Origin of the sequence: Sandaracinus amylolyticus (genome assembly GCF_000737325.1) — a bacterium.
In the GTDB taxonomy this organism is placed as follows: Bacteria; Myxococcota_A; Polyangia; order Polyangiales; family Sandaracinaceae; genus Sandaracinus; species Sandaracinus amylolyticus.
Genome location: NZ_CP011125.1, coordinates 10204357 through 10260687, shown reverse-complemented (window position 1 = coordinate 10260687; position 56331 = coordinate 10204357). Strand labels below are relative to the sequence as shown.

The 56331-nt window shown below is 72.3% G+C and carries 53 protein-coding genes (2 of these 53 cut by a window edge); 22 read left to right on the top strand and 31 right to left on the bottom strand.

All coding sequences use genetic code 11. The features are described from left to right. Together tatB and DB32_RS43570 are read right to left on the bottom strand one after the other, a co-directional pair. Nucleotides 1–58: the 5' end (the start) of a Sec-independent protein translocase protein TatB gene (gene tatB / locus DB32_RS43575; RefSeq protein WP_053238579.1), read on the bottom strand. It extends 587 nt beyond the left edge of the window; only the first 58 of its 645 coding nucleotides appear in the window; its start codon is at nt 56–58; the stop codon falls past the left edge of the window. Between the two features lie 75 nt (nt 59–133). Next, nucleotides 134–640, bottom strand: coding sequence for a hypothetical protein (locus DB32_RS43570; protein WP_053238578.1), 507 nt, complete (start codon nt 638–640; stop codon nt 134–136). Between the two features lie 44 nt (nt 641–684). Between DB32_RS43570 and DB32_RS43565 the strand changes: the two genes are divergently transcribed. Then, entirely contained in the window at nt 685–1386 is a 702-nt protein-coding gene (locus DB32_RS43565) for a hypothetical protein (protein ID WP_053238577.1), read from the top strand. 61 nt (nt 1387–1447) lie between these two features. Next, a complete protein-coding gene (locus DB32_RS43560) occupies nt 1448–1777 on the top strand; it encodes an HPF/RaiA family ribosome-associated protein (protein WP_053238576.1) in 330 nt (109 codons plus the stop codon). A 175-nt stretch (nt 1778–1952) separates the two neighbouring features. Here DB32_RS43560 and DB32_RS43555 read toward each other — a convergent pair whose 3' ends face one another. Then, complete coding sequence (locus tag DB32_RS43555; RefSeq protein WP_053238575.1) at nt 1953–2288, bottom strand: hypothetical protein; 336 nt, start codon at nt 2286–2288, stop codon at nt 1953–1955. Nucleotides 2289–2333: 45 nt separating this feature from the next. Here DB32_RS43555 and DB32_RS50130 point away from each other — a divergent pair, with 45 nt between their 5' ends. Then, entirely contained in the window at nt 2334–2459 is a 126-nt protein-coding gene (locus tag DB32_RS50130) for a hypothetical protein (protein ID WP_275935523.1), read from the top strand. Nucleotides 2460–2500: 41 nt separating this feature from the next. On the opposite strand, the gene DB32_RS43550 is transcribed toward DB32_RS50130, so the two are convergent. The 7 genes from DB32_RS43550 to DB32_RS43520 form a co-directional block, all read right to left on the bottom strand. Then, a complete protein-coding gene (locus tag DB32_RS43550; RefSeq protein WP_053238574.1) occupies nt 2501–4051 on the bottom strand; it encodes a MopE-related protein in 1551 nt (516 codons plus the stop codon). Between the two features lie 164 nt (nt 4052–4215). After that, nucleotides 4216–4821 carry a HEAT repeat domain-containing protein gene (locus tag DB32_RS43545; protein ID WP_053238573.1) on the bottom strand — a complete coding sequence of 202 codons (606 nt, stop codon included), beginning with the start codon at nt 4819–4821 and terminating at the stop codon, nt 4216–4218. 48 nt (nt 4822–4869) lie between these two features. Next, on the bottom strand, nt 4870–5493 hold the full coding sequence (locus tag DB32_RS43540; protein ID WP_053238572.1) for a hypothetical protein: 624 nt from the start codon (nt 5491–5493) through the stop codon (nt 4870–4872). 33 nt (nt 5494–5526) lie between these two features. Beyond that, nucleotides 5527–6168, bottom strand: coding sequence for a hypothetical protein (locus tag DB32_RS43535; protein ID WP_157070395.1), 642 nt, complete (start codon nt 6166–6168; stop codon nt 5527–5529). 73 nt (nt 6169–6241) lie between these two features. Next, nucleotides 6242–6811, bottom strand: a complete 570-nt coding sequence (locus DB32_RS43530) for a GNAT family N-acetyltransferase (protein ID WP_169791746.1) — start codon at nt 6809–6811, stop codon at nt 6242–6244. Further along, nucleotides 6808–7317: a hypothetical protein gene (locus tag DB32_RS43525; protein WP_157070394.1), complete on the bottom strand. Its 510-nt coding sequence runs from the start codon at nt 7315–7317 to the stop codon at nt 6808–6810. Before DB32_RS43525 ends, DB32_RS43530 begins: the two co-directional genes overlap by 4 nt. Nucleotides 7318–7402: 85 nt before the next feature. Beyond that, nucleotides 7403–9427 (bottom strand): methyl-accepting chemotaxis protein, encoded by a 2025-nt coding sequence (locus DB32_RS43520; RefSeq protein ID WP_240481332.1) that lies wholly within the window; start codon nt 9425–9427, stop codon nt 7403–7405. 190 nt (nt 9428–9617) lie between these two features. Here DB32_RS43520 and DB32_RS43515 point away from each other — a divergent pair, with 190 nt between their 5' ends. Further along, nucleotides 9618–11645: an N-acetylmuramoyl-L-alanine amidase gene (locus tag DB32_RS43515; protein WP_157070393.1), complete on the top strand. Its 2028-nt coding sequence runs from the start codon at nt 9618–9620 to the stop codon at nt 11643–11645. On the opposite strand, the gene DB32_RS43510 is transcribed toward DB32_RS43515, so the two are convergent. Next, entirely contained in the window at nt 11646–12110 is a 465-nt protein-coding gene (locus DB32_RS43510) for a hypothetical protein (RefSeq protein WP_053238566.1), read from the bottom strand. 88 nt (nt 12111–12198) lie between these two features. On the opposite strand from DB32_RS43510, the gene DB32_RS43505 reads away from it, so the two are divergent. Further along, nucleotides 12199–13341 carry an efflux RND transporter periplasmic adaptor subunit gene (locus DB32_RS43505; protein WP_053238565.1) on the top strand — a complete coding sequence of 381 codons (1143 nt, stop codon included), beginning with the start codon at nt 12199–12201 and terminating at the stop codon, nt 13339–13341. Between the two features lie 9 nt (nt 13342–13350). After that, nucleotides 13351–16482 (top strand): efflux RND transporter permease subunit, encoded by a 3132-nt coding sequence (locus DB32_RS43500; protein WP_053238564.1) that lies wholly within the window; start codon nt 13351–13353, stop codon nt 16480–16482. Nucleotides 16483–16504: 22 nt separating this feature from the next. On the opposite strand, the gene DB32_RS43495 is transcribed toward DB32_RS43500, so the two are convergent. The 3 genes from DB32_RS43495 to DB32_RS43485 all read right to left on the bottom strand — a co-directional run bounded on the left by DB32_RS43495 (nt 16505) and on the right by DB32_RS43485 (nt 18948). Then, the gene (locus DB32_RS43495) at nt 16505–17140 is read right to left on the bottom strand and encodes a hypothetical protein (RefSeq protein WP_157070392.1); all 636 of its coding nucleotides are present in this window, start codon (nt 17138–17140) and stop codon (nt 16505–16507) included. A gap of 234 nt (nt 17141–17374) precedes the next feature. Continuing rightward, nucleotides 17375–18379, bottom strand: coding sequence for an SDR family oxidoreductase (locus tag DB32_RS43490; RefSeq protein ID WP_053238562.1), 1005 nt, complete (start codon nt 18377–18379; stop codon nt 17375–17377). Beyond that, the gene (locus DB32_RS43485; RefSeq protein ID WP_053238561.1) at nt 18379–18948 is read right to left on the bottom strand and encodes a hypothetical protein; all 570 of its coding nucleotides are present in this window, start codon (nt 18946–18948) and stop codon (nt 18379–18381) included. Before DB32_RS43485 ends, DB32_RS43490 begins: the two co-directional genes overlap by 1 nt. A 64-nt stretch (nt 18949–19012) precedes the next feature. Between DB32_RS43485 and DB32_RS43480 the strand changes: the two genes are divergently transcribed. From DB32_RS43480 to DB32_RS43460, 5 genes are all read left to right on the top strand, one after another. Beyond that, nucleotides 19013–19660, top strand: a complete 648-nt coding sequence (locus tag DB32_RS43480) for a TetR/AcrR family transcriptional regulator (protein ID WP_053238560.1) — start codon at nt 19013–19015, stop codon at nt 19658–19660. Nucleotides 19661–19723: 63 nt separating this feature from the next. Further along, nucleotides 19724–21193 carry a tetratricopeptide repeat protein gene (locus DB32_RS43475; RefSeq protein WP_157070391.1) on the top strand — a complete coding sequence of 490 codons (1470 nt, stop codon included), beginning with the start codon at nt 19724–19726 and terminating at the stop codon, nt 21191–21193. Nucleotides 21194–21232: 39 nt separating this feature from the next. Beyond that, nucleotides 21233–21874: a hypothetical protein gene (locus tag DB32_RS43470; RefSeq protein ID WP_157070390.1), complete on the top strand. Its 642-nt coding sequence runs from the start codon at nt 21233–21235 to the stop codon at nt 21872–21874. Beyond that, nucleotides 21871–22638, top strand: a complete 768-nt coding sequence (locus tag DB32_RS43465) for a hypothetical protein (protein WP_053238557.1) — start codon at nt 21871–21873, stop codon at nt 22636–22638. The genes DB32_RS43470 and DB32_RS43465 overlap by 4 nt, the downstream gene beginning before the upstream one ends. A gap of 180 nt (nt 22639–22818) precedes the next feature. Continuing rightward, a complete protein-coding gene (locus DB32_RS43460) occupies nt 22819–23733 on the top strand; it encodes a M23 family metallopeptidase (RefSeq protein ID WP_205627137.1) in 915 nt (304 codons plus the stop codon). A gap of 68 nt (nt 23734–23801) precedes the next feature. On the opposite strand, the gene DB32_RS43455 is transcribed toward DB32_RS43460, so the two are convergent. Then, nucleotides 23802–24737, bottom strand: coding sequence for a LysR family transcriptional regulator (locus DB32_RS43455; protein ID WP_053238555.1), 936 nt, complete (start codon nt 24735–24737; stop codon nt 23802–23804). Nucleotides 24738–24856: 119 nt separating this feature from the next. On the opposite strand from DB32_RS43455, the gene DB32_RS43450 reads away from it, so the two are divergent. Genes DB32_RS43450 through DB32_RS43440 form a run of 3 tightly spaced genes read left to right on the top strand, consistent with a single transcriptional unit; the run spans nt 24857 to nt 27434 of the window. Beyond that, nucleotides 24857–25594: an SDR family oxidoreductase gene (locus DB32_RS43450; RefSeq protein ID WP_053239165.1), complete on the top strand. Its 738-nt coding sequence runs from the start codon at nt 24857–24859 to the stop codon at nt 25592–25594. Nucleotides 25595–25614: 20 nt separating this feature from the next. Beyond that, nucleotides 25615–25890 carry an Atu4866 domain-containing protein gene (locus tag DB32_RS43445; protein WP_053238554.1) on the top strand — a complete coding sequence of 92 codons (276 nt, stop codon included), beginning with the start codon at nt 25615–25617 and terminating at the stop codon, nt 25888–25890. Nucleotides 25891–25901: 11 nt separating this feature from the next. After that, nucleotides 25902–27434 (top strand): cation:proton antiporter, encoded by a 1533-nt coding sequence (locus tag DB32_RS43440; RefSeq protein ID WP_053238553.1) that lies wholly within the window; start codon nt 25902–25904, stop codon nt 27432–27434. A 27-nt stretch (nt 27435–27461) separates the two neighbouring features. Here DB32_RS43440 and DB32_RS43435 read toward each other — a convergent pair whose 3' ends face one another. From DB32_RS43435 to DB32_RS43420, 4 genes are all read right to left on the bottom strand, one after another. After that, entirely contained in the window at nt 27462–31601 is a 4140-nt protein-coding gene (locus DB32_RS43435) for an AgmX/PglI C-terminal domain-containing protein (RefSeq protein ID WP_053238552.1), read from the bottom strand. Then, complete coding sequence (locus DB32_RS43430) at nt 31601–36415, bottom strand: AgmX/PglI C-terminal domain-containing protein (protein WP_083458431.1); 4815 nt, start codon at nt 36413–36415, stop codon at nt 31601–31603. The genes DB32_RS43435 and DB32_RS43430 overlap by 1 nt, the downstream gene beginning before the upstream one ends. A 164-nt stretch (nt 36416–36579) precedes the next feature. Next, on the bottom strand, nt 36580–37704 hold the full coding sequence (locus tag DB32_RS43425; protein ID WP_075097769.1) for a cytochrome-c peroxidase: 1125 nt from the start codon (nt 37702–37704) through the stop codon (nt 36580–36582). A 68-nt stretch (nt 37705–37772) separates the two neighbouring features. Next, on the bottom strand, nt 37773–38783 hold the full coding sequence (locus DB32_RS43420) for a zinc-dependent alcohol dehydrogenase family protein (RefSeq protein ID WP_053238550.1): 1011 nt from the start codon (nt 38781–38783) through the stop codon (nt 37773–37775). 49 nt (nt 38784–38832) lie between these two features. Here DB32_RS43420 and DB32_RS43415 point away from each other — a divergent pair, with 49 nt between their 5' ends. Beyond that, complete coding sequence (locus DB32_RS43415; protein ID WP_075097768.1) at nt 38833–39207, top strand: winged helix-turn-helix transcriptional regulator; 375 nt, start codon at nt 38833–38835, stop codon at nt 39205–39207. A gap of 13 nt (nt 39208–39220) precedes the next feature. Here the strand turns inward: DB32_RS43415 and DB32_RS43410 are convergent, their stop codons facing one another. Next, nucleotides 39221–40006: a helix-turn-helix domain-containing protein gene (locus tag DB32_RS43410; RefSeq protein WP_075098185.1), complete on the bottom strand. Its 786-nt coding sequence runs from the start codon at nt 40004–40006 to the stop codon at nt 39221–39223. 98 nt (nt 40007–40104) lie between these two features. Here DB32_RS43410 and DB32_RS43405 point away from each other — a divergent pair, with 98 nt between their 5' ends. Further along, entirely contained in the window at nt 40105–40935 is an 831-nt protein-coding gene (locus tag DB32_RS43405; RefSeq protein WP_053238549.1) for an NAD-dependent epimerase/dehydratase family protein, read from the top strand. Between the two features lie 7 nt (nt 40936–40942). Here the strand turns inward: DB32_RS43405 and DB32_RS43400 are convergent, their stop codons facing one another. From DB32_RS43400 to DB32_RS43380, 5 genes are all read right to left on the bottom strand, one after another. Further along, on the bottom strand, nt 40943–41383 hold the full coding sequence (locus DB32_RS43400; RefSeq protein WP_053238548.1) for a SixA phosphatase family protein: 441 nt from the start codon (nt 41381–41383) through the stop codon (nt 40943–40945). A gap of 4 nt (nt 41384–41387) precedes the next feature. Further along, the gene (locus tag DB32_RS43395; protein WP_053238547.1) at nt 41388–42359 is read right to left on the bottom strand and encodes a serine/threonine-protein kinase; all 972 of its coding nucleotides are present in this window, start codon (nt 42357–42359) and stop codon (nt 41388–41390) included. Between the two features lie 79 nt (nt 42360–42438). Beyond that, a complete protein-coding gene (locus DB32_RS43390; protein WP_053238546.1) occupies nt 42439–43539 on the bottom strand; it encodes a hypothetical protein in 1101 nt (366 codons plus the stop codon). A gap of 273 nt (nt 43540–43812) precedes the next feature. Then, nucleotides 43813–44991: a DNA methyltransferase gene (locus DB32_RS43385; protein WP_053238545.1), complete on the bottom strand. Its 1179-nt coding sequence runs from the start codon at nt 44989–44991 to the stop codon at nt 43813–43815. Between the two features lie 140 nt (nt 44992–45131). Continuing rightward, a complete protein-coding gene (locus tag DB32_RS43380) occupies nt 45132–45956 on the bottom strand; it encodes a tRNA1(Val) (adenine(37)-N6)-methyltransferase (RefSeq protein ID WP_053238544.1) in 825 nt (274 codons plus the stop codon). Between the two features lie 45 nt (nt 45957–46001). Between DB32_RS43380 and DB32_RS43375 the strand changes: the two genes are divergently transcribed. Next, the gene (locus DB32_RS43375) at nt 46002–46478 is read left to right on the top strand and encodes a glutathione peroxidase (protein ID WP_053238543.1); all 477 of its coding nucleotides are present in this window, start codon (nt 46002–46004) and stop codon (nt 46476–46478) included. A 6-nt stretch (nt 46479–46484) separates the two neighbouring features. On the opposite strand, the gene DB32_RS43370 is transcribed toward DB32_RS43375, so the two are convergent. Then, nucleotides 46485–46937, bottom strand: a complete 453-nt coding sequence (locus DB32_RS43370) for a hypothetical protein (protein WP_053238542.1) — start codon at nt 46935–46937, stop codon at nt 46485–46487. 293 nt (nt 46938–47230) lie between these two features. After that, nucleotides 47231–47803, bottom strand: a complete 573-nt coding sequence (locus tag DB32_RS49325; RefSeq protein WP_053238541.1) for a hypothetical protein — start codon at nt 47801–47803, stop codon at nt 47231–47233. A 155-nt stretch (nt 47804–47958) separates the two neighbouring features. On the opposite strand from DB32_RS49325, the gene DB32_RS43360 reads away from it, so the two are divergent. Together DB32_RS43360 and DB32_RS49320 are read left to right on the top strand one after the other, a co-directional pair. Further along, nucleotides 47959–48825 carry a serine/threonine-protein kinase gene (locus tag DB32_RS43360; RefSeq protein ID WP_053238540.1) on the top strand — a complete coding sequence of 289 codons (867 nt, stop codon included), beginning with the start codon at nt 47959–47961 and terminating at the stop codon, nt 48823–48825. 63 nt (nt 48826–48888) lie between these two features. Continuing rightward, nucleotides 48889–49758, top strand: coding sequence for a hypothetical protein (locus DB32_RS49320; RefSeq protein ID WP_205627136.1), 870 nt, complete (start codon nt 48889–48891; stop codon nt 49756–49758). Here DB32_RS49320 and DB32_RS43350 read toward each other — a convergent pair. The 4 genes from DB32_RS43350 to DB32_RS43335 all read right to left on the bottom strand — a co-directional run bounded on the left by DB32_RS43350 (nt 49755) and on the right by DB32_RS43335 (nt 54908). After that, entirely contained in the window at nt 49755–51797 is a 2043-nt protein-coding gene (locus DB32_RS43350; protein ID WP_157070388.1) for a PEP/pyruvate-binding domain-containing protein, read from the bottom strand. The genes DB32_RS49320 and DB32_RS43350 overlap by 4 nt on opposite strands. Nucleotides 51798–51892: 95 nt before the next feature. Beyond that, a complete protein-coding gene (locus DB32_RS43345; protein ID WP_053238537.1) occupies nt 51893–52990 on the bottom strand; it encodes a DNA alkylation repair protein in 1098 nt (365 codons plus the stop codon). Continuing rightward, nucleotides 52990–53877: a fumarylacetoacetate hydrolase family protein gene (locus DB32_RS43340; protein ID WP_053238536.1), complete on the bottom strand. Its 888-nt coding sequence runs from the start codon at nt 53875–53877 to the stop codon at nt 52990–52992. The genes DB32_RS43345 and DB32_RS43340 overlap by 1 nt, the downstream gene beginning before the upstream one ends. Further along, complete coding sequence (locus tag DB32_RS43335) at nt 53874–54908, bottom strand: hypothetical protein (protein ID WP_157070387.1); 1035 nt, start codon at nt 54906–54908, stop codon at nt 53874–53876. The genes DB32_RS43340 and DB32_RS43335 overlap by 4 nt, the downstream gene beginning before the upstream one ends. A gap of 51 nt (nt 54909–54959) precedes the next feature. On the opposite strand from DB32_RS43335, the gene DB32_RS43330 reads away from it, so the two are divergent. The 3 genes in view from DB32_RS43330 to DB32_RS43320 are tightly spaced (at most 30 nt apart) and all read left to right on the top strand, a layout consistent with a single transcriptional unit that may run on beyond the window. Continuing rightward, on the top strand, nt 54960–55532 hold the full coding sequence (locus DB32_RS43330) for a GNAT family N-acetyltransferase (protein WP_053238534.1): 573 nt from the start codon (nt 54960–54962) through the stop codon (nt 55530–55532). After that, nucleotides 55529–55945, top strand: coding sequence for an NUDIX domain-containing protein (locus tag DB32_RS43325; protein WP_053239162.1), 417 nt, complete (start codon nt 55529–55531; stop codon nt 55943–55945). Before DB32_RS43330 ends, DB32_RS43325 begins: the two co-directional genes overlap by 4 nt. A gap of 30 nt (nt 55946–55975) precedes the next feature. Beyond that, a protein-coding gene (locus tag DB32_RS43320; protein ID WP_053238533.1) for a nucleoside deaminase crosses the window boundary here: on the top strand, nt 55976–56331 show its 5' portion. The gene runs 109 nt beyond the window's last position; only the first 356 of its 465 coding nucleotides appear in the window; the start codon lies at nt 55976–55978; the stop codon falls past the right edge of the window.

Here is a 56331-nt window from a genome sequence, read left to right as displayed (position 1 = left end):
CCGCGATGAGGATCAACACCGCGATCACGACCATCTCGCCGAACCCGATTCCGAACATGGCGGAGGCCACGGTGTAGCAGAATTCGGCTCTCCCGCGGAGCGTTCCGGCCCCGCCCTGCCCAGATGCGCAGACCTACGTGGTGTCCTCCGCGGCGACACCGGCCGCGAACGCGAGCGCTTCCTGGGGGCTCGCGGCGAGGCGGACCCACGCCGCGATCGTCCGCGCACGCTCGCGCGCGGTCTCCTTCGCGAGCGGAGGCGCGGTGAGGCGCTCGATGCGATCCGCGATCGCGAATTCGAGATCGGGCGCGCGCGGATCGATCCCCTGCGAGAGCGCCTGCACGAGCGGGCTCGCGCGCACCGCACGCACGAAGCGTCGGACCTCGGCCGCCGAGCCCGGCGTGGTGGCGAGCAGCGCGCGGCCTTCGCGGGTGATCGCGTGACGTCGCGCGCCCTCGCGCGTCGCCCATCCGAGCGCGCGCGCGGCGGCGAGCTGGTAGTGCGCGTGCCTCCGCGCCATGCCCGCGTGCGTCGCGACGTCGTCGCCGGTCGACGGCGCGCGCGCGAGCACCTCGATCGTCGCGCGGATGCGACCGAGCTTCGTCGCGGCTTGCGGAACGTCCGCCGAGGGGACCGACATCGCAGCGGGCGATGGTAGCGTGCGCGTGGCATCATCGATCGCGCGTGGCGTACCGCGACGAGAACGACGCGCTGCGCGCGCGCATCGAGCAGCTCGAGCGCGAGAACGCGGAGCTTCGTCGCGAGCGCGCGCACCTCCGCGCGCCGCTGCGGACGACGACCACCGGCGAGCGTCTGCTCGGCGCGCCGCTGGTGTTGATCGAGGAGCGCGAGATCGACGGCGCGCTGCCAGCGAGCGCGCACGAGGAAGTGCTCGAGACGCTCCGCGCCGCGTTCGGCGCGATCGGGGACGGCCAGTCGGTCGGGCACACGCTCACGTGGCGGCTCGGTCCACCGGCGCGACAGCGCATCGTCGAGGTGATCGTGACCTCGCGCGAAGGACGCACGCGGGTGCGCGTGCTCGAGCGCCTCGGAACGCTCGCGGGCGGGCTCTTCGGCGGCATCGTCGGTGGCGCGGGCGCGGGCGGTGCCGCGGTGATCGCGCCGCTGCTCGCGCTCGTCGATCCGGTGCTCGCGCTGGTGTCGGTGCCGCTGTGGATCGGCGCGGTGCACGCGTTCGTTCGCGCCGGGTACGAGAGCACCGCGAACGCACGCGCGCGCGAGCTCGATGGGCTGACGAACGAGATCGAGCGCCTCGTGCGTCATCGCGTGGCGCAGGACGTGCCCAAGGTCCGCGTCGACGCGAAGCACGACGACGACGAGCACGTCACGGGCGCGACGCGCGCCGCAGAGCGCCGCGCGACCTGATCGGGATCACCGGCCCGAGCGGCGCGGTTGCGACCCGTCCGCGCGCGCATACCTCCCGGTCATGCGAATGCCTGTGCAGATCCACTTCCGCGACATGGACGCGTCGGAGGCGATGGAGTCTCTGCTGCGCGAGAAGCTCGAGGGTTTGGCCCAAATCGAGCCGCGCGCGACGTCGTGCCACGTCGTGATCGAGCCCACCGACAAGCGCCATCGTCACGGCACGATCCACCGCATCACGGTGCGGCTCGCGGTGCCCGGGGACGAGCTCGTCGTGAGCCGCGAGAGCGGCGAGGATCACTCGCACGAAGATCCGTACGTCGCGCTGCGCGATGCGGTCGACGCGCTTCGCCGCCAGGTGGTCGAGCGCAATCGCATGCGTCGCGGCGCCTGAGCGAGCGCCCGCGCGGCCCGCCCCGCCCACGTACCATCCCTCCGCGGCACGTGGGCGAGGCGGCGTGCGAGGGAGATCACGCCCAGGGGGGCTGGCGTGATCTCCGCGGCTCCGTGGGGTCACGAGCGTCGGGGGGGCGGCGACTGCTCGTGTGAACGAAGCCTTGCTCGTCGGATCACTCCGCCATCGGGCGGTTCTCGAGCTCCTGCACGTTGCGCTCGCGCTCCTCGACGCCCTCTTCGGTCTGCTCGAGGCGCTGCTCTTCCATCTCGTGCTGCTGCTCGAGGGCCTCCTGGCGCTGCTCGAGCTCGCGGTCGAGCTGCTGCTGCTGCGTGTCCAGCTGCTGCTCGCGCTGCTCGCGCTCCTGCTCGAGCTGCTGCTCCTGGGCCTCCATGCGCTCGTCGAGCGCCTCCTCTTGCGTGTCGATCGCGTTCTCGCGCGGCGACTCGCACGCGCTCAGCGCGCCGAGGGCGAGGCCAGACAGGATCCCGATCATCAGGTGCTTCCGCATTCTTGGTTCTCTCCTCTCTGTACGGTCCCGGGAGGAGCAACCGCGATGCCGATCCCGACGCAGCGCGTCGTTCGCACCGATCTTCTCTTCGCGCTGGACGCGCGCGTGTCGCCAGCGCTCGGCTGTCGCGCCGAGGTGCAGGCCATCGCGTCCACGACGCGCGGAGTGTGAGGCGCGATGACGCGAGCTCGAGCCTCACCGTCTCGCGCCCGTCACCAGCCGGCGCGGCGACGACGGATCACGAGACCGATCGCCACGACCGCGAACGCGAGCGCGAGCTGCGAGCCCGATGCGCCGTGCGCGACGCTGCACCCGCCGGAGATCATGCGCGGGCCGTCGCCGGGACCGCCGTCGTCGCCCGGGCCGCCGTCGTCGCCCGGGCCCTCGCAGTCGATCGCGTCCTCGCCGTCGCAGTCCTGATCGATGCCGTCGTCGCAGATCTCGTCGGCGCCGGGGTGCACGTCGGCGTCGCCGGGCGCGCAGTCGTCGGACCCGTAGCCGTCGCCGTCCTCGTCGGTCGCGGGCGCGTTGCAGGTGCCGGCGTTGCAGCCGAGCTCGCACGGCTCGCGGAACACCATGCCGCGCTCGCAGCGCACGCGATCGTCGCCCTCGCAGCTCCACGCGTCGCCGATGCCGCCGGGGCACGGCGGAGGCGCGGTCGAGGTCACGCGGATCTGGATCTGCGCGTCGACGGGGCCGCCGCTCTCGCTGAACCACGCGACGCCTTCGCGCACGAGGTTGAAGAACTGCGGGTAGTCACCGGGCGCGTCGGGCGCGCGCACGCGGAACACGAAGCGACCGGTGCCGCCGGGCGGGACCTCGCGATCGATCGTCGCGGCGCGGTTCGGCGCGGGCCAGGTGTCGGCCGCGATCGGGCTCGCGACGTCGCGCGGCTCGGTGGTGCCGAGGAAGACCTCGCCCGGGCGCCAGGTCTGCGCGCCGGTGTTGCGCATCTCGAGGTAGCCCTCGTGGGTCGCGCCGGCCTCGAGCGGGAACGGATCGCGCGCGAGCGGGAAGCTCTGCGAGACGTACGCGGCGCCCCAGTCGCGCGTCGTGACCCAGAAGTCCGGGCCCATCTCGTTGTAGACGCCGGTCGTGTTGTCCCGGTAGTGCGCGTAGCGCTGCGAGAAGCACGAGTAGCTGGGCGCGCAGCCGTTGTAGTAGTGGGTGACGGTGCGGATCCAGGCGTCCCAGCGATCGTTGCCGATGCGCACGCCGTTCATCCACGCGATCGCCTGCGCGCGGTTCTCGACGCCCGGCACGTACGCCGAGCGGACCACCATGTTCGCGACGAAGTCGACCGCCGCCTGGGTGTTGCCGGCGATCGAGAGGATGCGATTGCCCTCGCGCGCGAGGGTCTGCTCGAACGTGCCGGCGTCGAACTGGAACATGCCGAGCCCGCCCTGACGATCGGCGCACGGGCCGTCGCCCGCGCCCGCGACGACCGGGCCGCCGCCGCAGTCGCTGCTGTTCGGGCCCTGACAGGCCCACGTGAGCTCGCGCCAGCAGTGGCTCATGCGCGTCTCGGCGTCGGCGATGCCCGCGAGCAGCCAGCCCTGCTCCATGCCCGCGCCGAACGCGGCGTCGCGGATCTGACCCGCGCGCACGCGACGCTCGGCCGCGGTGAGGTCCGCGGAGACGACGCCCACCTCGCCCGGCTCGTCCATGAGCATGCCCATCGGCGGGGCGGGCTCGTTCTGCATGCACGCTGGCAGCAGCAGCGAGAGCGCGGTGAGGCAGACGAACGCAGCGCGGCGCATCATGCCCCGCTGCGGTTACAAGCCACGTGCCGGCGCGCCGGGCGCCGGAACGGCGCGAGATGCGGTGTGGGCATCGCGCGAGCGTGCGGGTTTGGCAGGAAAACGCGGAATTCTCGGGAGAAGTGCTGCTCGGAAACTGGACGATCCCGAGCGGTGCGCGTCAGGCGCTAGCGCGCGACGACACTTCGGGCCGGATACTTTTGCAGGTTCCCGATCAGGATCGTCGCGTCTTCCCGAACGCTGCCGTCGGCGTCCTCCGACGCTCGCGTGCGGAGCGGCTCGAGGAATTCTCGCCATCCGACGTACGAGATCGCCAGCACCGCCGCCCCCCGCACGTCGGGATCGGCGTCCTCGAGATACGAGCCGAAGATCTCGAAGATCCCGGGGTCGTGCTCGATCGGCGCGGCGAGCGCGAGATCGTAGATGCTGCGCATCCGATCGGCGCGCGACGTCGCGCTCAGGGCTCTCTGCCGGATCTCCTCGAGGCCGAGGATCGACATGCCCGAGCGGATCAGCTCGGCGACTTCCTCGACGTTCTCACCGGCGAGCGCGATGTAGCCTCGGCTGATCTTGGGATCCTGGATCCAGTGGATCCTCGTGCGCCCGTCTTCGGTCGTGTAGATGTCTTCCGCCGGCGCGTCGCCGTCGGCCTCGATCACACGCGCCAGTAGCCAGTACTCCTCGTTGGCGAACCCCATCATCTCGTCGGCGTCTTCCTTCTCGCCCGGGACGAGCCGAAGGATCGGGGCCGTCAGGATGTCTCCGCTCTTCACGCGGAAGCTGTACCCCGTTTCGGGGATCTCGTGCGAGCACGTCGCTCGTCAGGCCGCGATGATCTCGTCGTCCGGCGGCGGGCCCTCGAGCGTCAGCTGCGCCGCGTCCTGGAGCGCGTAGGCGTGGGCGAGGCCGAAGACCCAGATCGGCGCGGTGAGGATGAGCAGACCCGGGCCCGGCGTGACGATCGCGTGCAGCACGACGAAGAGCAGGCCCGAGAGGTGGTGCAGCACCGACCACACGACCGCGCCCTCCGCGAGATCGACGACCTCGCGATCGCGGCGCAGCACGAAGTACGCGATGCACGCGAGCGCGAGCCCGAGGAAGAAGCCGCTCGATCCGGTGACCACGAGCCCGACGCCCGTGACCACGCCGATGAGCCCGACGCCGTCGGTCATCGCGCCGACGCACAGCATCATCGGCGCGAACACGAGGCTCGTGAGGACCGACCACACCATGCCGATCCCCGCGGTCCAGGTGATCGGCGACGGAGTGCCTCGCGGGACCTCGCGCGACACTCGCGACTCGCGGTACGCGCCGCGTCCGACGCGCAGCGCCGGGCCCGGCACGCTGCCCCATCGCGCGGCGAACCGGACGGACCAGTACGCGGTCGCGACGACGGCGACCATCGCGATGCCGAGCACGAAAAGGGCGTACAGCACGAGTCCCATGCTCGCTCTCCATGAGCGCGCTGCACGCGCGCGTCAGAGGGTCGATCGATCTCCGATCACGATGCTCGCCGCGCTCTCGGACGAGGCATCTTCGTCGTCGCGCTCGTCGCGCTGCACGCGCGCCACGATCGCGCACGCACGCCCGAGCGACCACGCGTGGACGAGGCCGATCGCGCAAGGCACGGCGACGACCACGGCGATGCGCGCGTCGTCCTCGTGCACCGCGAAGAGCACGAACGAGACGAGCACCATCGCGTGGTGCAGCGACGACCACGTCGCGACCGAGAGCGCACGCTCTCCGGCGTCGTGATCGCGCTCGATCAACGCGCGCGACGCGCGCATCAGCGAAGGCCCGAGCGCGAACGCGGCGATCGCGGTCGCGAAGACGCCGAGCCCGGAGAGCGTCAGCAGGATCTGCCGCACCGGATCGTGACGCGCGGGCGCGAGCAGGAAGACGAGCCCGCTCGGCGCGAACACGAGCGTCGTGAGGAGGCCCCACACGCAGCCCACGCCCGCCACCACCAGCACCGCGAGCGGGACGCGTCGCGGCTCGTGGCTGCGGACGAGCGCGCGGCGATACGGGCCCACACCGACGAGCGCGGCAGGACGCGACACGCGACCCCAACGATCGCGCGCGCGCCACGCCCACCACGCGGTGAGCACGGCACCGATCATCGCGGCAAACGTCGCGATGCGGGCCAAGAGCTCGGCCATATCTCCGCGCGCGATGCGCGCGCCGTGCCGAGCGTCAGCGGAGCGCGCGCGACATCAGGAGCTCGTCCACGTACGCATCGGGGCTGCGCCGGATCGCGTCGGGCTCGCGGCCGTACACGACGAACCCGTGGCGCTCGTAGAGCCGCAGCGCGCGAACGTTGTCGGCGGCGAGCGTCAGGATCAATCGTTGGTGGTCCAACGATGCGTGCTCGATCGCGCGCGCGACGAGCGCATCCGCGAGCCCGGTCCCGCGCGCGTCGGGGTGCACGTACATCCCCCAGAGCAGCGCGCGATGGCGCAGCTTCGCGCCGTCGAAGCCGGTCACGCCGGCGACGCCGAGGAGCGTTGCGTCTCGCTCTCCGCCGAACACGGCGTGACCCGCGAGGCGCTGCGCGACGCTCGCATCGGTCTCGTGCTGCTCGTCCTCGGGCGCGACCCGGAACGCGTCGGGTGCTTGGCGCAGACCGAGCGCGCGCAGCGCGCGATAGGCGGGCGCGTCGTGCGCGCCGAGGCGACGGATCGCGATCGACATCGCGCAGCGTGTGGTGCTCGGCGCGCGATCCAGGAAGTGACATGTCGAGCGCGCGGGATGGACCAAGCTCACGCGGGCGGGACGAACCAGACGATCTCGCCTTCCGGCCACCGACCTGCCCAGCCGCACGGATAGGCGCCGCGCTGATACGCCGCGAACATGCCGTCGATCATCGGACTGAACGCGCTCGGTCGGGGCGCCTTGCTCGTCGCAAGGATGAGCTTGAGGTCCGTGAAGATCTCTTCCGGGTACTCACGGCCGAGGGCGAGGCGGCTCGCGATCTGCCTGGCGATCGTGTCGACCTCGCGAGATGACAACGGTGCGATCAAATCGTGGCTCGTGACGAGCTCACGTCCGAGGTCGGCTGCGCAAAGGCTCCATCGCTCGGCGAGGGCGTGACCGCGCAGCTGGACCCAATCCTCGCCATCCTCGAGATCTTCGCGCGAGAACGCGTAGCTCCAGGCCTCGGCGGGGTCGTGTACGACGCGCGCACGCGCCGAGCTCGCGGTGCCGAACACCCGCCCTGCGCCGAGCTCGCGCACCCGCTGCGCAACTTGGTCCGGCGTCGCTTCGTGCAATCTCGAGATCATCGCGGGCTCCCCAAACGAAACGAGCCGGCCCTCTCGGGCCGGCTCGCTTCTCCGTTCGTTCTTCTCGTCGCGCTCAGCTGCCCACGGCGCGCAGTCGCTCCGCGATGCGCGACAGGTCGCGCAGCTGCGCCTCGTACGCGCGCGTCAGCTCGCTGATGCGCTTGGCCGCGGTGAGCGTCTGCTCGCTCCCGCGCGCCTGCGCGCGGTGCGACTGGTGGAGCTGGTTCACCATGCTCGAGATGTTCTCGATCGCCTGGCTGATCTGACGTCCGCCGCGCGCCTGCTCCTGCGACGAGCGCTCCACGTGCTGCGTGATGAGCCGCATCTTCTCGGCGCTCTTCATGATGAGCTCCGAGCCGCGCGCCTGCTCCGCGGTCGCCGCCGCGATCTGCTGCACCGTCTCGGCGATGCGGCCGATCGCGTCGGTCACCTGCTTGCTGCCCTTGGCCTGCTCGACCGTCGCGCGCGCGATCGCGCGCACCATCGCGGTGCTCTTCTGCGAGCTCTCGAGGATCTTCTTGAGCGCGGTCTCCGCGCTCGCGCTGACCTCGACGCCGCGATCGACCGTCGCCGCGCCGCGCTCGACGGCGGTGATGCCCTTCTTCGACTCCGCCTGGATCGTCTTGATCAGGTCCGCGATCTCGCGCGTGCTCGCGCCCGCGCGCTCAGCGAGATCCTTGATCTCGTCGGCGACGACCGCGAAGCCCTTGCCGTGCTCGCCCGCCTGCGCCGCGATGATCGCGGCGTTCAGCGCGAGCAGGTTGGTCTGCTCCGCGACGTCGTCGATGACGTCGAGGATGTCGCCGATCGCCTCGATGCGCGTGCCGAGGTTCGAGATGACCTGCACCGCCTCGCTCGAGGTCTCCTTGATGCGGTTGATCTCCTGGATCGTCTTGAGGATCGCCTCGGCGCCGATCTCCGCGTCCGACGCGACCTGCTCGGAGAGACGCGCGGTCTCGTTCGCGTTCGACTGCACCTGGTCGATCGAGACGTCCATCTCGTTCATCGACGACGACGTCTCTTCGGCCGTCAGCGAGAGCGCGTCGACGTTCCGCGCGACTTCCTTGATCGAGTAGGTCATCTCCTCGATCGAGCTGACGGTCTCGCGCACGCTCGCGGCGAGGTTGCCGGTGTTCTCCGCGACCTCGTCGTTCGTCGCGGTCATCTCGAGGATCGAGCTCGAGCTCTCCTCCGCGTTGCTCGCGAGCGCCTCGACGTGCTGCGCGATCTGGTGCAGCTGCTGCGTCATCTCCTGCATCGAGCGCGTCGTCTGCTCGACCGCGGCCATCTGCTCGCCGAACCCGTTCGAGAGCAGATCGAGGTACTGCGAGAGCTTCTCCTCGGCGTCGCGCACCTGACGACGCAGGCCCTTCGCCTCTTCCTCGCCGGCGCGGCGCGCGCGCTCCGCTTCGTCGACCTCGCGGCGCTGCGCTGCGATCGTGGTCTCGAGATCGCGCACGCGCTGCTCGAGCTCGCCGGCACGGGTGCGGAGCGGCGTGGCCTGCGACTCGGCGTCGCGCGCGCGCTGCTCGAGCTCGCTCACCCGACCGCGCAGCGGCTCCGACTTCGCCTCGGCGTCGCGCGCGCGCTGCTCGAGCTCCGAGAGGCGGCTGCGCAGCGGCGCGAGCTGGGCCTCGGCATCGCGCGCCCGCGACTCGAGCTCGCTCGAGCGACCACGCAGCGTCTCGAGCTCGGCGAGGCGCGACTTGAGCCCGTCGATCTCCTTCTGCGCGCGGCCGTTCTGCTCGCGGAGCGCCTCTTCTTCGCGGCGCTCGTCGCTGAGCTTCTCGGCGATCTTCTCGATCGCGTCGAACGCGTCGTACTCCGCGACCGGGAGGTCGGCGGGGCGACGCGGCTTCCGACCGTCGAGGACCTCGCGCAGCGCATTGAACGAATGCGTGCTGCTGCCCGAAGGTGCCGCGAAGCCGGTCACCCAGACGTAGAGCGCGCCGAGCGCGGCGGCCGCCACGATCGTCACCGCACCACCGGCGTAGACCGGTCCCGGGCCCTGCGATGCGGTGAGATAACCGACGAAGGCGCCAACGAGCACCAACAGCAGCGCCCAGGGCGCGTTCTTGCTCTGGAAGATTCTTTCCACCATTCGTTCCCGGCCGCGCGAGGGTACGCGCCTCTTTCTGCGCGAAGCAAGAACGCGAGGAAGATCGATCACTGCCTGGCCGGGGAGGACCGTGACGACGCGGCGCGCGACTGCTGCCTCGAGTCCGCACCTCGCGCCTCCGATCGCCGCACACGCGCGCGCACGCGGCTTGCTGTGCTGGAGTGCGCACATGCGCGCCCTCCTCGCACTCGCTTCGCTCCTCGCCATCGCCGCGCCCGCCGCGGCCCAGCCGCTGGTCGTCATCGATCCCGGCCACGGCGGCTCGGACCCAGGCGCGGTCGGCTGCTCGATCGAGGAGGAGGACGTCGTGCTCGACGTCTCGCAGCGCCTGCAGGTCCTGCTCGAGCGCGACGGAGTCCGGATCGCGATGACGCGCGACGCCGACACGACCGTCGGGCTCTCGGCGCGCGCCACCTTCGCGAATTCGCGCGGCGCGACCGGCTTCGTGAGCATCCACTCCAACTCGAACGGCGGCACCCCCGCGACCGGCACCGAGACGTTCGTCTATCCCGGCTCCAACGCGCGCACCCGCGCGCTCGGCCAGGGCGTGCAGTCCGCGATGATCGCCGCGTGGGGCCTGCGCGATCGTGGCCTCAAAGAGGGCAACTTCGCGGTCGTGCGCGAGACGACGATGCCCGCCGCGCTCGGCGAGCTCGCGTTCACCAACAATTGCGCGACCGACGCGCGCTACCTCAGCGACCCCGCGCAGCGCCAGCGCATGGCCGAGCACCTGCGCACCGCGATCCTGAACTGGCTCGGCGTCTCGCCGATGCCGACGACCGGCACGCTGCGCGGTGTGGTCTTCGAGGACCAGGGGGTGGGGACCGAGGACATCACCGTGCGCATCGGCGGCGCGGGCGTTCGCGTCACCGAGACCGGCGCGAGCGCGACCTCGGCCGCCGACGGCGCGTGGTCGTTCACCGTGCCGCCCGGCGAGTACACGGTCGAGGCCTCGCACGCCGGGCACGTGACCGCGTCGCGCCGCTGCGCGGTGGTGAGCGGGATGACGACGTGGTGCTCGGTCGGTCTTCTCCCCGAGTCGACGCCGCCGCCGCCCGACGCGGGCTCGGTGGGCGAGGAGGACGCGGGCGTGATCGAAGAGGTCGATGCGGGAGCGCGCGACGCGGCGACGGGCGGCGATGCCGGCCCGGCGCGCGATGCCGGGGCCACCGGGCCGGGCCGCGAGATGATCGACGGCGGATGCAGCGTGGGGCACGGCAGCGGATCGAGCGCGTGGCTCGCCATGGTGCTCGCCGGTCTCGTGATCGCGATGCGTCGCCGTCGCGCTCCGGTCGCGCTGCTCGCGACGTTCGCGATCGTCGGATGCGCGCGTGAGGCCGCGCCGACCGCGCACGAGAGCGATCTCCGCGGGATCGTCGACGAGGAAAATGTGGCACCGAGTGCCAGAATCGGTGCGCGCCCGGTCGCGTCGTTCGTGACCCTCGGGCCGCGTCGCGAGTGGCTCGTGCAGGATCTCGTCACGCCGGTGCTCTCGCCGGACGGGACGCGCGCGCTGCTCGCGTCGCCGGATCACACCGCGCTCTTCGTGCTCGAGCTCGACGGCACGAGCACGGTCCGCGAGCTCTGCGGCGTCGGTCGCTGCGGGTGGGAGCCGCAGTGGCAGGACGACGGCGCGGCGGTCGCGTTCCGCACCGAGGGCCAGTCGGGCACCGCGGTCCCGGCCGAGGCGGTGTCGCTCGAAGATGGTCGCAGCCTCGCGGTGCACGTCGGAGAGCGCGGCGTGCACGCCTGGACCGACGAGGACGATCGCGCGTGGCTGCGCATCGACGGTCGCGTGCGCGAGATCGGGCCCGAGGGAGAGCGCGTGATGATGCCGACGCTCACGAGCGATCGCCGTCACGTCGTGATGTGGGGCCTCACCGAGGGCGTGCTGATCCATCGGGTGCGCGACGGCGCGATCGTGTACGCGGGGCCGGGCGGCCATCCGCGCGTGGATCCGTCGGGACGCTGGCTCGTGCTCGAGCGCACCGAGGACGACGGGCACGAGATCACGCGCTCCGATCTCTACGTCGTCGATCTCGCGGACCCGAGCTACGCGATCGCGCCGCTCGTGCTGAGCGACGATCGCGTCGAGCGCATGCCCTCGCTCTCGCGCATCGGCGACGACGGAGCGGGCACGCTCGCGTACGTCGAGGAAGGCGCGCTGGTCGTGCGCGAGGTGCGGCTCTCGCGCTGACTATCGACGTCGCGTGATGCGCGCGAGCTCGCTCGAGAACGCGCTCGGCGAGAAGTCGGGGTGCTTCTCGCGCACGTCCTCGAGCCCCGCCCCGAGGTCCGCGCGGATGCGATATTCGTACGGCGGCGGGACCACCCAGAACAGCGCGGTCGCGACCCCGCGCGTCGCCGCCGACGGAGTGCACAGCACCCACACGCTCGTCGTGCGGCGGCGCTTCACCACGTAGCGCGCGAGCACGTCGTTCACCCGCTTGCGGCGCCCCGCGTCCCACGTGCCTCCGCCGGGCACGTAGAACAGCACGGCGACGCGCTCGTCCTCGCGCCGCGCGCCGAGCTCGCGCTCGAGCGCCGAGAGATAGATCTCGAAGCTCGCGTCGGTGTGGTCCGGCAGCACCTGCGCGACGACCACGGGGCCGATGCGCGCGTAGAGCAAGTGCTCGTCCTGTCCGTAGACCGTCGACTCCATCGGCATGCAGTCGCGCGATGGTAGCGCGCATGTCGTCGCATCCACCAAGGACGATCTGCGGCCTCTCGGTTGCACGAGAGCACGCGCCATGCGCCGCGGGGTCGCCGCTCTCGTCGTGCTGCTCGTGATCCTCGCCCTCGGCGGGATCGCCGGGATCAAGTGGTCGCAGATCACGACGATCATCGCGCACGCGCAGGACATGGAGCGACAGGGCCCGCCGCCCGAGGCGATCGGCGCGGCGGTCGCCGAGGAGCAGGTGTGGCCACAGACCGCGCACGCGGTGGGCACCGTCGCGTCGAATCGCGACGTCGCGATCGCGAACGAGCTGCCGGGTGTGGTCGCGCGCATCGCGTTCGACTCCGGTGACGCGGTGCGCGCGGGCGACCTGCTCGTGCAGCTCGACGTGAGCGTCGAGCGCGCGAACCTCGACGCCGCGATCGCGAACGAGCGCCTCGCGCGCGTGACCGCCGACCGCGCGCACCAGCTCGTCGCGCGCGGCGTCGCGTCGGAGCAAGAGGGCGACAACGCGGAGGCGAACGCGGCGAGCGCGGCCGCGCAGGTGGAGTCGCTGCGCGCGACGATCGAGCGCAAGACGGTGCGCGCGCCGTTCGACGGACGCGTCGGCATCCGCGCGGTGCGGCTCGGGCAGTACCTCCAGCCCGGCACGACGGTCACGACGATCGCGGGCGAGGACGCGACGTACGTCGACTTCACGTTGCCGCAGGAGCTCTTGCCCGCGCTGCAGGTCGGGATGCGCGCCGAGGTGCGCGGCGCGGGAGAGCGCGAGACGCTCGCCGGAGAGGTCGCGGCGATCGAGCCCTCCGTCGATCCGACCACGCGCACCGTCGGCCTGCGCGCGATCGTGCGCACCGGTCAGGAGCAGCTGCGCGCCGGCATGTTCGTCGACGTCGACGTGGTGCTCCCGCAGCGCGAGAGCGTCGTCGCGGTGCCCTCGACCGCGATCGTGCACGCGCCCTACGGAGACTCGGTCTACCTCCTCGAGCCCTCGGATCGCCGCACGCCCGACGGCCAGCCGATCCTCGTCGCGCGGCAGACGTTCGTGCGCCTCGGCGAGCAGCGCGGCGACTTCGTCGCGATCACGCAGGGCGTCGAGCCCGGGCGCCAGGTCGTCAGCGCGGGCGCGTTCAAGCTGCGCAACAACGCGCCGGTGATCATCACCGAGGACGCCGCGCCGCAGCCCGAGCTCGCGCCGCGCCCGGTGAGCCGCTGAGGCATCGCGATGAAGGGTCTCACCGACGTCTTCGTGCGCCGCCCGGTCCTCGCGATCGTGGTGAACCTGCTGATCCTCGTCGCGGGCGTGCAGGCGATCCGATCGCTCAGCGTGCGCCAGTACCCGCGGCTCGAGCTCGCGACGGTGACGATCTCGACCGTCTACGTCGGCGCGAGCGCAGACCTCGTGCGCGGGTTCATCACCACGCCGATCGAGCGCGCGATCTCGGCGGCCGACGGCATCGAGTACATCGAGTCCGAGAGCACCCAGGGCATCTCGACGATCCGCGCGCGCTTGCGCCTGAATTTCCCGGCGAGCGATGCGCTCGCCGACATCAGCGCGCGCGTGAACCAGGTGCGCAACGAGCTCCCGCCCGAGGCCGAGCTGCCGACGATCCTGATCGAGCCGTCGGACGCGCAGATCGCGGCGATGTACCTGAGCTTCCGCTCGCCGATCCTCGAGCCGAACCAGGTCACCGACTACCTCGTGCGCGAGGTGCAGCCGCGCCTGTCCGCGATCGACGGAGTGCAGCGCGCCGATCTGCTCGGCGGTCGCGCGTTCGCGCTCCGCGCGTGGCTCGATCCCCAGCGCATGGCGTCGCTCGGCGTGTCGCCGTCCGACGTGTCGCGCGCCCTCGCGGACGAGAACTATCTCGCGGCGGTCGGCAACACCGACGGCGCGCTCGTCCGCGTCGATCTCACCGCGACCACCGATCTCCAGAGCGTCGATCAGTTCCGCCGGCTCGTAGTGCGCCGCGACGGCGACACGCTCATTCGTCTCGCCGACGTCGCCGACGTGCAGCTCGGCTCCGAGAGCTACGACCAGGACGTGCGCTTCGCCGGCGAGCGCGCGGTGTTCATGGGCGTCTGGGTACGCCCCAACGCGAACGCGCTCGAGGTGATCGAGCGGGTGCGCGCCGAGCTCGCGCTGCTGCAGGCCGATCTCCCGGTCGGGATGGAGGCGACGGTCGCGTACGACTCGACCGAGTACATCGAGGACGCGATCCGCGAGGTCACGCGCACGCTCCTCGAGACGGTGTTGATCGTCGTGCTCGTGATCACCGCGTTCCTCGGATCGCTGCGCGGCTCGATCGTGCCGGTCGTCGCGATCCCGCTCTCGCTGATCGGCGCTGTGTTCCTGATGCAGGTGCTCGGCTTCACGCTGAACCTGCTCACGCTGCTCGCGATCGTGCTCTCCGTCGGGCTCGTCGTCGACGACGCGATCGTCGTCGTCGAGAACGTCGAGCGGCACATCCGCGAGGGCCAGACGCGCGTGCAGGCCGCGCTGCTCGGGGCGCGCGAGCTGGTCGGTCCGATCATCGCGATGACGATCACGCTGCTCGCGGTGTACGTGCCCGTCGGGTTCCAGGGCGGGATGACCGGCGAGCTCTTCCGCGAGTTCGCGTTCACGCTCGCGGGCGCGGTGCTCATCTCGGGCATCGTCGCGCTCACGCTCTCGCCCGTGATGTCGTCGCGCCTGGTGCCCGAGAAGCAGGGGCGGATCGCGCGCGCGGTGGCGCGCGCGTTCTCGGCGGTGCAGCGCGGGTACGGGCACGCGCTCGACACGACGCTCGCGATGCGCCCCGTCGTGTACGTCGTGTGGATCCTGATCGCGCTCGCGACGATCCCGATGTTCATGCTCTCGTCGTCGGAGCTCGCGCCCGAGGAAGATCAGGGCGTCGTGTTCAGCTCGCTCGAGGTCCCCGCGAACGCGAGCCTCGAGCAGGTCTCGGCGTACGCCGGAGAGCTGCAGCACGTCTTCGAGCAGGACCCCGACTACCACCAGAGCTTCCAGCTCACGACGCCGGGCACCGCGTTCGGCGGGATGATCGCGGCGCCGTGGCAGGAGCGCGAGCGCGACATCTTCGCGATCCAGGGCGCGCTCACGCCGCGCGTCTCGGCGATCGCCGGGGTGCGCGCGCCGCTCTTCCTCCCCGCCGCGCTGCCGAGCCCGGGCACGCTGCCGATCGAATTCGTGGTCAGCGCGAGCGCCGATCACGAGGAGATCGTCCGCTACACCGAGCGCCTCACCGAGATCGCGGCGCAGAGCGGCGAGTTCGCGTTCCCGCCGATCAGCGACGTGCGCTTCGACGAGGCGCGCGCCGACATCGTGCTCGATCGCGATCAGATCGCCGCGATGGGCGTGAACATGGGCCAGATCGGCTCCGATCTGTCGTGGATGCTCTCGGGCAACTACGTGAACCGCTTCAACATGGCGGGCCGCAGCTACCGCGTGATCCCGCAGATCGTGCGCACCTCGCGCCTCGTGCCGCGGCAGCTGCAGGACATCCACGTGACCGGGCCGAACGGCACGCTGATCCCGCTCGGCGCGATCGCGACGCTGCAGGAGACGGTCGAGCCGCGCACGCTGAACCGCTTCCAGCAGCTCAACTCGGTGAAGCTCTCGGGCGTGCCGGCGCGCTCGGTCGACGCGGCGCTGCGCGTGCTCGAGGAGGCCGCGGCCGAGACGCTGCCGCCGGGATACCGCGTCGACTACACCGGCGAGTCACGCCAGCTGCGGCAAGAAGCGGGGAAATTCCTGCCGGTGCTCGGGCTCGCGCTGCTCGTGATCTTCCTGGTGCTCGCCGCGCAGTTCGACTCGTTCCGCGATCCGTTCGTCATCCTCGCGGGCTCGGTGCCGCTCGCGCTCTTCGGCGCGCTGGTGTTCACGTTCCTGCACTTCGAGGGACCGCCCGGCGTCGAGTTCGGGCTCACGTCGGGATGGACGACGACGCTCAACATCTACTCGCAGGTCGGGCTCGTCACGCTGGTCGGTCTGATCGCGAAGCACGGGATCCTGATCGTCGAGTTCGCGAACGACGCGCAGCGCGAAGGGCTCTCGAAGATCGAAGCGGTGAAGCACGCGGCCGCGACGCGCCTGCGCCCGATCCTGATGACGACGGCGGCGACGATCGCGGGACACTTCCCGCTGACGCTCGTGACCGGCCCGGGCGCGGAGGCGCGCAATTCGATCGGCCTCGTGCTGGTCGGCGGGATGGCGATCGGGACGATCTTCACGCTCTTCGTGGTGCCCGCGGTGTACGTGCTGATCGCGCGCGAGCACCGTGTGCGTGTCGAGGAGAAGCGACGCGAAGAAGAGCCCGAGATGGGCGGCGCGCTGCTCCCGTCACCGGCGGAGTGACACAGTCGCGTCAGCCGACCGCTCACCCGCTCTGTTCGTCGTTCGTGACCACATGAATCTCCTCCGCGGACGAGAGCGATAGCCACGCGAGGGCGGCGTGGATCTGGGCTTCGAACGAGAGGACGAGCTTCCGTCCTTCGCCCAACGCCGTCTCGACGACCGCGCGGCTCGATGCGTCGTCCATGCGGTGCTCGACGGCCCGCGAGAGCGCTGACGCGACGACCGACCGTGCTTCGAGCGCCGGTGGCTCGGACGCGATCAGCGCGGTCAGCTCCTCAGGCGCGAAATCCACGCCGACGTTCTCCGGGTTCCTCATGATCTTGTTCGTCACCGCCGCTGCGCGCTCGATCGCGTGTCGCTCCGAGCTCCCGATGAGCGACAGCACTGCGCGCCCGATCCGGATGCGGTCGCTCGGGTCGGGTCGCGCGGTCGTGAGGTAGTGGAAGAAGGTCCGCTGGAGGAGCGCCATCTCGGCGGTGTGCACGCGAATATCGAAACGCGTCGCCGAGATCGCCGCATCGAAGAGATCCGCAGCCCAACGCCACCGCACGGCGTAGACGCTCGCGAGCTCGGTGACTGCACTTTCCAGCCGCTCGGATGACACGCGCTGGCTGTCGTAGAGCACGCCCTCGACGCCGCCGCTCATGGGCTCGGACAAGACGCCGCGGACATGTGGCAGTGCGACGCGAGTCACCGAGCGCAGGACGTCGGTCTCCAGAAGCGCCCAGACGAGCCGGATGCTCAGCTGCGCGTCGAATCGGTACGTGCTCGAGAGTTGTGACGTCATCGCTCCTCGCGTCCAGGCAGAGAGTGCCAACACCGGTCGCGCGTGAGCTCACTGCGACCGACACGCGGGCGAGACTACGCGAGCACCCTCGATGCTGTCCCGAGCTCACGCCGCGAGGCGCGCGGCGAGATACCCCTCGCGATCGAACCACTTGAGCGCGTCGCTCAGCGCGCGCTCGATCGGCGTCTGCGGCAGTCCGAGCTCGCGCACTGCCCGCGACGCGTCCGCGGCGAGGCCGAGCTCCGCGATCGCGATCGCCTCGGTCGTGATCGGCGGCGCGCGATGGGTCACGCGGTCCGCGAGCGCGCTCATCGCGCGACCCGCGATCCGCGCCGCGCGCCACGGGATCTCGACGATCGGCGCGCGACGTCCGGTGACCTCGAGCGCCATCCCCGCGAGCTGCGCCAGCGAGAGATCGCGATGTCCGAGCAAGTAGCTCTCGCTCCGTGCTCCGCGCTCGGCCGCGAGCAGATGACCGCGCGCCACGTCGCGCACGTCCACGAAGTTCGTGACCGTCGGCGTCACCGCGATCACCGGCAGACGCAGGCACTCGACGAGCAGTCGTCCGGTCGGCGTCGGCCCCACGTCGCCCGGACCGATCGGCCCGCACGGCGCGACGATCACCACGTCCTGATCGCGCGCCGCGTCGAGCGCGACCTCGTGCGCGTCACGCTTGCTGATCGCGTACGCGCTCTTCGTCACGCCCAGCGCGAACGGCGAAGACTCGGTCGCGCGCCGTCCCGGGCCTTGTCCGCCGAAGCGCGCGATCGAGCTCGTGTGCACCACCCGCCGCACCCCGGCGCGCCGCGCTTCGTCGAGCACGATGCGCGTGCCCTCGACGTTCACCCGGCGCATCCGCGCGCCGCGATCGGGCGTCCACAGCGCGTAGATGGCCGCGAGGTGGAACACGACCTCGACCTCGCGCATCGCACGCGCGACCGAGTCGCGATCGGTCACGTCCCCGATGCGCACCTCGACGTCGAGGCCTCGCAGGTTGCGCAGATCGTCGCGCGCCAGCACCAGCGCGCGCACGTCGTCGCCGCGCTCGCAGAGCTGGCGCACGACGTGGTGGCCGATCAGGCCCGCCGCGCCGGTGACCAGCGCGCGCATCAGCGCGTCCCTTCGACGCGGCGTCGATCCTCGAGCCCGAACCACAGGACGAAGCGCGGCTCGGCACCGACGCGCAGCCACGCCTGTCCGAGGTACACGCCGGGCGCGAGCTCGCGGATCTCGTCCTCGATCTTGCGGATGAAGAACGGGTTCTCCGCGTGATCGTAGTCGAGCTGGATCGCCGGCTGTCCGTCGTGGCGCGACGGTCCCGCGAACGTCTCGAACCGGAACAGACGGATCGCGTCGAAGACCACGCGGTTGTTGCCCTCGCCGCGCCCCTCGCCGTGCGGCGCGAAGCTCTTGCCGCGCCACGGGAACGAGCCGGTGCGCGCCCACGCCACCGGCAGCTTGCTCAACCACGAGGGCACCGCCGGGACCGCGAGCATGCGCCCACGCAGGTCGCCCGAGATCGCCTCGAGCTGCGGCAGCGTCGCGCGCTCGTAGAGCGCGGCGAGCGCGTCGTGATCGAGGTGCAGCAGCTCGTCGAGGCGTCGGATCGACGAGGGCGCTGCGCCGGTCGACCGCGCCGGAGAGTGGACGTCGAGCGAACGGGCGGCGATGGTCTCCATGTTCGGTCCTCCAGGCGCTCACATACGAACGCGTATGTGAGACGAATTTCACGTACGGATTCGTATGTCAAGCGGACGAGCGAAGAAGAAGCCCACCAAGAGCGAGCCGCGATCTCGCGCCGAGAGCAGCGCCGAGACGCGCGAGGCGCTGATCCGCGCGGGGATCGAGCTCTTCGCGTCCGAAGGCCTCGACGCGCCGAGCCTCGACGCGATCTGCGCGCGCGCCGGCAAGACGCGCGGCGCGTTCTACGTGCACTTCCCCGATCGCGATGCGTTCCTCGCCGCGGTGATGGAGCGCGTGGGGCTTCCGTTCCTCGACGTCGTGCTCGGGAGCGACGACACACCGCCCACGCTCACGACGGTGGTGCAGCGCTTCCTCGTCGCGGTCGCGAGCGGCGAGTACCCGCTCACCGCGAAGGACGGCGTGCGCCCGCACCAGCTCCTCGACGCGTGCGCGCGGAGCGAGCCCGTGCGCGCGCGCTACGTCGCGCTGATCGAGTCGTCGATCGCGCGGCTCGCCGCGATCGTCGCGCGCGGACAGGACGAGAAGACGCTGCGCGACGACGTGCGCCCCGAGGACGCGGCGGCGATCCTTCTCGCGGCCGTCGTCGGCGCGCAGACGCTGATGGAGCTGCGCGCGTCGGTGGACCTCGGGCCCGCCGCGGCGGCGATGCTCGCGATGTTGCGCCGTCACCCGGGACCGCAGGAGTAGGAAAACCTGGTCGAATCGGCGCACGATCACGCGCGCGGCGAAACAAAGCGCGGGATCGATCGATTGCGCGCCGCTACCATTGCGGCCGTGACAATCCGCTCGTGGGCGCTGGTCGCGATGGTGCTCTCGCTCGCTCCGCCGCTCGCCGCCACGGCGCCGGTCGCGTCCGCACAGAGGCGGGAGCGCGCGCCGATCCCAGCGATGGTGCGCGGCTTGCGCAACGCGGCCGGCTACGCGGGCGTGGAGCGCGATCGGATCGCGGCGGAGCTGAGCGCGGCGATGCGCGCGATCGACGCGACGAGCGCGAGCGACGGATGCAAGGCGATCGCGCGACGGCGCGTCGAAGCGATCGCGGCCGCGGTGACCGAGAGCCCGGATCGCGCGGCGAGCCGCGCGTGGGAGGCGGCACGTCGCGCGGTCGCGTCGGCGGGCGAGTGCCGCGCGAGCGACGAAGCGCCGAGCGAGGCGCTGATCGCGCTCGAGGTCGCGGTGTGGCTCGGCGTGGTGTCGAACGGCGCGAGCGCCGAGGTGATGGTGCAGGACCCGGGGCCGCGCGCCCTCTTCGTGCGGGGCGCGGCGCTGCTCGCGTCGTCGCAGTGGGAGCTCGCGCGCGCGCGCTTCGAGGCAGGGCGCGCGGTGGTCGGCGACGCCGATCCGGTGCTCTCGGCGGATCTCGTGCGCGGCGTGGGCGAGGCGCACCTCGGTGCGATGCGCGACGCCGAGGGAGTGCGCGCGATCGAGGACGCCGCGTCGCGCGCGACGAGCGCGGCGGACGCAGGATGGCGCGCGCTCGTCGACGCGCAGGTCGCGCTCGGCATCGCGCACGCGCACGCGCGTCGGTTCGCGGACGCGCTCGCGGCGTACGATCGTGCGCTCTCGGTCGCGCAGTCGCGGCTCGGCGCGGGCGATCCCTGGGTCGCGGATCTGGTGGGCCGTCGCGCGGTGGCGCTCGGCGAGCTCGAGCGGGTCGACGACGCGATCATCGCCAACCAGAGCGCCCTCGCGATCCGCGAGCGCGCGCTCGGCCCGGGTCATCCCGACGCGCTCGTGTCGCGCTCGAACATCGCGATGATGCTCCAGCGGCGCGGCGATCTCGCGGGCGCGCTCGCGATGCACCAGCAAATCCTCGACACGCGCACGCGCGTGCTCGGTGCGAGCGATCCGAGCGTCGCGGTGACGCTCGACGCGATCGCGTTCATCGAGCGCACCGCAGGCCGTCACGCCGAGGCGGAGGCGCTGCTGCGACGTGCGATCTCGATCCGCGAGCGCTCGCTGCCGCCCGGCCATCCCGATCGCGGGCGCAGCCATCGCGCGCTCGCGCCGGTGCTCGTCGCGCTGGGCCGGATGGACGAGGCGGTGCAGCTCGCGGAGCGCGGCGTGCTGCTGACGATCGAAGCGGTCGGCCCCGATCATCCCGACGTCGCGACCGCGTGGTCGACGATGCTGCAGGTCGCGCAGGCGGTCGGCCGCGACGAGCTCGCGCAGCGCGCGCAGCGCGAGATCGCACGGGTTCGGGCGATCTCCCGCCGTTGACGCCACGTCCGCGCTCGTGCGACATTCCACTCTCGCACGATGGATCCAGATACACTGTTCTTGGCGGCGGGCAGTGTGATCGCGGGCGCGGTGCTCGGCGCGCCGCTCGGACCCTCGGGCGCGGTGGTCGCGTCGATGATGCTGTCGGGGCGCCGCGACGACGCGTACGTCGCGAGCGCGGGCGTCCCGATCGGCCACGCGGTCGTCGCTGCGATCGCGACGAGCGCGACGCTGCTCGCGTCGAGCGCGCTCGGTGCGCACGAGCGGACGTTGCGCATCGTCGCGGCGCTCCTGCTCGTGGCGATCGGCGTTCGGCTCGCGCTCGCGAAGCCGCGGGTCGCGGCGTCGCGAGCGAGCGCGGGATCGATCGCGGGCACGTTCCTGCTCACCGTGCTCAACCCGACGCTGCTCGCGGCGTACGCGCTCGTCACCGCGGGCCCGCTCGCGATCGGACCGCTCGCGCCGGGCCCGGATGCGTCGCTCGCGGCCGCCCTCGTGATCGTCGTGCCGAGCGCGACGATCGGCGCCGCGCTCGCGTTCGTCGGCGCGACCGCGCTGCTCGATCGACTGCAGCGCGCGATGAGCGACGCGCGTCGCGCGACGGTCGCGCGCGGGCTCGCGGCGGCGCTCGTGGTGCTCGGCGCGGTGGGCCTCGCCCGCTCGCTCTTCGGAGGTGCATGAACGACAAGCTGACCGCTCGGTTCCGAGGGACACGCACGCTCGGCTCGCGCGATCGCGACGAGCTCTTCGCGCTGTACGCGCGATCGATCGACGTCGAGCGCAGCGCGTTCGAGGCCGCGATCGACTCCGCCGATCGAGCGATCGAGTATCGCGACGGGCGCGACGTGCTCCGCGGGATGGCGCTGGTGCGCGCGTACGACGTCGAGCACGAGGGCCGGCGCCAGCGCGTGATCTGGACGGGCTCGGTGCTGATCGAGCCGGAGTACCGCGGTCAATCCGCGATCGAGACGTCGGCGATCGTGTACCTCGCGCGCGAGATGGTGCGCGCCCCGACCGCGCGGCACGTCTGGTTCTTCGACACGTTCAGCTACAAGAGCTACGCGCTGATGGCGCGCAACTTCGGCGAGTTCTGGCCGCGCCCCGATCGCGAGATGCCGGACGACGAGCGCTCGCTGCTCGATCGGCTCGCGCGGGAGCGCTACGGGTCGCGATGGGACCCTGCGCGCGGCGTCGCGAGCTCGGCGGGCAAGCGGATGCGCGAAGGCGTCGCGCCGGTGCCCTCGCGCACGAGCGATCCGTGGATCTCGTACTTCGCGCGGACGAACCCGACGTACGCGGACGGCACGGTGCTCGTGTGCTTGTGCCCGCTCGATCGCGCGAACCTGAGCGTGTTCGCGCGTCGTCTCGCGGCGCGCACGTGGCGCGGCACGCTGCGCAGCGCCGCGAAGCCGCAGCGTCCTTCGACGACCGCGCCCGCGATGTGAGCGCGCGAGGTGCGACCGTGCGGTCGCACGTGCGGACTGCGCGCAGCACGACGTCCAGAGCGTGGACGCCGTGCATGCCGCGGCGCGCGCGCGGTGCGCAGGATGCGCGAGGTCGAGCGCGCAATTCGGCGGTCGTGAGCCGGGATCGCGTGAGCACGCCGGGTGCAACGTGCGCCGCTCATGCAACGTGCTCTCGCGATCGTGTGTGTGGTGGCGCTCTCGGGCTGTGTCGCGTCGATGGACGAGGATCTCGATCCCGCATCGAGCCTCGGCGAAGAGGAGTGGACCGACGAGGGCCCGCCGCCCGGTGAAGAAGCGGAGTCCGAGGTGCCGCCCGAGGGCGACGACGACCTCGGCACGATCTCGTCCGCGCTGACCGGGGCGCCGCGCTTCCAGCTGCCGTTCCCGTGCGGCCAGGTCTGGGCGGGACAGACGCGCACCAACCACAGCCCGCTCGCGTCGGTCGACTTCAACCGCGCGAACGACATCGGCGACGCGGTCGTCGCGGCGGCGGGAGGCACGGTCACGCGCGTCGCGAACGAGGGCAACCGCAGCTACGGCCGGTGGATCGAGATCGATCACGGCAACGGCTACCGCACGCGCTACGCGCACCTGCACACGCAGGGCGTGTCGGTCGGGCAGCGCGTCGCGCAGGGCCAGCGCATCGGCACGGTGGGCGACACCGGCGGCTCGTCGGGCCCGCACCTGCACTACGAGCTGCGCCGCAACGGCGTCGCGATCCGCCCGGTGTTCGACGGGCGCACCGCGCTCTTCTACGGGACGCGCAACTACACGAGCCAGAACGCGTGCGGCGGCGGCGGCGGTGGTGGTGGTGGGTCGACGGGCGGCGTGACGGGCCGCGTGAACACGAGCGGCGCGGCGCTGACGGTGCGCGCGGGCGCGAGCTCGTCGACGCGCGCGGTGGGATCGGTCGCGGACGGCGCGACGGTGCGCATCCAGTGTCAGGTGCGCGGCCAGTCGATCACCGGCACGTACGGCACCTCGACGCTGTGGGACTACATCGGCACGGGCTACGTCGCCGACGCGTACATCTCGACGGGCTCGGACGGACAGGTCGCGCCGACCTGCCGGTGATCGGACGAGTCGTGTCGAAGAGAGCGCGCCGCTGGGCTCCCAGCGGCGCGTTCTCGTTTTCGTGCGCCTCAACGGCGGGTCTTCCGCCGCTTCGCGGGCTGCGGCGCGGCGGGCCGCCGTTGCTCGCGCACGTAGTCGAGGAGCGCCTGGAGCTTCGGTGAGAGCCGTGCGCGGCGCGGGTAGTAGAGGAAGAAGCCGGGGAACGACGGAGCGAACGCCTCGAGCACCGGCACGAGCTCTCCTCGAGCGACGTACGGCGCGAACGTCTCCTCCATCCCGATCGTCAGCCCGACGCCGGCGCGCGCGAGCCGGATCATCACGCCCATGTCGTTGGTCTCGACGCGGCTCTTCACGGGGACCGCGATGTCCTTGCCGCGGTCGACGAGCTCCCATCGATACGCCGCGGGCAGGTCGAAGCGACGCCATCCGATGCAGCTGTGCCGGTGCAGATCGCGCGGGTGCTGCGGCACGCCGTGTCGCTCGAGGTAGCACGGCGCGCCGACCACGATCTGGCGCTGGCGGCGCGAGACGCTCACCGCGACCATGTCCTCGTCGATCACCTCGCCGAGCCGCACGCCCGCGTCGAAGCCCTCGCTCACGATGTCGACGTCGCGATCGTCGATCGACAGCTCGAGCCGGATCTCGGGATACCTCGCGAGGAAGCCCTGGAGCGTCGACTCGCTCAGGAAGCTCTCGGCGATCGACGACACCGTCAGCCGCAGCGTCCCCGCGGGCCGCCCGCGCAGCGCGCCGGCGGCGTCGAGCGTGCTGCGGATCTCGGCGAAGAGCGGTCCGAGCGTGCGCTGGAGCTGCTCGCCCGCTTCGGTCGGCACCACGCTGCGCGTCGTGCGGTGGAGGAGCTGCACGCCGAGGTGCTCCTCGATCCGCGCGACGGACTGGCTCACGGCGGAGCTCGTCACACCGAGCCGCTCCGCGGCGCGACGGAAGCTGCCCTCTTCGACGACGGCCACGAACGAGAGCAGCCCCGCGATCTCCGTCTTCATTCGTTAGCCGACATAACGAGGTCATCCAGGATTCTCAAGTGGTTCTGATCATCGTGCGCCGCCATACCGACGTCGTGGCGCGAGCGGATCGCCCGCCGCGCGAAGGAGAGGCGAGGAGCATGGACATCGCAGGAAAGGTCGTGGCGATCACCGGGGCATCGAGCGGCATCGGCGAGGCGAGCGCGCGCTGGCTCGCTCGCGAGGGCGCGCACGTCGTGGTGGGCGCGCGGCGCACGGACCGTCTCGAGGCGCTGGTGCAGCAGATCCGCGAGGCAGGTGGCGAGGCGAGCGCTCGCCGCCTCGACGTGACCTCGCGCGACGACGTGCGCGCGTTCGTGGAGCTCGCGGTGGAGCGCTACGGACGGCTCGACGTCCTGGTCAACAACGCGGGACTGATGCCGCTGTCGCCGATGGAGCGCCTCCTCGTCGACGAGTGGGAGCGCATGATCGACGTGAACCTGAAGGGCGTCCTCTACGGGATCGCCGCCGCGCTGCCGGTGTTCCGCGCCCAGGGCGGCGGTCAGATCGTGAACGTCTCGTCGATCGCCGACCGGCGCATCGTGCCGACCGCGGCGGTGTACTCCGGGACGAAGTACGCGGTGCGCGCGATCTCCGAGGGGCTTCGACAAGAGATCGGCGGTGCGATCCGGGTCACGCTGGTCTCGCCCGGCGCGACGGAGTCCGAGCTCGCGAGCACGATCTCCGATCCCGAGCTGAAGCGTCGCGTGGTCGACGAGTACCGGAGCGACCTCCTGCCCGCCGAGGCGATCGCGCGCGCGATCGGGTTCGCGATCGGGCAGCCGCGCGACGTCGACGTCAACGAGATCGTCGTGCGCCCGACCGCGCAGGCGTACTGACCCGCCGAGGAGAGACGACGATGACGAAGCACGCACCGAGCGACTCCACCGCTCGCGCCGACGAGAGCCGCTACGTCGGCACGTGGGTCACGCGCGACGGCTACGTTCGCCACGAGCTCTTGCCCGGCGGCCGCTACGTCGAGGCGCGCGGCTCGAGGAAGAGCGCCTACCGAGGCCGCTACACCATCACCGGCGATCACATCGACTACGTGGACGACACCGGCTTCACCGCCGACGGTGACTTCCGCGACGACGTGCTCCACCACGCCGGGATGATCCTGCACCGCGAGCGCTGAGGGGACCGGCGATGGCGCTCTTCGAGAACGCGCTCTGGTTGCTCGCGATCGCGCTCGTGCTGCTGCAGATCGCGCGGCGCGCGCGGGTCCCGTACCCCACGATGCTCGCCCTCGCGGGCGCGCTCGTCGGGGCGCTCCCGTGGGCGCCGGAGATGACGATGGACCCGCACCTCGCGCTCGCGGTCTTCGTCGCTCCCGCGCTCATGGATGCGGCGTACGACACGCCGCCGCGCGAGCTCCGCCGGCACTGGGTGCCGCTGATCGCGCTCGCCGTCCTCGCGGTGCTCGTGACCACGGCGGCGGTCGCGTGGGCGGGATGGGCGATCGCAGGACTTCCGATCGCCGCGGCGATCGCGCTCGGCGCGATCGTCGCGCCGCCCGACGCGGCCGCGGCGTCCGCGGTGCTGCAGCGCTTCGAGCTCCCGCGGCGCACGCGCTCGATCCTCGAGGGCGAGAGCCTCCTCAACGACGCCGTCGCGCTGCTCGTCTACAGCGCCGCGGTCTCGGCGGCGACTGCGAGCGACGCACCGAGCGCCGCGAGCTTCGTGAGGCTCGTGCTCGCGGGACCGGGCGGCGTGGTGCTCGGCCTCGCGATGGGCAAGCTCTATCTCGCGACCGCGCCGCGGATGGCAGGCACGCTCGCGGCGACGGTGCTCGAGCTGGTCACGACGTTCGGCACCTGGGTCGTCGCCGATCGGCTTCGGCTCTCGCCGATCCTCGCGATCGTCGCGTTCGCGGCGATCGTCGCGAGCCACGCACCCGCGCGCCAGGCGGCGCGAGATCGCGTGCACTCCTACTCGGTGTGGCAGGCGACCGTGTTCGTGCTCAACGTCGTCGCCTTCTCGCTCATGGGGCTGCAGGCCAGGACCATCGTCGCGAGGCTCGGCTCGGACGCGCTCGCGGGGGCGCTGGGCTTCGCGGGGATCGTGCTGGTGGTCACCGTGATCGCGCGCATCGCCTGGGTCGCGGCGTCGGGCGCCTTCGCGGCCGCGTTCCTCGGGCACCGTGCGCAGCTCGAGCAGCCGAGCGTGCGCGAGGGCGCGGTCATCGCGTGGTGCGGCATGCGCGGTCTCGTGACGCTCGCCACCGCGTTCGCGCTGCCGGCGGACTTCCCCCACCGCGACCTCGTCGTGCTCAGCGCATTCGCGGTGGTGATCGGGACGCTCGTCGTGCAGGGGCTCACGATGACGCCGCTGCTCGCGCTCTTGCGGATCGGACGCGATCACTCGCTGGAGGACGAAGTGTCGAGCGGCCGGAGGCTGCTGATCGATGCCGCGATGGACCGCCTCGCGTGCATCGAAGGCGAGGTCGCCGCCGCGGTGCGCTCCGAGTACGAGGCGATCCGCACGATCGCGCGGGATCGTGCGCACACCGAGCACGATCGCGTGCGGATGATGGTGATCGCGAGGCAGCGCGAGGTCCTCGCGAGGCTGCGCCGCGACGATCGGATCGCCGACGACGCGTTCCACCGTCTCGAGGAGGAGCTCGACTGGTCCGAGCTCAGCGCCGCGCGGCACGCTCACGACGAGCTCGCGCAGGCGTGAGCTCGTCGCGCGCGGCGCGCACCGCGCTCAGCCTGCGCCGCCCGTCGCGCTCGCGGTCGGCGTCGCGACCTCGTCGAGCTGGTTCGCCTCGTTCAGGCGATAGCGCACGACGCGGCGCTCTCTCGTGAGGGTCACGGGCTGCACCACGATGCGCTGCTCGCTCGTGCCCGGGCGCACGATGATCGTCAGCTCCGCGGTGGTGTCGCGGATCGCGTCGCGATCCTCGCGGCGCACCTCGAAGACGTGATCGCCCGGCTCGCGCTCGCCGATGCGGATCGCGCGCACGCCGTGCTCGGTGCCGCCGAGCGTCGCCGCCTCGAACGCGCTCGCGTCCTCGATGCCGGGCCAGTGCACCGCGAGCTCCGGCGCGTCGTCGGGATGGGACCACGTGAGCGCGACCAGCACGTCCGGCGGATCGCGCATCACCCCCGCCTCGCGCCACCTTCGTCGGATCGCCGCGCGCATCGCCTCGTCGTCGGCCGCCGCGAGCTCGAGCCGCGCGAGGCGCACCATCGTCCACAGACGCGCGTGCGAGGCCGCGCCCTCGTCGACGCCGGGCTCGGTCGCCTCGCCGAGCCGCTGCTCGAGGCGCAGCGCTTCGTCGGTGCGCTGCCCGTCCGCCGCCGCGCGCGCGAGCAGGAGCAGCACGTCGCCCTCGCCCGGGCGCAGCCGCGCGAGCGTGCCGTACTCGCGGTAGGCGTCGTCCGCCCAGCCGTGCGCGCGATAGAGATCGCCGAGCCGGCGACGCGCCCAGGGATCGAGCGGCGCGTGCTCGACGATCTCGCTGAACACGCGGCGCGCCTCGGTCTCGTTCTCCTGACGCAGCCAGAACTCGCCCACCGCGGTGCGCACCCGCGCGTCGGCGAGCGGATCGGCGCGCAGCTCGCGCGCGACGCGACGCGCCTCGGGGATCGCGCCCGTCTGCTCGAGCAGCGAGAGCAGACGCAGGCGCAGATCCATCTCGTCGGGCGCGACCTCGAGCCAGCGCCGCACCAGCGCGAGGCGCGCCGCGGGATCGGCGTTCGTCCACCAGAGGCGCGAGAAGATCGCCCACTCGACGCCCGCGTCGAGCCCGAGGCCCCAGCGCACGTCGTAGACGTCCTGCACGGTGCGCACGTGACGGAGGATGGCGCGCCGCAGGTAGCTCGCCGCCGCGCCGTCGCCCGCGAGCGCGCGATAGAGCTCGACCTCGGCGGCGACGCCACCGACGTGCTCGAGCATCATGTCGAGCAGCGTGCGCCGCGCCCGCCAGTTGCCGAGCTCGCACTGCGCGCGCGCATCGCGCCACACCGAGAGCGCGCCGCTCACGCCGTACGCGCCCGACAGGCGCTCGCGCCACAACGCGCGACGCATCTCGAGCGCCTGCTGCGACGCATCGCTGCACTGCCGTCGCGTCCCGAGCTCGCGCTCCGGCACGCGGAACACGAACGTGTGATCGACCGAGACCTGCGCGCCGCCGTGCGCGGGGAAGCGAATCCCGCGCACCTCCGCGATCACGCACTGCTCGACGTCGCGATCACCGAGCCCGGTGCTCGCGATCTCCGCGCTGCGCACGCTGCCGTCGCCCTCGATCGCGACCCGCACCGTGACGTCGCCGGTGAGATCGGGGCGCACCAGCGAGCGACGCTCGTAGCACTGCCGCGGCCCGCGCTCGCCGACGACCAGCGCGCGCGCGGCCGATGCACGACCGAGCCCACCGTCGCCGCTCTCACCGCGAACCGGCTCGGGCGGCGTGCTGCTCACGCGCGACGACCACGTCGCTTCGGGCGCCGACGCGTCGCGGCTCGGATCGTCGCGCCGCATGCGACGGCGCCAGCCGAGCTCGTCCGACGTGAGCCCGGTGACCGGCACGTTCGCGCCGCCGCCGCCGAGGCCCCACGCGACGCCGAGCGGGTCGTGATCGAAGCCGTCGATCAGCGCGAGGATCGCGTTCTCGGTGACTCCGACGCCCATCGAGGTCCACGGCGTGACGAGCCCGAAGCGCACGCCGAGATCGACCAGCGCCTCCCGGCCCGCGTCGGCATCGAGCAGCTCGCGCAGGCGCGCGCTCGCCCAGCGACGTCGCACGTCGCCTTCGTCCTCGACGCTGCCGGTCGTGACCGGCACCTCGCGCTCGAAGTCGACGCCGTCGACCTGACCGCGGATCGTGATCGACGTCGGGAGCGCGTCGACGAGCCGGCCCACGAGGCGCAGGTGCTCGCCGCGTCGGATCGAGATCGGGCCACGCGGGTACACGCGCTCCACGCCCTCGCCGAGCTCGACCGTGATCCCGCGCAGCGTCGCGCGCGACGCGTCGGCGAGCACCGCCATCACGGCGCGCGCCGCGCTCTCGCGATCGCGCACCGCGCTCGCCTGCTCGCCGAAGAGCGCGCGCAGCAGATCGACGTTCGCGCCGTCGCCGATCGCGAGCCCGAAGAAGCGCGGCGGCGCGTCGAGCGTCGCGAGCTGCGCGCGGATGGCGGTCGCGTCGAGCGCGCCCGTCGTGGGCATCGCGTCGCCGAGGTAGATCACCGCGCCGCGCGCTTCACCGGCGACCAGCGCCGCGGCATCGCGGAGGCTCGCGCCGAGATCGGTCGCGCCGCCGAGGTCGACGCGCGCCAGGGACTCGAGGATCTGCTCGCGCGTCTCGTCGCTCGCGATGACGAGACCTTCGGGCGCGCCCTCGGGCACGCGCGCGCGCACGTCGGCGACGCGGATCGCGACGCGATCGCCGGGCGCGAGCTGGCGCAGCACCGCTTCGACGACGCCGCGCGCGATCTCGAGATCCTCGGGATCCGTCGCGCCCGAGACGTCGAGCAGCAGCACGATCGAGGGCCCGGGCGGCGTCTCCTCGCGCTCCGACGCGAGCGCCGCGGTCGGCACGTCGAAGAGCACGTAGTCGTCCTCGCCCTCCGCCGCCGGCTGGGTCTGCAGCCCGCCCACGCGATACGCGATCGCGCCGCTCCCGCGCTCGGCGCGCTCGCCGTCGTAGAGGTCGAGATAGAAGTCGGCGCGCGGTCGGAAGTCGCTGCGACGCAGAGTGACGCGGCCGTCTTCTTCCGCCGCGCCCATCCCGGCGCGCAGCGCGCCGGCGTTCGCGTGGCGCGTGTCGACGCTCAGCACGAACTCGCCGAGCAGCGGCGCCTCGCCCTCGGCGCGCATCGGATAGACGTAGGTGCGTCGCTCGCCGGCGCGGTCGAGCCACTCGGTATAACGAACGCGCACCCGCACCGTGCCGCCCGGCGGCACCGGAAAGATGCGCGCGCGCAGGCGCTCGGGGCCGTCCCACGAGAGCTTGCTGCCCGGCGTCTCGCGCGTCTGCCACCCGAGCTGATAGCCGGGGCTCACCGGGATCGTGCCGACCACCGCGTCGACGAAGCCGCCGCCGGTGTCCACCGCGAAGCCCTGCACGATCGCGCCTTCGGGCAGGCGCATGCTCCACTCGCCCTCGAGCGCCTCGGAGCGCGCGTTGAAGAACGTCTGCACCACCTCGGTCACCGCGAGATCGCCGCGGATGTCGGCGCTCACCTCGTGACCGCGGATCGGCAGCGGCGTGCGCGCGCGGCCGAGCTCGTAGGGCGTGCGACCCGCGAGCACGCCGACACGCTCGACCACGCGCAGCCGACCGTGCGCGGGATCCGCGAGCCCGCCGGTCCAGTCGTCCCACATCGCCTCGGGCGCGAGGTCCGCCGCGCTCGCGCTCGCGCGTAGCGTCTCGCCCTGCGCGATGCGCCCTTCCCCGTGAGGCGTCGCGTAGGTGACCTCGCCCGAGCCGCAGTAGACGCGCGTCTCGCCGTCCGCGAGCTCGACCGCGAACGCCGCGCCGCTGCTCGCGAAGCGACCGTGCGCGGTCTCGATCGTCGTCTCCTCCGCGCTCGACGCGTCGACCCACACGCGCCCCTGCGCGAGCGTGAGCGACGCGAGCTGCGCCGCGCCCGCCGTCGCGCGATCGAGGAGCACCCACGCGCCGGAGTCGAGCGTGAGCGCCGCGCGGCCATCGTCGGCGGTGCGCACCGTCGCGCCCTGCTCGACGCGCGCCGGATGATCGACGGTCTCGCGCGCGTCGCCGCGCTCGAGCGTCGTCGTGCCGCGGACCACCGAGACCAACGCGACGGTCGGCGCGGGGTCGTGATGCTCGCCGCACCCGACGAGCAGGATCAGCGCGAGCGAGAGACGAAGCGTGCGCATCAGCGGTTCCCTCGCGTCGCGAGCGTGGTGGTCTCGAGCGGCGTCGTCTCCGCGATGTTCGTGCCGGTGATCGTCCACGCCATCGCGCGTCGCTCGGCGTCGAACCGCAGCGGGATCACCTGGATGCGCTCGTCGGGGCGTCCCTCGTGCCACACCACGACGAGCTCGCCCTCGATCGCGCCGAGGCGATCGCGGCTCGAGCGGCGCACCTCGATGCGATAGGGACCGCTCTCCTGCTCCGCGACGTCGAACGCCTCGATGCCGAGCTCGGGCGCGAGGTCCTCGGGGCGCGTCGGCGAGAGGCCCGGATGCGCGGCCCAGAGCGCCAGCTGCGCGTCGGGATGCGACCACGTGAGCGACACCCGCATGTCGCCCGCGCCGCGCAGCACGCCGCTGCGGCGCATGCGCGCGACCAGCGACGCGAGGCGCGCCTCGTCCGCGTTGCGCCGCGCGTCCTCGCGCAACTTCGCGAAGCGCACGCTCGACCAGAGCTGCGCGATGCGCGCGAGCCCTTCGCGCGCGCCCGGCTCGGCCGTCTCCATGAGCCGCTGCTCGAGCCGCAGCGCTTCGTCGACGCGCCCCGCGCCCGCGGCGGCCTGCGCGAGCAGGAGCAGCACGCCGGGATCGTCGGGACGGATCGCGGAGAGCGTCGCGTACTGGCGATAGGCGTCGTCGTACCAGCCGTGGGCGCGGTAGAGGTCCCCGAGGCGACGGCGCGCGAGCTCGTCGAGCGGCGCGAACTCCACGATCTCGCTGAACGCGCGGCGCGCGTCGGGCTCGCGATCGTGCCGCAGGTACATCTCGCCGATCGCGGTGCGCACGCCTGCGTCGGCGAGCGGATCGAGGCGCATCGTGCTCGCGAGGCGGAACGCCTCGGGCATGCGCTGCTGGTGCTCGAGCTCCTCGAGCAGACGTAGTTGGAGGTCCAACGAATCGGGCCGCTGCGCGACGAGCTCACGCAATGCGCGCAGCCGCGCCGCAGGCGTCGTCGCGCGCGCGAGCACCTGCTCGACGAGCGACCAGTCGACCCCGCCGCTCAGACCGAACGCGTTGCGCACGAGGCGCAGATCCTCGGGCGAGCGCACGCGCCGCAGGATCTCACCGCGCAAGTAGCCGCGCGCCGAGCCCTCGGTCATCTGCTGGTAGAGCTCGATCATCGTCGCGAGCGAGCCCGCGCGCGCGAGCATCAGCGAGAGCAGCGCGCGGCGATCGCGCCAGCCCGGCGTCTCGCAGTCGCGGATCGCGGTGCGATAGACGTCGACCCATCCCCACGTGCCGCTCGCTTGCTCGAGCCGCTCGCGCCACAGCGCGCGGCGATCGTCGAGCGAGCGCGACGCCGCGTCGCTGCAGCGACGCCGCGCGTGATCGTCGGCGGTCGTGGTGGTGACGATGATCGTCGTCGTCGTGCGCGTCGTCGTCGACGTGGGCTGGATGTACGCGCCCGACCCGCCGGAGGACTCGAGCACGAACGGATACGTCACCGCGACCACGCCGCCGCCGTCGGGCGAAGGGAACGTCCAGCGACGCACCGCCTGCGCGATGCATCCCTCGACGCGCGGGTTGCCGAGCGAGCTGTCGGTCACGCCCGCGCCCTGCACGGCGCCGGTGGCGCCGATGACGAAGCCGACGGTGACGCGCCCTTCGAGATCGGGGCGCGCCGCGAGCTCCTGCTCGTAGCAGAAGCGCACCTCGTTGACGTGCCGTCGCACGACGCGACGGATCACCTCGCTCGAGAGCGCGCCGCGCACCTCGGCCTGACCGAACCGCACCTGCGGCACCGCGGCGCGACGACCGCTGGAGCCGCCCGCGCCCGAGCCGTAGCCCTGGCCGGTTCCGTCGCCGGCGCCGTGCCCCATCGCGCCGAGGTTGCCGAGGCCGATCGTGCCTTCGCCGCTGCCACCTCCGCCGCGGCCGGTGCCGCGGATACCGAGGCCGCCGTAGCCGTCCGCCGGGGCGTAGCCGAGCGCATCGAGCTGACTGCGGATCTCGTCGGGGGAGGGCTCCGCCCTGCGCGCCGGCGCGCGATCGGTGGTCGCGCCGGTGACCGGCGCCGCCGCGGCCTCGGGCTCCGCGGGCAGCACGGGCGCCGTCGTCGCGGGCGGCGGCGCGGGCGCGGGCTGCGGCGCGTCGACGCGTTCCTGACCGAGCGGCACCGCCGCGCTCGCGCCGTTGCCCTCGACGCCGTAGCGCGCGCTCTCGGTCTGCGTGCTCGTCGCGGTCTCCGTCGCTCCCGGCTGCTGCGGCGGCGGCGATTCTTCGACCTCCTCGAGCGCACCGGGGTCGCTCGTCGCACTCGATCCAGTCGGCGGCTCGGCGCTGGTGGTGCAGCCCGTGAGCGCGAGCGGACCGAGCGCGATGCCGAGCGCGATCTGCGCGAGCGTCGACTCCTCCGCGGCCACGCTCGGGTCGACGAGCGGCTCGTGACGCAGCAGTCGCGAGAGCTGCCCCATCTCGCGCAGCTCGCGCGCGCTCGGCACGTAGTAGCTGGTGAACGGCGTGATCAGCCCGTACCGCGTGCCGAGCTCCGCGATCTCCTCGCGGCTCGCGCCTCCGAGCAAGAGCTGATGGAGGCGCTCGCCCGCCCAGCGCAGCCGCAGATCCACCGTCTCGGCGCGCGTCTCGGTGCTCACCGCGATGCGCTCCTCGAACGGCGCGCCCGCGACCTCGCCGCGCACGACGATCTCGCTCGGCGGGTCGTCGCGCACCCGACCGACGATCGCGAGCACGTCGCCCGACGTGAGATCGACCGGACGCCGCGGGAACACGTTGTCGATGCCGGTGCCGAGCTCGACCGTCACGCGCGAGAGCAGCGGACGCTGCGCGTGCGCGAGCACGTCGAGCGCCGCCTCGGCGGACTGCCCGCGCTCCTCGACGCGCAGCGCGAGCCCACCGCCCTGGGTGAGCGCGTCGAGCAGATCGAGGTTGCTGCATCCAACGGCCCCGAGCGGGCCGTCGGATGCATTGGCCTCACGCGCGGTCGCGCAATGCGCGCCCGGGCTTCGGCTCGCGCTCGAGCCCACGCCGATCGCGTACAGACGCACCGGATGCGGCAGCCGCGCGAAGTGCTCGAGCAGCTGCTCCGCGCCGAGCTCACCGACGGTCGGCGCACCGTCGCCGACGTACACCACGGCGCCCGGTCGCGCAGGATCGAGCAGCGCCGCGGCCTCCGCGATCGCCGCGCCGAGATCGGTCGCGCCGCCCGCGGGCACGCGCGAGAGCCCTTCGAGCAGCGCCTCGACGCGCTCGCCGCTCGCCGGTCCGAGCGCGGTCGCGCCCTCGCCCTCGATCAGCGGACGGATCGCGAGATCGGCGCCCACGATGCTCAGTCGATCGCGCGGCCCGAGGTGCGCCGCGATCGACTCGACCACGCTGCGACCGAGCTCGAGGTGCGATCGATCCGTCGCGGCGCTCACGTCGGCGACCACGACGAGATCGATCCCGCCTTCGCTCGTGCGCTCGGTCAGCCGCGCGGGCAGTCGCAGCGGCAGGAACCAGTAGTCGCGCTCGTCGGCCTCGTGGACGATCGCGCGCGATCCCGGGGCGCGCGGCGGCGGCTCGTGGCGCGCGCGGTACGCGCGCTGAGCGCGCCCGCTTTCGTCGCTCGTCAGCTCGAGCCAGAGATCGCTGCGCGGACGGAAGTCGCTGCGCCGGAGCACCACCGAGTCGCCCTCGACCACCGCGCCCATGCCCGCGCGCACGTGCGGCGCACCGGCGCGCGCGAGATCGGCGACGAACGACATCTCCTGCACGTGCGGCGCGCGATCGCCCGCGCCCATCGGGTAGCGATAGAGGCGCGGCCCACCTTCGCGCGCGGCCCCGAGCCACTCCGCGTAGCGGATCGCGATGCGCCGCACCTCGCCGGGCGCGATCGGATAGATCCGCGCGCGATAGCGTCCCGCGGCGTCCCACTCGAGCAGCGCGGGATCGTCGGTCGAGCCGCGATAGACCTGCGCTTCGTACGCCACGCGCGCCTGCTGCTGCTCGCGCACGTAGCCCTCGACCATCGTGCCGTCGCGATCGACCGCGAAGCGCTGCAGCACCGCGCCCTCGGGCACCGACACGCGATAGAGGCCCTCGACGGTCTCGCTCGCGGGGTTGAAGAACTCCTGCTCGACCTCGGTGATCGCGAGGTCGCCGTCGACGCGCACGCGCACGTCGAGGCGGCGGATCGTGAGCGCCCAGCGCGCGACGCCGATCTCGTCGGGCACACGCGCCTCGAGCATGCCCATGCCGGGCGCGACGTCGCCGCCGTCGGGCCCGGGCCGCACGAGGCCGCCGGTCCAGTCGCTCCACAACGTCGCGGGCGTGATCGCGGGCGGGCCGGAAGAAGTGGCACCGAGTGCCATTTCTTCGCCGGCGCGGATCACGCCGCGATGCGCGCCGACGCGATAGCTGATCTCGCCGCGCACCACGTAGACGCGCGTCGGCTCGATCGAGAGCGCGGCATCGGCGGCGCGCAGCGCGGCCTCGCCGATCGTAATCGCGACGGCGTCGCCGGGGTGCGCGCGCAGGTAGACGCGCCCGGCGTCGATCGCGATCGCGTCCTCGGCGGCGACGGTGAGGCGCGCGCCCTGATCGAGCAGCAGCGCGCCGCCTCCGTCGAGCTCGAGGCGAGCGCGCGAGGCCTCACCCGTCGTGACGATCGCACCGGGCGCGACCCGCGCGCGAGGACCCGCGACGTCCTCCCCCGCGCGCACGTCTCCGCGCACCGTGCGCAGCGTCGCGACCGTGGCGTCCACCGCTTCGGTGCGGTGCCCACACGCGACCAGCGCGAGCGCGACCACCCCCACGATCACGACGTGGTGTCGCCTCATCCAGAGCCTCCCTCGTGAGCCAGGCTACCACTGACCACGGGCGCCCTAGACGCCTTGGGAGCCTGGAAGTTCTGAGCGCAGAACGAGGGAGATCGACGGAACGAGAGCGTATCCGGGGCGCGGCGCGCGATGCGAGATGCGTGCTCGGAGCACGCATTCGTCGATCACCGCGCGGTCGGCGCTTCGCTGCTCGGGCGCTCGGCGGGCGGAGTCTCGCTGTCGGGCGGTGGCGGCGCGCTCGGGGTCGCGGTGGGCGTCTCCGGGAACGCGTCGCGCGGGACCTCGCCGCTCAGCGAGTTCAGGAACGCGACGATCGAGCGCACCTGCTCGTCGCTCAGCTCGCGGCCGAGCTGGTAGCGGCCCATCACGCGCACCACCTCGGGCAACGTCGCCTGCGATCCGTCGTGCAGGTACGGCGCGGTGAGCGCGACGTTGCGCAGCGTCGGCACCTTGAAGCGATGACGATCCGCTTCGTCGTGCGTGACGTTGTAACAGCCCATGTCGGCCTCGGTGAGCGGCCTCCCGACGTCCTGGAAGTAGTCGCGCACCAGGCCCATGCGCTGGTACATCGTGCCGCCGAGGTTCGGTCCGGTGTGGCACGCGGTGCACCCGACGCTCACGAAGAGCGCGTAGCCGCGACGCTCCTCGTCGGTCAGCGCGCTCGCGTCGCCGCGCACGAAGCGGTCGAAGCGACCCGGCGTGATCAACATGCGCTCGTACTCGGCGATCGCGCTCTGCACGTTCTCCTGCGAGATCGGGCGCTCGCCGCCGAACACCGCCGCGAACTCCGCCGCGTACGTCGGATCGTTCTGGATGACGGAGAGCACACGATCCCAGCTCGAGCCCATCTCGAGCGGGTTCGTGATCGGCCCCGCGCACTGCGTCTCGAGATCGGGCGCGCGTCCGTCCCAGAACTGCACGAAGTTGAGCGCCGCGTTCAGCACCGGCGGCGAGTTGATCGGGCCGACCTGACCGCCGATCCCGATCGACGTGCGCCGCGGCTCGGCGCCGCCGTGCTCGAGCTGATGGCACGTGACGCACGCGACCGAGCCATCACCGGACAAGCGCGGATCGTGGAAGAGCGCGCGGCCGAGCAGCGCCTCGCGCCGCTCGAACCGCGCCTCGGGCAGCGCTTGGATCCCGCCGAGCGCCTGGGCCGGCGCGGGATCGGGGATCGCCGTCGTCGCAGCCTGCTGCGGCGCAGGCGCGGCTCGCTCGGCGCTCTCCTCCGAAGACGAGCCGCAGCCGATCACGACGGTCGCGGCGAGGCACATCCACACACGCGTCATCGTGCGAGGACATGCTCGCGCGCCTCATCGCCACAAGGGCCTGCGCACCACGCCTCGTCGTCGTCCGCTCAGTCGATCGCGAGCACGACCTTCCCGAAGTGCTCTCCGCTCGCGAGCCGCGCGTACGCCTCGCGCGCGTCGCGCCACGGGACCACACGATCGATCACCGGCTCGATCTTCGCCGCCTCGAGCGCGCGGCTCAGTGCCTCGAACATCGCGACCGAGCCCACGTACACACCCGCGACGCGCAGCGCCTTGTGGAAGAGCGCGTACGTGTCGATCTCGCCGCGCGTCCCGGTGAGCACGCCGATCAGGCCCATCGTGCCGCCGTAGCGCAGCGAGGCGACGGACTGGTCGAACGTGCCGGGCCCACCGACCTCGACGGCGAGGTCCACGCCGCGTCCGCCGGTGAGCGCCTTCGCGCGCTCTCCCCACTTCGGCTCCGCGACGTAGTCGATCACGTGATCGGCGCCCAGCGCGCGCGCCCGCTCGCGCTTCTCCGCGCTCTTCGACGTGAGGATCACCTGCGCGCCCGCGGCCTTCGCGAGCTGCAGCGCGAACACCGAGACGCCGCCGGTGCCCTGCACGAGCACCACGTCGCCCGGCGCGACCACGTGCGTGGTCTCGAAGAGCGCGTGCCACGCCGTCACCGCTGCGCACGGCAGCGTCGAGGCCTGCTCGAACGAGAGGTGCGACGGGATCGCGACCCACGCCGACTCGTCGAGCACGACCTCCTCCGCGAGCATCCCGTCGCGCCCACCGCCGAGCGCGTTCGCGTGATGGAAGTCGGAGAGCAGCCCGCTCTGCCAGGTGGGGAAGAACGACGCCGCGACGCGATCGCCGATCTTCCATCGCGTGACCTCCGCGCCGACCTCGATCACCTCGCCGGCGCCGTCGGAGAGCGGCACGACCGACGCCTTCCTGCTCTTCGCGTTCCGGCGGACGATCAGGTCGCGATAGTTGAGCGAGGCCGCGCGCACCCGCACCCGCACGTCGCGCGCGCCGAGCGGCGGCGAGGGTCGATCGGTGAGCACCAGCGCGTCGTTCTCGGGGGCGGGACGGAGCTCGTAGGCCTTCATGTTCGTCTTCTCCTCGTGAGGCGCGCCGGTCTCTCGTACCCTGCTTCCGATGTCGCAAGTACGTACAAAGACCGCCGGTACTATCAAGAAGGGAAGTAAGCGCGGCGACGATCAGCGCTCGAACTGCGCGGTCGAGGCGACGCTCGGCGTGATCGGCGGGCGCTGGAAGGGCGTGGTGCTCTACTGGCTGCTCGGCGGGAAGCTGCGGTTCGGCGAGCTGCGCCGCCGCGTACCGAACTGCTCGGAGCGCATGCTCACGCTGCAGCTCCGCGAGCTCGAGGAGGACGGGCTCGTCTCGCGCACCGTCTACGCCGAGGTCCCGCCGCGCGTGGAGTACGAGCTCACGGCGTTCGGTCGCAGCCTCGAGCCGATCCTGCTCGGCATGCGCGAGTGGGGCGAGCGCTACAAGCGCCGCCTGACGTGATCGATCGCGGCGCTCAGCCGATCGACGCGGCCGACCCGAGCTCGCCGATCAGCGCGCGCGGAGGCGCGCCCGCGATCGCGCGGAATTCGGCGATCAGGTGCGCCTGATCGCAGTAGCCGGCGCGGGCCGCGATCGTCGCCCAGGCGACGCGATCGTCCGAGCGCGCAGCACCGAGCGCGCGGTGGAAGCGCGCGAGCTTCGCGAACGCCTTCGGCGCGATCCCGAACGCGTCGCGGAACACGCGGCGGAGGTGGCGCGCGGTCACGCCGAGCTCGTCCGCCACGTCCTGTACGTTCGCACCGACGGAGGACGCGTCGCGCAGCTTCGCCGCGGCGTCGAGCGCGAGACGCGAGCACGGCCGCGCATCGGTCCGCACGCGCTCGGCGATCGCGGCATCGAGGATCGTCGCGGCCTCGAGCGCGTCGCGCGACGCGGCGAGCCGCTCGAACAGGTGGCGCGCCGCGGCCTCGCCCCAGAGATCCTCGAGCGCGACGACGCGTCCTGCGATCTCCGACGCGGGCACGCCGAGCACGGCCTCGGACGCGCCCAGACGAAGGCGCGCGCTCACGCTGCGGTGCGTCCCGCGCACGACCTTGCGACGAACGCGCTCCCTCGCGCCGAGCGCGTGTGCGTCGATCCCTCTCCGCGCGGTGGGGCCGAAGCGGACGATGATCTCGATCTCGGCGCGCGGGATCAGCACGTGCGGCGCGTCCGCCTCGGGCTCGTGCACGAGCAACGCGTCGACGACCGATGCGGTCGGCGCGCTGCTCGGAGCGAGAGATCGGCGATCGACGTGCATGGCGCTGAGCATGGCGTCGCGCGCTCGCTGCACAAGGGGCGCGCGTCGTGGTCCGCTTTCTCCAATCCGCGCGCCGCGCGGGTCGCTACGGTCGGCGCATGAAGATCCTCGTCACCGGAGCGACCGGAAAGGTCGGAAGTCGCCTCGCTCGCCGCCTCGCCTCGCGAGGCGACGACGTTCGCGCGCTCGTGCGCGATCCGAGCCGTGCCGCGTCGCTGCGCGAGCACGGCGTGGAGCTGGTGCAGGGCGACCTGCTCGACGTCGCGTCTCTCGACGCCGCGGTGCACGGCGTCGACGCGGTCGTGCACTGCGCCGCCTTCTTCCGCGGTGCGACCCCGGAGCAGGCGCATGCCGTCAACGACCTCGGCACGCAGCACCTCGCGACCGCCGCACGCGGCGCGTCGGTGAGGCGCTTCGTGTTCACGAGCACCGGGCTCGTGTACGGCGCGAACGGCGGGCGCCACGCGCGCGAGGACGATCCGTGCACGCCGGCAGCGGGATATCCGGCGAGCAAGCTCGCCGCCGAGCGTGCGCTCTTCGCGATCGAGGGCCTCGATGTCCGCGTGCTCCGTCTCCCGTTCGTCTACGGCGACGGCGATCCCCACGTCGAGGAAGTGGTCCCGATGATGCGCGGCTTCCTGCCGACGCAGCGCATGTCGCTCGGTCACCACGCCGACGTCGCGCAGGCGGTCGCGCGCGTCCTCGACGCGCGGTCGCCGTCGCACCGCGTCTACAACGTCGTCGACGACGAGGCGCCCGATCTCGCCACGCTGTTCGCGTCGGTCGGCGCGCCGCCGCCCGACGGCTCGGCGGCCGAGGCCGCGCGTGCGTTCGAGATGCTGCTCGATGGCCGACGACTCCGCGACGACCTCGGCTTCCGCCCGGCGTACCCGCGCCTCCAGGACGCGATCGCCGCCGGCGCGGCGTGACCGTCGATCACGCCGTGTCGGGGTCGAGCCGCAGCACCACGCGCCCGCCGTCGATCAGCGCGCACTCCGCGGTGCGGAACGACTTCACCGACGCCTGTCCCGTCAGTCGCGCGGTGATCACGCGCACGAAGGGCTCGTGCGACACCGCGACGACGAGCCCCGGCACGCTCGTGAGCAGGTGCTCGGCGCGCAGCGCGTCACCGTGGGGCTCGAAGGCACGATCGACGCTGATCAGCCCGGCGTAGCCGAGCCCCTGCGCGAGCAGCTCCGCGGTCTGCACCGCGCGCACGAGCGGGCTCGCGATCATCATCGCGGGCACCATCCCGCGTAGCGAGAGCGCGCTCGCGATCGCGCGCGCCTCGTCGCGACCACGCAGCGAGAGCACGCGCTCTTCGTCGTTTCCGTGCGCGGCCATCGCCTCGCCGTGACGCACCACCAGGATCGGCATGGGCTCAGGCCGCGCGGATCGCCGCGGTGTCGGGCCGCGTGCGCTCGCCGTCGGCGGCGATGCCACGCGACTCGAGCAGCGCGAGCAGGCGGCTCTCGGCGATGCGTCGATCGCCGACCAGCGGCGCGACGCCGCGCGCGAGCGCGCGCATCGTCGGGAACCGATCGTCCTGCACGCGCGCCATCGCACGGGCGACGAATTCGTCCCACGCGAAGTCGAGATCGTGGCGGATGAGCCCGGCGCGCGGCGCGTCCTCGCGGATGATGCGGCGCAGCAGGTTCGCGACGTTCGATCCCGTGAACGGAAGACGCCCGGTGAGCGCCTCGAACATCACCACGCCCATGCCGAACACGTCGGCGCGCGCGTCGACGTCGGGATCACCCGACGCCTGCTCGGGCGAGACGTAGCTCGGCGTGCCGAACACCCGACCGACCTCGCGCTGTCGCTCGTCGGCGGGCGCGCGATCCGACGCGCACACGCCGAAGTCGAGGAGCCGCACGCGCAGCGATCCGTCGACGTCGCGATCCATCACGATGTGCTCGGGCTTCACGTCGCGGTGCACGTAGCCGTGGGCGTGCGCGGCGTGGAGGATCGTCGCGACGCGCATGACGATCGCGCCGACCACCTCGGGCGCGAGCGTGCCGACGCGACGCAGCAGGCGCGCCATGCACTCGCCGCGCACGCGCTCGAGCACGAGGTAGGGCGAGCCGTCGGGGAGCACGCCCTCGTCGATCACCGGCACGATGCCGGGGTGCGCGACGGTGCGCGCGACCTCGCCCTCGCGGCGCAGGCGGCGCACGAGGTCGGGGTTGTCGACGAAGATCGGGCGCAGCGTCTTGACGACGACGTCCGCGCCGTCGTCGATGCGCTCTGCCTCGAAGACCACCGCGGTGCCGCCGATCCCGAGGACCTCGCCGACGAGATAGCGGCCGTCCAGGATCCTTCCCCGCAGCTCCGAACGCTCCGCTGCTTCCATCGCCGAGCCTCCAGCGGCGACCTTCGGGGCAACGGAGATCCCGGTCAAAAAAGCGACGCGGACGATCCGTGCTCGGGGATCAGCGCAGCCAGCGCGCCTCGGGGTTCTCTCGGCGCCAGATCACGTGATCCATGAAGTAGTGGTGCACGTTCACCACGACGAAGAAGGCCGCGAAGAACGGCGTCGGTCCGAGCGGTCCGTCGCTCGCGAGCCCGTCGTCGAGCAGCGCGGGGCCGCCGCGGAAGAGCAGCCATCCGAGCGCGAGCGCGGAGAGCGCGAGCAGACCGAGCCGCAGCGCGACGGGACGTCCGAGCGTCGGCGGTGCCTCCTCGGCGCGCGCGCGATTCCCGCGCATCAGCGCGACGAAGTAGAAGTACTGCACCGCGTGCAGCGCGGGGATCGCGTAGCGCACCAGCGGATCGGCGTTGGACCACACGGTCCACGCCCACACCGTGACGAGGAAGCCCGAGAGCGGCGCGAGCGGGAGAGTCCGCCATCGACGCGCGAGCACGATCACCAACGGCACGGTCGTGATCGCGAGCGCGATCGCACTGACGAGCTCGAGCCACGCGGGGCGCGCCATCGCCCAGTAGACGACGCCCTTCTCGACGAACTCGCCCGCCGGCGTCGAGGGGCTCGCCCACGCGTAGATCCACGCTGCGTAGCAGTGCGCGAGGATCACGCGCCGCTCGTTCTGATCGAAGCGCACGCCGCGCCGCATCGAGAGCACGGTGAGCACGCCGAAGCCCTGCTTCACGTAGTGCCAGCCGACGAGCACGAACATCAGCTGCACCATCCACCCGAGCGACTGCGCGGAGCGCAGCACCATCGCGGCGCCCGCCCACGTCACGAGCACGAGCGGCACCACGAACCCCGCGATCACGTAGCGAATCCGCTGCGCACGTGGGATCGACGCGCCGAGCACACGCTCGCGCACGTCGTCGTAGAAGAGCAGGTAGGTGACCGCGAAGTGCGGATCGTTGATCACGTGCGCCGCGTGGAAGAACAGGAACCCGAACGCGAGCTCCGACGCATCGAGCCCGACGTGCGCGCGCAGCAGCCACGAGAGCGGGAAGAGCAGCAGCGTGATCCCGCCGGTGAGCAGGAATTCCGCGACGCGCCCGCGCGACGGCGCGCTCACCTCTTCGTCGACGACGAGCGCCTCGACCGCACTGCTCACGCCGGCGACTCTATCATCGCGTCTCGACGCGCCGCCTTCCGAGAATTCCTGAGGAAGGCAGGAGGGTTAGGAACACCACGGAAGTGTTCCCAATCGAGCCGTGCCGAGCGCACCCGGGCCACGAGGAGAGTGTCTTCGTGGGGTCGCGATTCGTGTCCCGCGCTCCTCGGAAACGCTCGGCTGAGCGCTCCGCGAGCATCGAGCATCGAGCAGACCACTCGACGTGGTCCCTCCTTCCACTCCTGCTCTCCTCAGAAGCCTCTCGTGCTCTCCTCAGCGGCGCCGTTCCGCTCTCTTGAGCGCGACGAGGTGCTCCTCGCGCGTCGCGCCGCCACCCCACGCAGGGCGCGGCTGCGACGCGCTCGCGACCAGCTCGAGCCCCACGTGCGGCGCGATCTCGATCAGCTGCGGGATCAGCGGCACGTCGAGCTGACCGAAGCGCCCGTCGCCCATCAAGAGCACGATGAACCCATCGCGATCGAGCACGCGCTCCATGCCGCGCAGCATCGCCGCGACGTCGTCCCACCACTGCTCCGCGGCTTCGTCGGGATCGACCGCAGCGCTGCGACGCGCGCCCATCTCGCGCCGCGCGAACGCGCGCGCGTCGAGGCCGAGCCACGCGAGGCGCAGCGCGTGCTGCGCGTGGTAGTCGTAGGTCCCGCCGTAGGGCGGCGACGTGAGGATCAATCGCGCCTTGGTGCGCGCGCCGAGCAAGCGCTCGAGCTCGCGCGAGTCACCCTCGAAGAAGCGCGGCGCGATCGCGCCCTCGGGCAGCGCCTCGTCGAGCGTGCCCCAGCGCTGCGCGAGCTCGTGCGCCTTGCGCACGAACATCTCGGTGCTGAGCCCCTTGCGGATGCGCTTCTCCGCCTCCTGCTGCGAGGTCTCGGCGCGCTTCTTCGAGAGCTTCACGACGAGCGACGAGAAGACCATCTCGAGCGCGCGACGATCGGCCTCGTCCTCCACGCTCCGGATCTCCTCGAGCAGCCCCGCGAGCTCCTTGAGCACGTGCGGGCCGTACCAGCCGATCATCGAGGGCGGCAGCTTCGCGATCGCGCGCTCGCGCGCTTGCACGCGCTCGAGCGACGCCTCGCCCACCAGCTCCGCGAGCTGCTCGAACGCGTCACGCGACTCGAGGTCGCGTCGCTCGCACTTCACCCCGACCAGCGCGCCCGCGAGCGGATTGAGATCGACGCCCGCGCTGCGCCGGCCCGCGAGCATCGCCTCGAGCAGCACGGTCCCGCTCCCGCAGAACGGATCGAGCACGCGCTCACCCTCGCGCGTCGCGCGCGCGATCACGGTGCGCGCGATCGCGCGGTGCATGCGCGCCGGCCACGCGTGGAACCCGTGGGTGAGCGCGTCGGGATCTTCGTGCGCCGCGGCCTCCATCGCTTCGACGAGCGTCGCCGCGATCTTCGGGTCGCCCTGCGAGCGCGTGGGCCCGCCGACGTTCACCAGCGCCTTCCGACCGATCGACTCGTCGTCGCTCTCGCGCCTCGGTCGTCCAGTGCCAGCATTGGCACTGCCAGTGCCAGCGCTGGCACTGCCAGTGCCAGCATTGGCACTGGGACGACGAACTCTCTTCCGCTCCTCGCTCATCGCGCCCTCCGCGCGCGAGCCCTCGGGCTCGGCGCCTCGTCCTCGTTCACCGGCTGATCGAAGAAGCGACGCAGCGCGTGCGCGTCCTCGGTGCGCGCACCGTCCGCAGTGCGCGCGACGATCGGCGGATGCTCCGCGATCGTCCCCGTTCCCTCGCCTCGCGGTTCCCCGTCGGACCGCAGGGCGAACGTCCAGATCGTGAAGAGCGCGTCCTTGTCCGCGCGGGGCACGACGTCGCGCTTCGCGATCACGTCGAGCCCCGCCGCAGCCGCGCCTGCCATCGCGCGATCGGGACGACGCGCATCGCCGCACACCACGAGGCGACCTCCGGGCGCGAGCAGCCGCGCGCCCGCCGCGACGTAGTCCTCGATCCCGCCGCGCATCTCGATCCGTGCATAGGTCCGCTGCGAGTCGGTCGAGGGCGAGCTCTTCTTGGGATCGAAGTACGGCGGCGTACCGGTGATCAGATCCGCGCGCTCCTCGAGCGCGACCGTGCGGAGGTCACCGTGGATCAGCCGCACGCGCTCCGTGAGCGCGTTGCGCGCGAGGTTGCGCCGCGCGAGCTCGTGCGAGATCGCCTGTGCCTCGATCGCGATCACGCGCGCGTCGCGAAGCTTGTACGCGACCATCAGCGTGACCGATCCGATCCCGCACCCGAGGTCGATCACGCGCTGCGCATCGGGCCGCGCCTCCACCGCCTCGCGCGCGGTCGCGACGTCGTCGAGCGAATAGCGATGCCCACGAACGCGCTGCCACAAGCGCCAAGCGCCCGCGATCGCGTCGTCGCTGAGCTCGCCGATCTCCTCGTCCGTCACCGTCATCGAAGGCGCTTGACCTACCACGCGCGCGCCACGATGGTGGCCGCCATGACCACGCTCCACGATTTCCAGGTGAAGACGATCGACGGCGCGACCAAGAGCCTCGCCGACTACCGCGGAAAAGCGCTGCTCGTCGTCAACGTGGCGAGCCAGTGCGGGCTCACACCGCAGTACTCGAAGCTGCAGTCGCTCTACGAGCAGTACGGAGCGAAGGGCGCCGAGGTGCTCGGCTTCCCGTGCAACCAGTTCATGGGCCAGGAGCCCGGCACCGAGAACGAGATCAAGACGTTCTGCGAGACGAGCTACGGCGTGACGTTCCCGCTCTTCTCGAAGATCGAGGTGAACGGCGGCGGCGCGCACCCGCTCTACCAGTGGCTGAAGGGCGAGACCGGCGGCGGCGACATCCAGTGGAACTTCGAGAAGTTCGTCGTCGGCAAGGACGGCCGCGTGGTCGAGCGCTTCTCGCCGAAGACCGCGCCCGACGATCCGAAGATCGTCGCCGCGCTGCAGCGCGCGCTCGGCTGAGCGAGCTCAGCTCGCCGAGGGACGGGAGCGCCGATCGATCGCGGGCGCGGGCTCGCGGGTCGGCATCCCGTTCGCGGCGAGCTGCTCCTGACACCAGGTGAGCGCGTCGGCGCGCGTCGCGAACGTCTGCACCGGCCACTTCGGGGGCGCGATCCAGTGGATCGCGGTCATCACTCCGCGCAGCAGCGGGTTCGGCAGGACGATCGCCTCGGCGACGCGCCGTCCTTCGAGCTCGCGCGTGAGGCTCTGGAGCCGCTCGCCCATGCGCTTGCGGTGGGTCGGGCTGAGCGCGGTCGGCCCGAGCTCCGAGCCATCGACGAGATGCACGTGGGCGCGGCGGGTGCGCGCGATCGCGACGAGCTCGTCGAAATGCGAGTCCACGTCGCTCAACGAGAGCTCGGCTGGCATCTCGACGAGGAGCACGGGCCAGGTCGAGAGATCCACCTTCGGCAGCGCCATCGGTCGATCTGAGCGAGGCGCGGGCTGCGAAGGAAGGAACCACGGGTGCAGGAGGCTGGCTCGTCGGTCCACGCCACCATTCGAGAACGCTCGAGCGGCACGTGCACGAGCTCGAGTCAGCCGCGCGAACACGAACGCGGCGAGAGCAGCGAGCCGAAGCTCACCGCACCCGCCGCCGTCATCACGCCCGATCCACGGCGCTCGTCACGCCGATCCGCACCGTGCTCGTGCGCGTGCACGTCCCGCGTGCTCGTCCACGTGCCACCTGCGCGTGCTCGTCGGTGCCCCGCGACTCAGCGCCAGCGACCGCGACCCTGCCCCGCCGGATCGGCATACGGCCCGCCGTCGCTGTCCGTGATCCCCGTGTACCCGACGCGCCCGGTGCCGCGTCCGTTGCCCGCGGGATCCGCGTACGGCCCGCCGTCGCTGTCGGTGATCCCGCTGGTCCGCCCGTACACGCCGCGCCCGTAGCCCGCGGGATCCGCGTACGCGCCCCCGTCGCTGTCGGTCAGCCCGGTGTACGCCTGGCGTTGCTGGCCGCGCCCGTAGCCCGCGGGATCCGCGTACGCGCCGCCGTCGCTGTCGGTCACGCCGGTGCGATAACGGCCCTGCGGCGCCTGCACCACCACCGTCGCCCCGGGGGGCGCCGCGGGCGCCTGCGCGTACACGACCGGCCGCCGTCGCACCACGCATCCCGGGAGCACCGCGGCCGCGGCGCCTCCGGCGAGCACGCCGATCACGCCCAGCATCGAGCGGCGCGTGACGGGTGCGGGCTCTTCCGATCCGCTCCGCTCCGAGACGATGTCGGCATCGTCGAGCGTGAGCGTCTTCTTCGCGACCTCGGGATCAGTCTTCTTGTCGGACATGCGCGGCACGACTCCTATGGAAAGCCTGCCCGGCTCTCGTGTTCTCGCCCGGGCGTCCCGTAGGGACGCGCCCGGCCCCCGGCAGATTCTCTCACGACCGCAGCGGTCGAGGCGACTCCCATGCTACGAGGCGCGCCGCTATGCTCTCCCCGTCCATGACGACGTCGAAGACGATCGACGAGGTCGCGCAGGGCCGCGTCGGGCAGGTCGTCGCCGATCGCTACGAGCTCCAGCGATTGCTCGGCGTCGGCGCGAGCGGCGCCGTCTACGAGGCGATCCATCGCTACACCGATCGCAGCGTCGCGCTGAAGGCGATGCACCCGCACCTCACGGCCGCGCCCGAGGCGGTGCGGCGCTTCCTGCGCGAGGCGCGCGCGGCCGCGGCGGTCGGACATCCCGGCATCCCGCAGGTGCTCGACGCGGGCACGCTCGAGGACGGTCGCCCGTACATCGTCAACGAGCTGCTCGAGGGTCGCTCGCTCGACGAGGCGATCCGCGCGAAGGACCTCACGCTCGACGACGTCACCACGATCGGCGTGCAGCTCTGCGACGTGCTCGCGGCCGCGCACGACGTGCACATCGTGCATCGCGACGTGAAGCCCGAGAACGTGTTCCTCGTGCGCGAGAAGGGCACGCTCGGCGTGCGGCTGCTCGACTTCGGCGTCGCGAAGAACCTCCAGAGCGTCGATCGCAGCGGCATCCTCACCAAGCCGGGCACCGCGATCGGCACGCCGACGTACATGGCGCCCGAGCAGGCGCGCGCGCTGCCCGTCGATGCGCGCACCGATCTGTGGGGCGCGGGCGCGACGCTCTTCCATGCCGCGACCGGGCGCACCCACTTCCAGGAGCCGAGCCTCCCGATGCTGCTGATGCGCATCGTCACGAGCCGTCCGCCGCGCATTCGCGAGGTCCGCGCCGATGTGCCCGACGCGCTCGCGCGCGCGATCGACGGCGCGCTCGAGCCCGACGTCGCGCACCGATGGCCCGATGCGCGGGCGATGGCCGCGGTGCTCGCGGGTTAATCGAGAGTTAATCCTCGAATTGCCGGGGAGACTCCGGATGGCCGTCGCGCGAAGGTGCGCTTCGTGGGCGGGCGAGCGGTATGGGGGAGCATCGCCGCGACGGTGGTGCTCTCGGGCGCGAGCATCCTCTGGGGGGGTTGCTCGCTCGAGCGCGTGAGCTTCGCGGGCGCCTCGCGCGATGCGAGCGCGATCGACGCGGGCGCCGGTGACGCAGGCGTGGTCGGCGCGTGCGTGCCGCGATGCGCGGACACCGTCGCGATCCGGTGCGTGGGGACGAGCACCGTCGAGGAGGACTGCGCGCCGCGCGGCGCGCGATGCGCGATGACCGACGGCGATGCGACGTGCGTCGCGCGCACCTGCGAGCCGCTGCGGACGCGCTGCGACGGCGACGTGCTCTACACGTGCGACGCGGACGGCGCGCACGAAGCGCCCACGACGTGCGAGCACGGATGCAGCGAGGGCGCGTGCGTGACCGAAGCTCCGTCGTGCGTGTGGAGCGGCGAGATCGTCGACGAGGGCTCGTACACGATCGATCTCTGCGGGCGCACCGACGATCACCGCGTGCGCGCCGACCAGTGCGAGGGCGCGGCGAGCAACGGCGAGGACGCGCAGGTGCGCCTGTTCGTGTCGCAGCGACGTCGGCTGCGCCTCGATCTGCGCGACGTCGACGGCCCGGGCGGGGTCGACACGGTGCTCTCGCTGCTGCGCCGCTGTGGTGACGTGCAGAGCGAGATCGAGTGCGCGAACGACGTCGCGTGCGCCGACGCCGACGACGATCTGAAGGCGACTCCGTGCGAGTCGGGGCGCCAGCCGCGCCAGTCGCGCCTCGAGCTCGAGCTCGACCCCGGCACGTACTACCTGCTGCTCGACAGCCAGAACCGCGGCTCGTTCGGGTGCGGTCGCGTCGAGCTGCGCGTGCGCGTCATGAACTAGAACGTCTGTCCCGGGCCCCAGCGCACGACGAAGGGGCGCGCCTGGACGATCACGATGCGCCCGCCGGCGAGCAGGAACTCGACGTCCACCGCGTTCACCGGCGCCGCCCAGCGGGGCCGCTCTCCGCCGACGAAGTGCGCGTGGATGCGCGCGAGGCGCTCGTGCAGCGCGGTGATCGCCGCGTCGTCGAGCAAGAGCGCGCCGGGGCTCCGCGAGCTGCGCGCGAGGAGCTCGGTCTCGAGCGGGCCGGCGTACGTGTAGATCATGTGCTGCTCGGGGATCTCCTCGCCCGCCGCGCCGGTCACGCTCCCGCCGAGCACCTGCGCGTTCACGAAGAACCCGGGGCGCGCCTCGTAATACGGGTTCGCGGTGATCGCGACGCCGTTCGCGCTCGCACCGTCGACGAAGGGCTGCGCGAGGATCGCCATCCCGACGCTGCGGTGATCGACGCGATACCACTCGCGCTCCTCGTACGCGCCGAGCAGCCACACGCTCGACCACACCTCGCGCAGCGCGTTCGCGATCTCCTGCTCGCTCGCGCCCGCGCTCACCACGACGCTGCGATAGAGGCCCGCGCCGGTGAAGCCCGCGAGGTCCTCGGCGTTCGTGCTCGATCGCAGGATCCACCGCGCCTGGGGCGCGACGTGCGCGATGCGGCGCCGCACCTCCTGCACGAGCCGCGGCTCGACGCCCGCGCTCTGGATCATCGCGCGCACCTGCGCGAGCTGTCGCGCGCGCACCGTCGCGTCGCCGCGGAACGTCGGGTCCGCGAGCATCTGCGGCAGGCCGTGCACGATCCCGCTGTCGCCGAGGTGCTCGAGGTAGTGCGCGACCGGCACCACGAACCCGCCCGGCGTGTCGATGTTGCCCAGCGAGCACACCTCGCCCAGCTGCGACGCCTTCGCGCCCGCGAACGCGGCGTCGGGCAGCCGGAGATCACACACGTCGACGAGGCGTCGCTCGCGCCGATCGACGCGCGGGACCTGCGGCTGGGCGGGACGGCGTGATGCCCACGCGGCCTCGGCCTGCGCGAGCGTGGCCTCGCGGATCGCGAACTCCTGCGGGCCGATCACGAGCTGCACGAGCCGCCCGTCGAGCCGCTGCACGTCGGGATGATCGAGCGCGCCGCGAAGCCCCATGTTCGGCGTGCCGCGGGTCGCGCAGAGGATGGCGACGTGCCCGAGCGGGGCCTGGAGCTGCGCGCTGATCACGCCGCTCACGACCGGGATCTCGTCGGGCAGCTGCTCGAGCACGAGGATCTGATCGGGGCGCACCGTGCTGGGATCGAGCGCGCCGCGCACGACGCGCAGCGTGCCGAACGCCGGACCATCGGTGAGCGGCTGGTAGCGCACGCCCGCGAACACCTCGTCCGCGGTCGCGATCGGCAGCTGCGCGCGCACGCTCGCGATCGACCGGTCGTGCAGCGGCGACATCGGGCGGAATCGGAGACGATCGCCGATCCACAACGCGCCGCGCAGCTGCTCGAAGAGCGCGACGATGCGATCGCCGGGCAGCGTGTCGCCCCCGACGAGCTCGACGGTCCAGATGTCGCTGTCGAGGTAGTGCACGATCGTGCCGAGCTCGAAGCGGCGCTCGGGACGGCGGTACTCGCGGACGTTGAACATCTGGTGATCGGCGGGCTGGCGCCCGACGGGATGCTGTTCGGTCGAGAGATGATCGCGCGCGAACTCGTAATGGATGCCCCAGCGCTGCGTGTCGATGAACCAGACGGTCCGGCCCTCGGCGACGTCGACGAGGAACTTCACGACCTCGGTGCGCGCGACCGCGCTCGACGCGGGACGCGCCGCGAGCCGTGCCCACGTGCTCGCGTCGTCGATGCGATGCGCAGACTCGAGGCGCCCCTCGGCGGTGCTCTGCGCGCCGTCGCTCGACTCACCGCCCTGCGCGTCGCCGCGCAGCGAGTGATCGTCGGGCAATGGCGCGACCGGTCCGCCGTTGCGTCGCGCCAGCGCGCTCCCACACGACGCGATCAGCGCGACGATCCCCAACGCCGCGAGCCGCCCCCCGATCCTGCGCACGTCGTCGAGCATAAACCTCTGCGACGTACGAGTGCCCGCGAGCGTTCTCGTCGTGACCGGAAAACACGCGGGCGCACTTCGGCGCACCCGCGCGCTCAACGAAGGACGAACGCACCGAGCGGGAAGCGCGTGCCGTTGATCTGCACCTCGACGCGATGCTCGCCGGGGTGGTGCTTGCGCGTCGTGCGCTCTTCGAGCGAGAGGCGGCGCGTGAGCGCGAGCGCTGCGCCCGGCGCGAGCGAGGCGCGCGTCCACTTGAACACCTTCGCGCTCGTCTGGCCACGCGCCTTCACGTAGTGGACGACGAGGTCGATCACCGCGTCGAGCGGCGCCGCGGTGGTGATCGTCGCGTCGATGCGCACCTCGCCGCCGCGCTTCACGCGCGCTGGTGTGATGGCGCCACGCACCTCGCACTCGGGGCGCGCGCTCGACACGCCGAGCACCTCGAGCGCGCCCGCATCGCCGCGCTTGATCAGCGTGCGCAGCGCGTGGCGCACCGTCTTCTCGCGCGCCGGAACGCGCACCCACGCGCGTGCGATCTCGACCGCGCGCGCCGGGTGATCCTTGGCGACGTCGTTCAGGTGGTTCGCGACCGAGCGACGCACCGTCTCGCTCTCGTCGTCGACCAGCCGCGCGATGCGCGCGAGCCCGGGCTCGGGATCCTCGATCAGCCAGCGCACCCGCGCCGCCCACGGCAGACGCGGGCGCATGCCCTCGCTCACGAGGCGGCGCACGTGCGGGCTCGGATCGGTCACCCACCCATCGAGCCGCGCGAGCGTGAGCTCGCGGTGCTGCTCGAGGAACGGACGTATTGCGAATTCGCAAGAGAAGCGTTGCGTAATTGCATGCATCGCGTCGAGCGATCGCGCCGGGTGCGCGAGGCCGTGCTCCGCGACGAACATCGTGTGCGGCAGGTAGAAGAACGGCGCCATGCCCGACACCGCGTCGATGTTCCCGACCGGACCGAGCGAGCGCTCGATCACGTCGATCGCGTCCTCGTAGCGCGCCGGCAGCCCGGCGTGCATCGCGCGCATCAGGTGCCGCCCACGGTCGAGCAGCTCGAGGGCGTCGAGCCCATCCGTCGCGCGACGTCGGAACGCGCGCTCGTCGAACGTCGGATGCACCGCGCGCAGCGACGCACCGAGGCGCTGCACCAACGCGGTGTCGAAGAAGTCCTTGAGCTGCGCCGCCATCAGACCACCGTGACGCGACGGCGCCCGAGCACGCCGCCGTCGATCTCGACGACGTCGCCCGGCCCGAGCATGCGCGCATTGGAGGTGTGTGCGCGCAGCGCCGCGGCGAGGCGCGTGGTGCGACCGGGGAGCAGCGACGCGAGCTTTCGCTTCCACGCCGCGACGGTGAACGCGACGCCCGACGGAGTGCCGGTGAGCACCGCATCGCCCTTCTCGAGCACGCCCGAGGGCACTCCGCGCGCCGCCGCGAGCAGCAGCTCGCGCGGGGTCGCGACGAGGTCCATCGTGCGCCCGCGCTGGCGCGTCTCGCCGTTCACCGTGAGCGTGAGCGTCACGTCGAGGCACGCATCGACGCGCGGCGTGTCGGGCACCCACAGCGTCGTCCCCGCGACGAGGAGCCCGGGGAAGCTCTTCGCCGCGCCCCAGAACCGCATGCGATCGGCGCGTCCTTCGCCGAGCACCTGCACCGTGCGCGCGGTGAGATCGTTCGCGACGAAGTAGCCGATCGGCGGCGCGAGATCGCGGCGCTCGAGCTGCGCGACGTGCACGTCGTCGAGCAAGAGGAAGCCGAGCTCGACCTCGTAGTCGAAGAGCGGCGGGAGCATCGCGAACCGCTGTCCGACGCGCGACGCGAGGGCCGGATCGAGGCGTGCGATCGCCGAGAGCATGGTGTCGCGCGACGGGCGCTGGACCGCGTCTCCGTCGCGCAGCAGCGACGCCGCGTCCTTGTCGAACACGACGAGCCCTTCGCCGTCACCGCCGGTCTCGTTGATGTGCGCGGCGTAGGTCAGGCCGAGCGCGTGGACGCGCTTCGGCGCGAGCTCGAGCGGGCGCGTGGTGCCATCGCGCGGGTCGAGCGCGCGCATCGTCGCGGGCTTCGCGGTCATCGTTCCTCCAGGTGCGTCGCGTCCCACCCGAGGTAGCGCGCTCCGTCGAGCGGCTCGGGCGCGTGGAATTCGAGCGCTGCGACCTGCGACGTCAGGCGTCCATCGGGCCTCCAACGATCGAGCGGGTGCGCGCGCGAGAAGAGCTCGACCTCGCACTCCGCGACGTCGCTCTGCGCGACGTGCACGTCCCATCCCTCCGGATCGCGATACGCGTACCCGACGAGCGTGCGCGGATCGCACCACGCGCGGCCACGCAGCGATCGTGTCGCGGAGCGCGCTTCGAAGCGCAGCTCGCCGTCGCGCGGATCGAGGCGCGTGAGCAGGATGCCCGGCACTTCGTGGAACGCGTGCTCGCGCTCCGACGTGCGCAGGTAGATCGGCGAGAAGCGCAGCCCGGGCACGCTGCGCCGCGGCTGCACGGTGAGCGCCTCGAGGCGCGCCTCGGGATCTTCGCGGAAACGCGGGCAGTAGAGCCACGTGAGCGCTTCGACACGGCGTGTCCCCCAGATGTGCTTCTGGAGACCGGACGCGCCGCGCACTTCGTGACGCGTTCCGTCGACCGACACGACGCCGGTGAACGTGACGTCGTCGTGCGAGTGGCTCACGTGCGTGGGGAGCGGCAGCAGGTCGAAGCCGCGCGGACCGCGTCGCGCGACGCTCGGCGAGGGAGCGAAGCGCAGGTCCCACTCGATCGCGTGATCGCCCGACGCCACGCGCCCGCGGCTCACGCCGGTCGCGAGCTCCGACGCGCCGATGCGGATCGCGAAACGATCGGACGTGCCCGCATCGAATTCCGAGATGGAGTGCAGCGACTTCAGCGCGCGCGCCGGCTCGCTCGATCGACGATCGAACGCCGCCGCCCACACCGTCGCGCGGGGCTCGCCGCGCGCTCCGGGCGCCGGCGCGAAGAGCGTGTAGCGCAGCCACCACGCGCGTTCGCCGCTCGGGTCGAGCACCACCAGGAACCAGATCTCGAAGAACCCCGGCTCGCCCTTCCAGCGTGGAAGGTCGGCGCGCTCGCTGGACCGCATCCCAGGCTCACTCCTCGCCGTCGACCGCGCGTGCGTTAGCATGCGCGGCGCATGCGTACGATCGAGACCGCGCGGCTCTTCCTGCGCGACTACACCCCCGACGACGCCGAGGCGATGCTCGTCATCGACGGCGATCCCGAGGTGATGCACTTCCTCGGCGGCGTGCAGCGCCGGACCGTCGCCGAGCAGCGCGCGTTCCTCGAGAAAGTCTGCGCGAAGTTCGACGGCTACCGCGCGCGCGGCCTGCCGTACTGCGCGATGGGCGCGTTCGAGCGCGACACCGGCGCGCTGATCGGCACCGCGCTGTTCAAGCCGCTGCCGTTCATGACGCCGGGATCCGAGGAGCGCGTCGACACCGACGATCTCGAGATCGGCTGGCACCTCGCGCGCGCCGCCTGGGGCAAGGGCTACGCGACGGAATTCGGCGCGGCGATGCGCGAGCGTGCGTTCACCACGACCGCGATCGACGAGGTGCGCGCGGTCGTCGATCCCGGCAACGTGCGCAGCGAGCGCGTGGCGTCGCGGCTCGGCCTGCGGCAGGTCGGGATCACCGAGCGTTATTACGCGCGCACGCTCACCGAATTCGTGCTCACGCGCGCCGAGTGGGAGGCTCGTTCACGATGAGGAAGGCGTTCTCGATCGCGGTGTATCCGCGGCGCGGCGATCGCGTGCTCTTGATCAAGCACACGCGGCTCGGGGTGTGGCTCCCGCCGGGCGGCGAGCTCGAAGAGGGCGAGACCCCGCTCGAGGCCGCGGTCCGCGAGCTGCGCGAGGAGACCGGGCTCGTGGGCACGTTCCCGATCGTCTCGGAGATCGAGGGCACGCCGCCGGGGCTCATCGGCTACGAGGAGCACGTCGCGGGCAAGAAGGGCGTGCACATGAACTTCGTGTTCGTCGCCGACGTGACCACCGACGAGATCACGCCGTGCGACGAGTTCACCGACTGGCGCTGGGTGACGCTCGAGGACGGGCCCTGGGAGCACGCACCGAAGAACGTGTACCAGCTCGCGGTGGTCGCGCTGCGCGCAGGACGTTGATCGCGCGCTGCGCGGCACGAGATCACGGCGATGCGAGAGGACGACGAGCGGTGGATGCGGCGGAGCTTCGAGCGCGCACGCGCCGCGCGGCGCGCGGGGAACACGCCGTTCGGCGCGGTGCTGGTCTCGCGCGACGGTGAGCTCCTCGCGGAGGCGGAGAACACCGCGACGAGCGACGGCGATCCGACGGGACACGCCGAGCTCAACCTGCTCCGCGGGCTCTTCGCGCGCGTCGGCGCCCATCGCCTCGAGGGCGCGACGCTCTACGCGAGCGGAGAGCCCTGCCCGATGTGCGCGGCGGCGATCGCGTGGGCGGGGATCCCGCGCGTCGTGTTCTCGGTGCCCGCCGCGCGCATCGGCGCGATCCTCGCGGGACGACCGGGCCC

Coding starts and splice junctions, on each gene's coding strand:
- DB32_RS43570 (WP_053238578.1), bottom strand. CDS start 640: ATGTCGGTCCCCTCGGCGGACGTTCCGCAAGCCGCGACGAAGCTCGGT.
- DB32_RS43560 (WP_053238576.1), top strand. CDS start 1,448: ATGCGAATGCCTGTGCAGATCCACTTCCGCGACATGGACGCGTCGGAG.
- DB32_RS43555 (WP_053238575.1), bottom strand. CDS start 2,288: ATGCGGAAGCACCTGATGATCGGGATCCTGTCTGGCCTCGCCCTCGGC.
- DB32_RS50130 (WP_275935523.1), top strand. CDS start 2,334: ATGCCGATCCCGACGCAGCGCGTCGTTCGCACCGATCTTCTCTTCGCG.
- DB32_RS43550 (WP_053238574.1), bottom strand. CDS start 4,051: ATGATGCGCCGCGCTGCGTTCGTCTGCCTCACCGCGCTCTCGCTGCTG.
- DB32_RS43540 (WP_053238572.1), bottom strand. CDS start 5,493: ATGGGACTCGTGCTGTACGCCCTTTTCGTGCTCGGCATCGCGATGGTC.
- DB32_RS43535 (WP_157070395.1), bottom strand. CDS start 6,168: ATGATCGGTGCCGTGCTCACCGCGTGGTGGGCGTGGCGCGCGCGCGAT.
- DB32_RS43515 (WP_157070393.1), top strand. CDS start 9,618: ATGCGCGCCCTCCTCGCACTCGCTTCGCTCCTCGCCATCGCCGCGCCC.
- DB32_RS43510 (WP_053238566.1), bottom strand. CDS start 12,110: ATGGAGTCGACGGTCTACGGACAGGACGAGCACTTGCTCTACGCGCGC.
- DB32_RS43505 (WP_053238565.1), top strand. CDS start 12,199: ATGCGCCGCGGGGTCGCCGCTCTCGTCGTGCTGCTCGTGATCCTCGCC.
- DB32_RS43500 (WP_053238564.1), top strand. CDS start 13,351: ATGAAGGGTCTCACCGACGTCTTCGTGCGCCGCCCGGTCCTCGCGATC.
- DB32_RS43490 (WP_053238562.1), bottom strand. CDS start 18,379: ATGCGCGCGCTGGTCACCGGCGCGGCGGGCCTGATCGGCCACCACGTC.
- DB32_RS43485 (WP_053238561.1), bottom strand. CDS start 18,948: ATGGAGACCATCGCCGCCCGTTCGCTCGACGTCCACTCTCCGGCGCGG.
- DB32_RS43480 (WP_053238560.1), top strand. CDS start 19,013: ATGTCAAGCGGACGAGCGAAGAAGAAGCCCACCAAGAGCGAGCCGCGA.
- DB32_RS43470 (WP_157070390.1), top strand. CDS start 21,233: ATGGATCCAGATACACTGTTCTTGGCGGCGGGCAGTGTGATCGCGGGC.
- DB32_RS43465 (WP_053238557.1), top strand. CDS start 21,871: ATGAACGACAAGCTGACCGCTCGGTTCCGAGGGACACGCACGCTCGGC.
- DB32_RS43460 (WP_205627137.1), top strand. CDS start 22,819: ATGCAACGTGCTCTCGCGATCGTGTGTGTGGTGGCGCTCTCGGGCTGT.
- DB32_RS43455 (WP_053238555.1), bottom strand. CDS start 24,737: ATGAAGACGGAGATCGCGGGGCTGCTCTCGTTCGTGGCCGTCGTCGAA.
- DB32_RS43450 (WP_053239165.1), top strand. CDS start 24,857: ATGGACATCGCAGGAAAGGTCGTGGCGATCACCGGGGCATCGAGCGGC.
- DB32_RS43445 (WP_053238554.1), top strand. CDS start 25,615: ATGACGAAGCACGCACCGAGCGACTCCACCGCTCGCGCCGACGAGAGC.
- DB32_RS43440 (WP_053238553.1), top strand. CDS start 25,902: ATGGCGCTCTTCGAGAACGCGCTCTGGTTGCTCGCGATCGCGCTCGTG.
- DB32_RS43435 (WP_053238552.1), bottom strand. CDS start 31,601: ATGCGCACGCTTCGTCTCTCGCTCGCGCTGATCCTGCTCGTCGGGTGC.
- DB32_RS43430 (WP_083458431.1), bottom strand. CDS start 36,415: ATGAGGCGACACCACGTCGTGATCGTGGGGGTGGTCGCGCTCGCGCTG.
- DB32_RS43425 (WP_075097769.1), bottom strand. CDS start 37,704: ATGACGCGTGTGTGGATGTGCCTCGCCGCGACCGTCGTGATCGGCTGC.
- DB32_RS43420 (WP_053238550.1), bottom strand. CDS start 38,783: ATGAAGGCCTACGAGCTCCGTCCCGCCCCCGAGAACGACGCGCTGGTG.
- DB32_RS43415 (WP_075097768.1), top strand. CDS start 38,833: ATGTCGCAAGTACGTACAAAGACCGCCGGTACTATCAAGAAGGGAAGT.
- DB32_RS43410 (WP_075098185.1), bottom strand. CDS start 40,006: ATGCACGTCGATCGCCGATCTCTCGCTCCGAGCAGCGCGCCGACCGCA.
- DB32_RS43405 (WP_053238549.1), top strand. CDS start 40,105: ATGAAGATCCTCGTCACCGGAGCGACCGGAAAGGTCGGAAGTCGCCTC.
- DB32_RS43400 (WP_053238548.1), bottom strand. CDS start 41,383: ATGCCGATCCTGGTGGTGCGTCACGGCGAGGCGATGGCCGCGCACGGA.
- DB32_RS43395 (WP_053238547.1), bottom strand. CDS start 42,359: ATGGAAGCAGCGGAGCGTTCGGAGCTGCGGGGAAGGATCCTGGACGGC.
- DB32_RS43380 (WP_053238544.1), bottom strand. CDS start 45,956: ATGACGGTGACGGACGAGGAGATCGGCGAGCTCAGCGACGACGCGATC.
- DB32_RS43375 (WP_053238543.1), top strand. CDS start 46,002: ATGACCACGCTCCACGATTTCCAGGTGAAGACGATCGACGGCGCGACC.
- DB32_RS43370 (WP_053238542.1), bottom strand. CDS start 46,937: ATGGCGCTGCCGAAGGTGGATCTCTCGACCTGGCCCGTGCTCCTCGTC.
- DB32_RS49325 (WP_053238541.1), bottom strand. CDS start 47,803: ATGTCCGACAAGAAGACTGATCCCGAGGTCGCGAAGAAGACGCTCACG.
- DB32_RS43360 (WP_053238540.1), top strand. CDS start 47,959: ATGACGACGTCGAAGACGATCGACGAGGTCGCGCAGGGCCGCGTCGGG.
- DB32_RS43345 (WP_053238537.1), bottom strand. CDS start 52,990: ATGGCGGCGCAGCTCAAGGACTTCTTCGACACCGCGTTGGTGCAGCGC.
- DB32_RS43340 (WP_053238536.1), bottom strand. CDS start 53,877: ATGACCGCGAAGCCCGCGACGATGCGCGCGCTCGACCCGCGCGATGGC.
- DB32_RS43335 (WP_157070387.1), bottom strand. CDS start 54,908: ATGCGGTCCAGCGAGCGCGCCGACCTTCCACGCTGGAAGGGCGAGCCG.
- DB32_RS43330 (WP_053238534.1), top strand. CDS start 54,960: ATGCGTACGATCGAGACCGCGCGGCTCTTCCTGCGCGACTACACCCCC.
- DB32_RS43325 (WP_053239162.1), top strand. CDS start 55,529: ATGAGGAAGGCGTTCTCGATCGCGGTGTATCCGCGGCGCGGCGATCGC.